Annotated in this window: 50 protein-coding genes (2 of these 50 cut by a window edge); 12 read left to right on the forward strand and 38 right to left on the reverse strand. The window is 34.8% G+C overall.

What is annotated here, in order from left to right:
• Window positions 1–266: the end of a M20/M25/M40 family metallo-hydrolase gene (locus Q0893_RS13860; RefSeq protein WP_298903017.1), read on the forward strand. It extends 1378 nt beyond the left edge of the window; 266 of the gene's 1644 nt are visible here — the last part of the coding sequence; its start codon lies off the left edge, out of view; it ends in the stop codon at window positions 264–266.
• Between the two features lie 28 nt (window positions 267–294).
• Here Q0893_RS13860 and recG read toward each other — a convergent pair whose 3' ends face one another.
• On the reverse strand, window positions 295–2397 hold the full coding sequence (gene recG / locus Q0893_RS13865) for an ATP-dependent DNA helicase RecG (RefSeq protein ID WP_298903016.1): 2103 nt from the start codon (window positions 2395–2397) through the stop codon (window positions 295–297).
• A gap of 99 nt (window positions 2398–2496) precedes the next feature.
• Between recG and Q0893_RS13870 the strand changes: the two genes are divergently transcribed.
• From Q0893_RS13870 to Q0893_RS13880, 3 genes are read left to right on the forward strand one after another with little or no spacing between them, the layout of a single operon-like run.
• Window positions 2497–4197 (forward strand): peptide-N-glycosidase F-related protein, encoded by a 1701-nt coding sequence (locus Q0893_RS13870; RefSeq protein WP_299276674.1) that lies wholly within the window; start codon window positions 2497–2499, stop codon window positions 4195–4197.
• Between the two features lie 29 nt (window positions 4198–4226).
• Window positions 4227–6212, forward strand: a complete 1986-nt coding sequence (locus tag Q0893_RS13875) for a M1 family metallopeptidase (protein WP_299276678.1) — start codon at window positions 4227–4229, stop codon at window positions 6210–6212.
• Window position 6213: 1 nt separating this feature from the next.
• Complete coding sequence (locus tag Q0893_RS13880) at window positions 6214–7107, forward strand: patatin-like phospholipase family protein (protein WP_298903012.1); 894 nt, start codon at window positions 6214–6216, stop codon at window positions 7105–7107.
• Between the two features lie 11 nt (window positions 7108–7118).
• On the opposite strand, the gene Q0893_RS13885 is transcribed toward Q0893_RS13880, so the two are convergent.
• The 4 genes from Q0893_RS13885 to Q0893_RS13900 are packed head-to-tail and all read right to left on the reverse strand — an operon-like array spanning window position 7119 to window position 12070.
• Window positions 7119–7637 carry a hypothetical protein gene (locus Q0893_RS13885; protein ID WP_299276681.1) on the reverse strand — a complete coding sequence of 173 codons (519 nt, stop codon included), beginning with the start codon at window positions 7635–7637 and terminating at the stop codon, window positions 7119–7121.
• A gap of 53 nt (window positions 7638–7690) precedes the next feature.
• Window positions 7691–9244, reverse strand: a complete 1554-nt coding sequence (locus Q0893_RS13890; protein WP_298903010.1) for an FMN-binding glutamate synthase family protein — start codon at window positions 9242–9244, stop codon at window positions 7691–7693.
• Between the two features lie 31 nt (window positions 9245–9275).
• A complete protein-coding gene (locus Q0893_RS13895) occupies window positions 9276–10778 on the reverse strand; it encodes a hypothetical protein (RefSeq protein ID WP_299276685.1) in 1503 nt (500 codons plus the stop codon).
• 20 nt (window positions 10779–10798) lie between these two features.
• Entirely contained in the window at window positions 10799–12070 is a 1272-nt protein-coding gene (locus Q0893_RS13900; protein WP_299276688.1) for an amidohydrolase, read from the reverse strand.
• A gap of 143 nt (window positions 12071–12213) precedes the next feature.
• Here Q0893_RS13900 and Q0893_RS13905 point away from each other — a divergent pair, with 143 nt between their 5' ends.
• Window positions 12214–14529 carry an ATP-dependent helicase gene (locus Q0893_RS13905; RefSeq protein WP_299276691.1) on the forward strand — a complete coding sequence of 772 codons (2316 nt, stop codon included), beginning with the start codon at window positions 12214–12216 and terminating at the stop codon, window positions 14527–14529.
• On the opposite strand, the gene Q0893_RS13910 is transcribed toward Q0893_RS13905, so the two are convergent.
• The 3 genes from Q0893_RS13910 to Q0893_RS13920 are packed head-to-tail and all read right to left on the reverse strand — an operon-like array spanning window position 14530 to window position 17375.
• Window positions 14530–15501 (reverse strand): glycogen-binding domain-containing protein, encoded by a 972-nt coding sequence (locus Q0893_RS13910; protein ID WP_298903005.1) that lies wholly within the window; start codon window positions 15499–15501, stop codon window positions 14530–14532.
• Complete coding sequence (locus Q0893_RS13915; RefSeq protein WP_298903004.1) at window positions 15498–16457, reverse strand: aspartyl protease family protein; 960 nt, start codon at window positions 16455–16457, stop codon at window positions 15498–15500. The genes Q0893_RS13910 and Q0893_RS13915 overlap by 4 nt, the downstream gene beginning before the upstream one ends.
• A 39-nt stretch (window positions 16458–16496) precedes the next feature.
• Window positions 16497–17375: an alpha/beta hydrolase gene (locus Q0893_RS13920; RefSeq protein WP_298903091.1), complete on the reverse strand. Its 879-nt coding sequence runs from the start codon at window positions 17373–17375 to the stop codon at window positions 16497–16499.
• A 32-nt stretch (window positions 17376–17407) separates the two neighbouring features.
• On the opposite strand from Q0893_RS13920, the gene Q0893_RS13925 reads away from it, so the two are divergent.
• On the forward strand, window positions 17408–18028 hold the full coding sequence (locus tag Q0893_RS13925; RefSeq protein ID WP_298903003.1) for an L-threonylcarbamoyladenylate synthase: 621 nt from the start codon (window positions 17408–17410) through the stop codon (window positions 18026–18028).
• A 65-nt stretch (window positions 18029–18093) separates the two neighbouring features.
• On the opposite strand, the gene Q0893_RS13930 is transcribed toward Q0893_RS13925, so the two are convergent.
• The 3 genes from Q0893_RS13930 to Q0893_RS13940 all read right to left on the reverse strand — a co-directional run bounded on the left by Q0893_RS13930 (window position 18094) and on the right by Q0893_RS13940 (window position 20474).
• On the reverse strand, window positions 18094–18951 hold the full coding sequence (locus tag Q0893_RS13930; protein WP_298903002.1) for an OmpA family protein: 858 nt from the start codon (window positions 18949–18951) through the stop codon (window positions 18094–18096).
• A 102-nt stretch (window positions 18952–19053) separates the two neighbouring features.
• Complete coding sequence (locus Q0893_RS13935) at window positions 19054–20034, reverse strand: glycosyltransferase family 2 protein (RefSeq protein WP_299276699.1); 981 nt, start codon at window positions 20032–20034, stop codon at window positions 19054–19056.
• Window positions 20031–20474, reverse strand: a complete 444-nt coding sequence (locus Q0893_RS13940) for a type I restriction enzyme HsdR N-terminal domain-containing protein (RefSeq protein WP_299276704.1) — start codon at window positions 20472–20474, stop codon at window positions 20031–20033. Before Q0893_RS13940 ends, Q0893_RS13935 begins: the two co-directional genes overlap by 4 nt.
• A gap of 105 nt (window positions 20475–20579) precedes the next feature.
• On the opposite strand from Q0893_RS13940, the gene holA reads away from it, so the two are divergent.
• Window positions 20580–21584, forward strand: a complete 1005-nt coding sequence (gene holA / locus Q0893_RS13945; RefSeq protein ID WP_298902999.1) for a DNA polymerase III subunit delta — start codon at window positions 20580–20582, stop codon at window positions 21582–21584.
• On the opposite strand, the gene Q0893_RS13950 is transcribed toward holA, so the two are convergent.
• The 16 genes from Q0893_RS13950 to uvrA form a co-directional block, all read right to left on the reverse strand.
• The gene (locus Q0893_RS13950) at window positions 21577–21819 is read right to left on the reverse strand and encodes a hexameric tyrosine-coordinated heme protein (protein WP_298902998.1); all 243 of its coding nucleotides are present in this window, start codon (window positions 21817–21819) and stop codon (window positions 21577–21579) included. The two genes, holA and Q0893_RS13950, sit on opposite strands and share 8 nt — an antisense overlap.
• A gap of 66 nt (window positions 21820–21885) precedes the next feature.
• A complete protein-coding gene (locus Q0893_RS13955; protein ID WP_298902997.1) occupies window positions 21886–22509 on the reverse strand; it encodes a Crp/Fnr family transcriptional regulator in 624 nt (207 codons plus the stop codon).
• 46 nt (window positions 22510–22555) lie between these two features.
• Window positions 22556–23164 (reverse strand): hypothetical protein, encoded by a 609-nt coding sequence (locus Q0893_RS13960; RefSeq protein ID WP_298902996.1) that lies wholly within the window; start codon window positions 23162–23164, stop codon window positions 22556–22558.
• 88 nt (window positions 23165–23252) lie between these two features.
• Window positions 23253–23714 carry a phage tail protein gene (locus tag Q0893_RS13965; RefSeq protein ID WP_299276716.1) on the reverse strand — a complete coding sequence of 154 codons (462 nt, stop codon included), beginning with the start codon at window positions 23712–23714 and terminating at the stop codon, window positions 23253–23255.
• A gap of 139 nt (window positions 23715–23853) precedes the next feature.
• Window positions 23854–24375, reverse strand: coding sequence for a VOC family protein (locus Q0893_RS13970; RefSeq protein WP_298902994.1), 522 nt, complete (start codon window positions 24373–24375; stop codon window positions 23854–23856).
• A 1-nt stretch (window position 24376) separates the two neighbouring features.
• Window positions 24377–24856, reverse strand: a complete 480-nt coding sequence (locus tag Q0893_RS13975; protein WP_298902993.1) for a hypothetical protein — start codon at window positions 24854–24856, stop codon at window positions 24377–24379.
• A 94-nt stretch (window positions 24857–24950) separates the two neighbouring features.
• Entirely contained in the window at window positions 24951–26384 is a 1434-nt protein-coding gene (locus tag Q0893_RS13980) for a hypothetical protein (protein WP_299276720.1), read from the reverse strand.
• A gap of 113 nt (window positions 26385–26497) precedes the next feature.
• Window positions 26498–26761: a DUF202 domain-containing protein gene (locus tag Q0893_RS13985; protein WP_298902991.1), complete on the reverse strand. Its 264-nt coding sequence runs from the start codon at window positions 26759–26761 to the stop codon at window positions 26498–26500.
• The gene (locus Q0893_RS13990; protein ID WP_298902989.1) at window positions 26761–27138 is read right to left on the reverse strand and encodes a DoxX family protein; all 378 of its coding nucleotides are present in this window, start codon (window positions 27136–27138) and stop codon (window positions 26761–26763) included. The genes Q0893_RS13985 and Q0893_RS13990 overlap by 1 nt, the downstream gene beginning before the upstream one ends.
• A gap of 16 nt (window positions 27139–27154) precedes the next feature.
• Entirely contained in the window at window positions 27155–28759 is a 1605-nt protein-coding gene (locus Q0893_RS13995) for a class I SAM-dependent methyltransferase (protein ID WP_299276725.1), read from the reverse strand.
• 131 nt (window positions 28760–28890) lie between these two features.
• Window positions 28891–30066, reverse strand: coding sequence for a cytochrome c peroxidase (locus Q0893_RS14000; RefSeq protein ID WP_299276728.1), 1176 nt, complete (start codon window positions 30064–30066; stop codon window positions 28891–28893).
• A gap of 70 nt (window positions 30067–30136) precedes the next feature.
• Window positions 30137–32548 (reverse strand): thiamine pyrophosphate-dependent enzyme, encoded by a 2412-nt coding sequence (locus Q0893_RS14005; protein WP_299276731.1) that lies wholly within the window; start codon window positions 32546–32548, stop codon window positions 30137–30139.
• A gap of 184 nt (window positions 32549–32732) precedes the next feature.
• Window positions 32733–35570 (reverse strand): metalloprotease, encoded by a 2838-nt coding sequence (locus tag Q0893_RS14010; RefSeq protein ID WP_299276734.1) that lies wholly within the window; start codon window positions 35568–35570, stop codon window positions 32733–32735.
• Window positions 35567–36835, reverse strand: a complete 1269-nt coding sequence (locus Q0893_RS14015) for a hypothetical protein (protein WP_299276737.1) — start codon at window positions 36833–36835, stop codon at window positions 35567–35569. Before Q0893_RS14015 ends, Q0893_RS14010 begins: the two co-directional genes overlap by 4 nt.
• Before the next feature lie 32 nt (window positions 36836–36867).
• On the reverse strand, window positions 36868–37557 hold the full coding sequence (locus Q0893_RS14020; RefSeq protein WP_298902980.1) for a TIGR00730 family Rossman fold protein: 690 nt from the start codon (window positions 37555–37557) through the stop codon (window positions 36868–36870).
• A gap of 40 nt (window positions 37558–37597) precedes the next feature.
• Window positions 37598–40429: an excinuclease ABC subunit UvrA gene (gene uvrA / locus Q0893_RS14025; protein WP_298902979.1), complete on the reverse strand. Its 2832-nt coding sequence runs from the start codon at window positions 40427–40429 to the stop codon at window positions 37598–37600.
• Between the two features lie 183 nt (window positions 40430–40612).
• On the opposite strand from uvrA, the gene Q0893_RS14030 reads away from it, so the two are divergent.
• Complete coding sequence (locus Q0893_RS14030; protein ID WP_299276742.1) at window positions 40613–41971, forward strand: hypothetical protein; 1359 nt, start codon at window positions 40613–40615, stop codon at window positions 41969–41971.
• A 9-nt stretch (window positions 41972–41980) separates the two neighbouring features.
• Here Q0893_RS14030 and Q0893_RS14035 read toward each other — a convergent pair whose 3' ends face one another.
• On the reverse strand, window positions 41981–43399 hold the full coding sequence (locus Q0893_RS14035; protein ID WP_299276745.1) for an alpha/beta fold hydrolase: 1419 nt from the start codon (window positions 43397–43399) through the stop codon (window positions 41981–41983).
• A 128-nt stretch (window positions 43400–43527) separates the two neighbouring features.
• Between Q0893_RS14035 and Q0893_RS14040 the strand changes: the two genes are divergently transcribed.
• Window positions 43528–44055: a hypothetical protein gene (locus Q0893_RS14040; protein ID WP_298902973.1), complete on the forward strand. Its 528-nt coding sequence runs from the start codon at window positions 43528–43530 to the stop codon at window positions 44053–44055.
• 1 nt (window position 44056) lies between these two features.
• Here Q0893_RS14040 and Q0893_RS14045 read toward each other — a convergent pair whose 3' ends face one another.
• The 10 genes from Q0893_RS14045 to Q0893_RS14090 all read right to left on the reverse strand — a co-directional run bounded on the left by Q0893_RS14045 (window position 44057) and on the right by Q0893_RS14090 (window position 54973).
• Window positions 44057–44434 carry a hypothetical protein gene (locus tag Q0893_RS14045; RefSeq protein ID WP_299276750.1) on the reverse strand — a complete coding sequence of 126 codons (378 nt, stop codon included), beginning with the start codon at window positions 44432–44434 and terminating at the stop codon, window positions 44057–44059.
• A gap of 2 nt (window positions 44435–44436) precedes the next feature.
• Window positions 44437–45729 (reverse strand): hypothetical protein, encoded by a 1293-nt coding sequence (locus Q0893_RS14050; protein WP_299276753.1) that lies wholly within the window; start codon window positions 45727–45729, stop codon window positions 44437–44439.
• A gap of 80 nt (window positions 45730–45809) precedes the next feature.
• Entirely contained in the window at window positions 45810–46712 is a 903-nt protein-coding gene (locus Q0893_RS14055; RefSeq protein ID WP_299276756.1) for a hypothetical protein, read from the reverse strand.
• A 1-nt stretch (window position 46713) separates the two neighbouring features.
• Window positions 46714–49968, reverse strand: a complete 3255-nt coding sequence (locus Q0893_RS14060) for a S41 family peptidase (protein WP_299276759.1) — start codon at window positions 49966–49968, stop codon at window positions 46714–46716.
• 101 nt (window positions 49969–50069) lie between these two features.
• The gene (locus tag Q0893_RS14065) at window positions 50070–50621 is read right to left on the reverse strand and encodes a GNAT family N-acetyltransferase (protein ID WP_299277084.1); all 552 of its coding nucleotides are present in this window, start codon (window positions 50619–50621) and stop codon (window positions 50070–50072) included.
• Between the two features lie 38 nt (window positions 50622–50659).
• Entirely contained in the window at window positions 50660–51070 is a 411-nt protein-coding gene (locus Q0893_RS14070) for a 5-fold beta-flower protein (protein WP_299276762.1), read from the reverse strand.
• Window positions 51071–51136: 66 nt separating this feature from the next.
• The gene (locus Q0893_RS14075; protein ID WP_299276765.1) at window positions 51137–52057 is read right to left on the reverse strand and encodes an alpha/beta fold hydrolase; all 921 of its coding nucleotides are present in this window, start codon (window positions 52055–52057) and stop codon (window positions 51137–51139) included.
• Window positions 52058–52099: 42 nt separating this feature from the next.
• Window positions 52100–52612, reverse strand: coding sequence for a hypothetical protein (locus Q0893_RS14080; protein ID WP_299276768.1), 513 nt, complete (start codon window positions 52610–52612; stop codon window positions 52100–52102).
• A gap of 44 nt (window positions 52613–52656) precedes the next feature.
• Complete coding sequence (gene ggt / locus Q0893_RS14085; RefSeq protein ID WP_298902962.1) at window positions 52657–54375, reverse strand: gamma-glutamyltransferase; 1719 nt, start codon at window positions 54373–54375, stop codon at window positions 52657–52659.
• A complete protein-coding gene (locus tag Q0893_RS14090; RefSeq protein ID WP_298902961.1) occupies window positions 54365–54973 on the reverse strand; it encodes an acyl carrier protein phosphodiesterase in 609 nt (202 codons plus the stop codon). Before Q0893_RS14090 ends, ggt begins: the two co-directional genes overlap by 11 nt.
• Before the next feature lie 40 nt (window positions 54974–55013).
• Between Q0893_RS14090 and Q0893_RS14095 the strand changes: the two genes are divergently transcribed.
• The 3 genes in view from Q0893_RS14095 to Q0893_RS14105 are tightly spaced (at most 24 nt apart) and all read left to right on the forward strand, a layout consistent with a single transcriptional unit that may run on beyond the window.
• Entirely contained in the window at window positions 55014–56081 is a 1068-nt protein-coding gene (locus tag Q0893_RS14095) for an acyltransferase (protein ID WP_298902960.1), read from the forward strand.
• Window positions 56081–57469: a phosphoglucosamine mutase gene (glmM, locus tag Q0893_RS14100; protein WP_298902959.1), complete on the forward strand. Its 1389-nt coding sequence runs from the start codon at window positions 56081–56083 to the stop codon at window positions 57467–57469. The genes Q0893_RS14095 and glmM overlap by 1 nt, the downstream gene beginning before the upstream one ends.
• Window positions 57470–57493: 24 nt before the next feature.
• Window positions 57494–57671 carry the start of an aminotransferase class V-fold PLP-dependent enzyme gene (locus Q0893_RS14105; RefSeq protein WP_299276774.1) on the forward strand. It continues 1331 nt past the right edge of the window, so only the first 178 of its 1509 coding nucleotides appear in the window; its start codon is at window positions 57494–57496; its stop codon lies off the right edge, out of view.

Below are 57671 nucleotides of genomic sequence, written 5' to 3' on the forward strand. Positions count from 1 at the left end.
GAGTGCCAGCCGTATGGAATGTTGGAAATTTTGACCCATTAAGTGGTGATAAAAAAGAGGAAGAGAAAATAATGACTTTTGTGACAACGCATTATCATAAGGTCACAGATGAATTTTACGACGGATTTAACTGTGCTAATATAACTTTTGACGCTCAGCTTAATTTTTTAACAGGATTAGAATTAGCAAATTCAACTGCTTGGCCTAACTGGAATGAAGGATCAGAATACAAAATCGTTAGGGATAAAAGCATGTCTAACAATTAATAACTTGTTTAGACCTGACAATTACATGTTAAGAAATATAATTCCAAATGTTCTTGTATTTACTGAGTTCGCGATAGGTTTTAAGGATAGTTGTATGCTCTGGCAAGCCTAAAGAAGGGTCTTGGTTAAGGATCTGTTTAGCATAAAAACGAGCGCTTTGTAAAATATCTTTGTCTTTAATGATGTTGGCTATTTTTAAATTTAAAACACCGCTTTGTTGTGTTCCCATAATGTCTCCTGGGCCGCGAAGTTTAAGATCAACCTCTGCGATTTCAAATCCGTCACTAGTGCGCGTCATGGTTTCTAACCGTGTTTTACTGTCCTCACTTAATTTGTGACTTGTCATTAAAATGCAATAGCTCTTTTCTGCACCACGACCAACACGACCTCTTAACTGATGAAGCTGCGCTAAACCAAAACGTTCGGCGCTTTCAATAATCATAACTGAGGCATTAGGAACGTTAACACCAACTTCTATAACTGTAGTTGCGACCATAATTTGGGTTTCTCCCTTAACAAAGCGTTGCATTTCATAATCTTTGTCGACAGGTTTCATTTTTCCGTGAACTATGGATATTTGATAGTTGGGCTGCGGAAACTCTCTAACAATACTTTCATAACCGTCCATTAGATCTTTATAATCTAAAGCAGAGCTTTCTTGGATCAATGGATATACAACATAAATTTGTCGTCCTTTTTCAATTTCATCACGCATAAATCGCATAACTTTAAGGCGATTTTTATCATAGCGATGAACAGTTTTTATGGCTTGTCTTCCAGGCGGTAATTCATCAATAATTGAGATGTCTAAATCGCCATAAACAGACATCGCTAAAGTCCTTGGAATTGGTGTTGCAGTCATTACTAAAATGTGTGGAGGAGAGGTGTTTTTTTTCCATAATTTCGAACGCTGTGCAACTCCAAATCGATGCTGTTCGTCAATAATTGCGAGCCCTAAATTTTTAAATTTTACCTTATCTTCGAGCAATGCGTGCGTGCCAATTAGAATCTGTAAATCGCCATTTTCGAGTGATTCGTGAATTTTCCTCCTGTCTGAAGTATTAGTTGAGCCAGTTAACAGTTTAATGCTGATATTCAATTCTTTAGATAAGTCAAGTAATCCTTGATAGTGTTGGACTGACAAAATTTCAGTCGGAGCCATTAAGCAGGCTTGAAAACCGTTGTCAAGCGCCATTAACATTGACATGAAGGCGACTATCGTTTTTCCAGAACCTACATCTCCTTGCAATAATCTGTTCATTTGTGCATTGCTACCTAAATCATGTCTAATTTCTTTTAAAACACGTTTTTGCGCATTGGTTAAATCGAAGGGTAAATTGTTTTTGTAAAAGCTGTTAAAATAATCTCCAACAGATTTAAATGGAAAGCCTTTTATTTTTGATTTATGAATAAGATTTTTTAAAATTAACTGCAACTGAATATAGAATAGTTCTTCAAATTTTAGCCTGAATTCTGACCGCGATAATAGCTTTTGACTTTTAGGGAAATGTACATTAAAAAGAGCATCACTTTTGGGTAATAATTTAAGCTCAGAAATAAGGTGGTCTGAAAGTGTTTCAGAGAAGCGTCCTTTAGTTTCTAAAAACAAACTTTGCATGATTTTCGTCAGTACACGATTTGTGATTCCTTTGTTCGCTAATTTTTCTGTTGATGGATAAACGGCTTGCATTGAAGAGCGAAGACTTTTTTTGTGATCACTTAGCAATTCTAATTCGGGATGTGGCATGTTATAGACGCCATTGAACCAATTAATCTTTCCGAAGATAACATAGGGCGTATTGAGTTTTATACTGTCTCTAATCCATTTTTGCCCACGAAACCATACAAGATCAATTTTTCCCGTATCATCCTGAAATGTGCCAATCAGGCGTTTTCCTCGCTTTTGCGCAACTTCTTTGAACCCTGTAATTTTTCCAACAATTTGAACATCAGCACTATTGCGCTGTAATTCGCTGATTTTATGATATTTAGTGCGATCTAAATAGCGATTAGGGAAAAGGTTGATTAAATCTTGATACGTATGAATTCCAAGTTCGCTGCGAAGTAAATCAGCACGATTGGGGCCAACACCTTTAAGATAATCTATTGGAGTTTGTAAATTAACGCTCATCTAGTCAAAATTATCACTTTTTTCTAATGTATTATTATCAATTTTGCTTTTTTGGAGTTATTATAATCTATACATTGTAGAAAAAAATATTTTAAAGATATGAAAGCCGTTTATTTAAAAAAGAGCCTTGCCTTATTTGCAGTGCTAATTATTGTTTTATTTGTTGTTAATTGTAGTAGTGAAGACGGTTCTGATGGAGGGACAACATCGTCAAATATTGTGATTACAGGTTCTATTGGGGCTTTTGGAGAAGTGAATGTGTTGGCGCATTCTGCCTCACAGAGCATAGAAGTAAGCGGAGATAATTTAAGTGCTAATGTGGCGATTTCTTCTACGGCTAATTTTGAAATCTCTTTAGATGATTCTAGTTTTTCAAACCAGTTGACCATTAGTAAGGATGTAGCGAATGCAGGAAATCAAACACTTTTTGTGCGATTTTCGCCTTCTGCTAGTGCATTGGGCCCTGTTTCGGGAGAGTTGTCTTTGCAGAGTAATTCGGCGACAACAAGAACAATAAGTCTCACAGGTGTTGGTTTGAGTACTGCTCCAATAATTAATATTAATGTTTCTAGTTTCAATTTTCAGGACACACCTATAGCTCAGCAATCTGCCGCTTCAGCTCTTTTTGTTGATGGCAATAATCTTAGTGCTGCAATTAATTTGAGTGTTTCTGAAGGCTTTGAGATATCGCTTGATGGTACGAGTTTTTCCGATGTTCAGCAAATAGCATCAGGAACTGTAAATAACCAAACGACGGTGTTTGTGCGTTTTGCACCTACAGAGTTAGGAGACGCTATGGGAGTTTTGAGTTTGGAGAGTGAAGGTGCAGAAACGGCTGAAGTAGCGTTGTCTGGTACAGGGATTCCTATTGTTCATAATTATCTCACATTCGACAAAGAGCGTTTGGCTTTTGGTGGTGGATTTAATCAGTCGGCTACGCAAACCTTTAGTCTTCATGATGATGTGTCCAATATTGAGACGATAAAAATGTATGTGAAATTAACATGTCCAACTGGAGGTTGCGACGAATGGGACGTGTATGCTAATGTTAAAATAAAGGATGATGCATCTGGCGAGTTGTATGAATTGGGACGTTACATCACGCCTTATTGGAATGATAATAGTCAGTTAGATAGAGGGTTTGAGTTTGATGTCACCGATTTTAAATCGCTGTTGTCTGGATCAGCAGAATTAAGAATTAGAACAGAGTGCTGGAACGCTAGAGGTTATGAGGTAACTGTCGATTTTGATTTCATCGAAGGGACGCCAGATTATCCATATTATGCGATTTCTAGAGTTATTGCTTATGATGATTGGTCTAGCTCTGGTGTGCCTTATGGCACTGCACATAGTATGGATTTGGATAAAACGATATCGATACCAGCAAATGCTGAAAGTACCCACTTAAGAACTGTTATTTCTGGTTGGGGGCAAGCGTCTCCGGCAATTGGAGGAAGAACTTGTGCCGAATGGTGTTTTAGAACTCATGATGTTAGGATTAATGGCGTGAATACGTTTCAGCATGATATGGGGCCTTTAGATTGCGCATCTAACCCTGTTAATAATCAAGAGCCAGGAAATTGGCAGCCAGATCGTGCTGGTTGGTGTCCAGGTATGGTGGTGCCTTATAGAATTGACGATTTTGCAACTAATATGGCTGGAAATACTTTTGGCTTTGAGTATGCTTATGAAGGCGGTTGGACGAATGATGGTCAAAACGGAAACGCTTTTTATGCAACCTCTACTTTTGTTGTTGTTAAAAGTAATACGCCAATTACTAAACCTGTAGTGACCGATTAAACTGGTCTCGTTTTTGCTATATAATACGCATGAGAAAAATAATTCAATGTTTGTTTTTGGTTGCCTTCGGAAATATGTTTGCCCAGCAAACTGAGTATGTGGATTTTAAAACTGTCAAGGTTAATTTGTATAGTGTCAATCATGATTTAGATGAGTTTGGCGGTGAGGCAAATTATAGGTTCGAGATACTTAAGGATGTAGATTCAATTTATCTTGATGCTAGGAATTTTCAACAGCATGCCGTTGCATTGGATGGTAAAACGCGACTACATGAATATGACGGAGAACATATAATTGTCAAAAATAAATTTAAAGCCAATACGGTCTATGAGTTGCAAATTAATTGGGTTGCTCATAAACCTAAAAAAGCGATATATGCCTTGGGTGACCAAATTTGGACTCAAGGTCAAGGAAAATATACAAGTAATTGGTTGCCTAGTATTGATGATGTTAACGATAAAGTTGAATTTGATATCACAATAACATTTGAGAATGATTATGAAGTTTTGGCTAATGGAATGTTAGTAAAAAAAGAGGTTGGAGATGTTTCAACCAAATGGCAATACGATATGAAAAACCCAATGTCAAGTTATCTCGTGGCTTTGGTGATTGGTAAATATGATAAAAAAACAGAGACTTCAAAAAGTGGTATACCTCTAGAATACTATTATTATCCTGAAGATTCGCTTAAAGTTGAACCTACTTATCGCTATACGAAGCAAATGTTCGATTTTTTAGAGGAAGAAATAGGTGTAGCTTATCCTTGGCAAAATTACAAACAAGTTCCTGTAAAGGATTTCTTGTATTCTGGTATGGAAAACACAGGGCTTACTATTTTTTCAGATAGTTTTGTAGTAGATTCTACAGCGTTTAATGATAAAAATTACATTACTGTTAATGCACATGAATTAGCGCATCAATGGTTTGGTGATTATGTTACAGCAAAATCTGGAGAGCATCATTGGTTGCAGGAAGGATTTGCAACATACTATGCTTTGTTGGCAGAACGAGATGTTTTTGGGGACAAGCATTATTATTGGCAGTTATTTGAAAATGCTCAAGAGTTAATTGCACAAGAAACAGCAGGACAAAGTACATCACTGTTAGATCCGAAATCTAGCAGTACAACGTTTTATAAGAAAGGAGCTTGGGCTTTGCATGTGTTGCGAGAGCAAGTTGGTGATGAGGTCTTTAGGGTTGCTGTAAAAGCCTATTTGGAAAAGCATCAATTTGCTAATGTTGAGACTTCAGATTTTATTTCTGAAATAGAAAAAGCTAGTGGTTTAGATCTGTCAGAATTTGTTAAAGTATGGCTTGAAGATAAGACGCTTCCAGAAGATGCTATGGTTAAAAGCCTAAATCAGTCTCCATTTATGCAAGAATATTTTATGGTTGACTGTGAGGCTTATACATCAAAATGCAAAGCATATCTAACATCTTATATTTCGGATAAAGCGAAAGTAAAAGTGATTAGTCAAATTCCAGATAAAATAGAACTTAGTGCTTTTCAAAATGATTTAGAAGTGCGTCAGGCCATTGCTAGGCACGTCGATAAGATTCCTCTAGATTTTAAAGAAGCCTACGAATCACTTTTGGATGATAAGTCTTATATTACTGTTGAAAATGCAATGTATCATTTATGGGCTAATTTTCCTGAGGATCGTGTAAAATACTTACAGAAAACCAAAGAGATTAAGGGGTTTAATGATCTTAATGTAAGATTGCTTTGGTTGGCGTTGCATTTAAATACGCTTGAGTACCAACCCGAAAACAAACAAGAGGTCTTAAATGAACTGATATCATATAGTTTACCTGGACAACATTTTGAGTTGCGTTTAAACGCCTTTAATTATTTAAAACTACTTGGAGGTTTTGAAAGAAAATCTATAGAAAGTCTTTTAGAGGCTAGTAAACATCATAATTGGAGATTTTCAAAATATGCTAAAAACATGATTGCGGAGCTTGAGGCAAGTGAGCGTTATAAATCGTTAATTAATACAATAAAAACAAACTAATTTGAGAGCATTGGTTATATCTGGAGGAGGAAGCAAAGGAGCGTTTGCTGGAGGAGTTGCTCAATATCTAATGGAAGGCGAGGGTAGAGATTATGATATGTTTTTGGGAACATCTACAGGAAGTTTATTGGTGCCACATTTAGCGGTGAATGACATTGGGAAGTTGTATGATATTTTTACTAACGTTCAGCAGCATGATATTTTTAGTATTAGTCCGTTTGTCCAAAGGAAAAAAGGAGATCGAGAATTTGTTTCGATAGACTTTATAAACTCGCTATGGCAGTTTATACGAATGAAACGTACGTTTGGAGAGAGTAAAGCCTTAAAGCGAAATATAAAGCAAAACTTTACAAGGGCAGAGTTTGATAAAATTATAAGCACCAAGGAGGATGTCGTGGTTACGGTTTCTAATTTATCAATGAATAGAGTGGAGTATAAATCTATAAAGGAGTATACTTATGAAGAGTTTTGTAATTGGATTTGGATTTCCTGTAACTACATACCGTTTATGTCATTGGCTAAAGTTAATGGTTATGAGTATGCAGATGGTGGCTTGGGCTGTGTAGTTCCTATAAGGGAGGCTATTTTACGAGGGGCAACAGAGGTTGATGCTATTGTTTTAGAATCTGAAACTATGGAGCGAACGAAAGTGTTAGGGAAAAATCCATTTTCCTTAATGCTTAATTTATTTGGACATCTTTTGGATCAGGTTGAAAAAAATGATGTTGTTATAGGGAAGCTTGCTGCAAAAAATAAAAATGTAAAGCTCAATCTATATTATACGCCGACGAGTTTAACTGAAAACTCTTTAATTTTTAGTAAACGTCTCATGGTGAAATGGTGGGCTCAAGGCTATGACTATGCTAAAGAAAAGCATAGTCAAGATAAGTCTTAAGGATTTGATCTTTACCAGAGATTAGATACTTCTTCTTTGATAAAAGATAAGGCAGCGTCGCTAGGAGCTCTTTTGTCAATCATATCAGTTAATAGCACTTCACGCAACTTATCTGCCGAATTTACTTTGTCTGACAAGGCCACTTTTCTTATCATTTGAATTGTTGCGTTTTTGGCAGTGGAAGTAATGCTCCAACACTGATCAGTGACATAGACTTGTTGTGCTAAATTATGATCAAATTCCTGTTCAATATTTGCTATAAGTAAAGATTCATAATCTTCTTTTGATGAGGATGTTGGGTTGACTCTAACAAGAAGTTTTGCAGGTTTGATCCTCTCTAAGAACAATGACAGACGTTCGTAGGCTTGAAGACGCATAGGTAATGCATCTTTTTGTAAATCTTTTTGAATTAAATAGTCTCGTCGTCTACTTTCATTTTCCACATGTTCTCTAAAAAATAAATAGGCAACTGCTCCTGTGATTAAAGACGGGATAATGAACATTAATAGATTGACTAGTTGTTGTTCCATAATTGATTTAATTTCGTTTTAATTGTAAACTTAATTGTTTTTAAATTATTGTTTTAACATTTTCCGCCTAAATACATACAATCTTTCAAATCTTGCATGGATGTATAAGGTACTTTAGTTTTATTATACATGTATGTACTGGACAATTCTTTTGATAAGTTATGATCATCTACATTGACTTCAACATCGTCCATTGTAAATTCGCAAGGATGTTCATATCCAGCGGCATGAGTAATCTCTATAAGCTCTTTTCTGAATGTCTTAAAATATTGGGCTAACCGCACCGATTTCAATGTAGGGTCGATTCCATTTTGTAACCATTTGCTTTGTGTCGCTATACCACTTGGACATTTATTTGTATGACAAATTTGCGCCTGAATACAACCAATGCTCATCATAGCTTCACGTGCAACGTTTATGCAATCGGCTCCCATAGCAAATGCCATAGCGGCCTTTGCAGGAAAACCTAACTTACCACTTCCAATAAACACAATACGTTCTGAAAGTCCTTTTCTTTGAAATAATTTATATAAATCTCCAAACCCATAGACCCAAGGTAGTGAAACGTGATCGGCGAAACTTGGAGGGGCCGCACCTGTGCCTCCTTCGCCACCATCAACTGTTATAAAATCAGGTCCTTTGCCCGTTTTTAGCATAATATCTGCTAGTTCTTTCCATTGGTCTAATTTCCCTATAGCTGCTTTTATTCCAACTGGTAAACCTGTTTCTTCGGCAATAGCTTCAATAAAATCAACCAATTCGGGAACTGTAGAAAATGCTTTGTGATTTGGTGGAGATAATACTGTTTTACCTTCCTCAACGCCTCTAATTTCGGCTATCTCTCTTGTGATTTTAGATCCTGGTAATACACCTCCTTTGCCTGGTTTAGCGCCTTGTGATAATTTTACCTCTATGGCGCGTACGAAAGGATTGTCCTCAACCAGTTTTTTCATTTTTTCCATTGAGAATCCTCCATCATCTGCACGAACACCAAAATAACCTGTTCCAAAATGAAATACGACATCGCCACCATTACTATGGTAAGGGGATAATCCACCTTCGCCTGTATTGTGATAGGCATGAGCTATTTTCACTCCTTTGTTCAAAGACTCCACAGCCTTAGCAGATAGTGAACCAAAACTCATGGCAGAAACATTAATCACAGATGCAGGTCGATAGGGTCGTTTACGCTTGTTGAATGCTCCCATAACTTTTGCACACGGCAAAAACGATTTATCGATGGTGTTTGGATGCTCTGCTCCAATTTTAAAAGGAAACATGGCATTATTTACGAAAATATGTTGATGTGCATAGATATCTCTATCGGTTCCAAAACCTTCATAATTATTTTCATTCTTAGAAGATGCATAAACCCAGCCACGTTCTATACGATTAAAAGGTAATTCTTCTCTATTATTAGCCACAAAGTATTGGCGAATTTCTGGACCAATACTTTCAAACCAGTATCGGATGTGTCCAATAACAGGAAAGTTATGTTGTATTGTATGCTTTTTTTGGAATACATCACGAATGGCTATGAATATAATTATAATTAGAATCCACATCCACCACGATATATTTGAAATAAAATTTAGAAAGGTATCCATTGTATTTAATTAAAGGGTAAAGATATTTATTTTAGTCTAAATAGGTGTCTAAAATATTGATGTCGATTATATTTTTACCAACATAACTTGTTGTATGTTCTGTGGTCTTTATATCCTGAAATATGAGTTTACCAAAATCCTTCATTTGTATAAGAGCATGGTCACTTTCATGCTGTGAATCCACAACATATATGTTGAAAAATCGCAAGCGATCTGCTTTACTAGAGTGTTTGTAAATTCCGTTAAAGGCTGAGAGCCCGCCATAATCGCTTACATTTAGAAATTTTCCTCTGTAAAAAATAAGAGAATCTCTAGGTGCAACGAATGTTGTTATTTTACTTCGAGGCCTCAAAAGTGTGCAGTGATTATAATTGTTTTTTCTAAACACAATTAATGATTTGTCTCTATCTAAGTTTTCTATAGTGAGTTTGTGTTGGGACGGAGAGTTCACTTCAGGAAATGGTTTATAAAAAGGGAAAAATATAGAATGCGTAAGTTCACTATTGATGTCATATGGATATTTGTAGGCTTTCAATATGAGTTGACCCTCAATATTTTTTAATACGCCGTTAGCGTCTCTTGTAATATGCGGCCCATATAGCGTATTAAACGAAGTATAAAAATTATTAACATCTTTTAGAGAGTATGGCTCAACGCGTTCTTTTTCATTAAAATGATTAAAGACCGTTGCACCAATTACAGCTACCAATAAAACGGCAATAGTTAGCAATACCTGTGTGCCCCATTCATTTGGCGTTTTTTTGTCAAGAATAACACGGGAAATATGATTATTTATGTGGGATTCTACAAAGTGATTAATGGCCTCATTATCAAGTTTAGCATTATGAATAGCAACCAAACTCTTGTGGTAATGACTTGCTATTTTAGTTCTTGAATGCACGTGCTTTAATTGCTTAACCAGAACTTCAAGGTATTCCTTTGTAATATCGAGCCCATTATTAGAGACGCTATATGCAATTAAAGCACCAAATCCGCTGGATTGAGTATACTTTATGGGTTTTACGTGTTGCTTTGTTTTTAAGAGATGAATTGTTGTTGCTATCTTATGTCGGAGTATATTTTGACATTGAAATTTAATACCTTCTGAAAAGAGCCAATCATTTTTAATTTTATCTAAAACATAAAAAAATTGGTTAGTGTTAATGGCATTTTTTAGTTTCGGAATTAAAATTGCATTGAGATAAGGATTTATAAATGTTCTAAAAGCGGTATTATCTATATTTACCGACGCTACAATATCTTGGTCTATTGTTAGTGTTTGAGACTCTAAAAGTTTGCCATTTGATAAAAACGACTTCAGCCTTGGGTGTTTCTCAATGATATAAATAAACTTTCGCTTTTCCGAATCTCTGAGTGTCGCAATAATACTGTGGTTTTCGTCAGTTTTAAAATGCGCATCATCGAGCATCGTTTGGGACTTAACAATTTTTTCAAACTTGATAATTTTGGCTTCATCGATGTCCAGCAAATCTTCAGCTGAAATTTTCAGCTTGTCTACAATAGATTGGTACATAAATTAAAGAGATATTGCCTTTATTGGTTTAAATAGTCTATGGCTAAATTAGTCATGGTTTTTACACCTAATAAAAGGCCTTTGTCATCTATTTTAAAATCTGGTGTATGGTGAGGAAATGCTTCTGTATTTCCAGGAGTCATGCCGCCTAAGAAGAAATAAAAACCAGGGATGATTTCTTGAAAATAGGAGAAATCTTCACCTCCAGTTGTCGCTTTTCTTAATACAACATTTTCGGTACCTGCAACATTTTGAAGTGTAGGTAACATTTGGTCTACAAGTTTAGGATCATTAAAAGTGATTGACGTATTATTTTGGAATGTGATTGTGGCTTCTCCGCCATAGGCCTTCGCTATAGTTTCTACCATTTCTTTCATTCGTCTTTCAATATGAGCTCTCATTTTCGGGTCTAATGTTCTAACTGTACCAATCATTTCGGCACTTTCTGGAATAATGTTAAAGCGAGTACCTGCCGTAATTTTTCCAACAGTTATAACGGCTGCTTCATTGGTAAGTTTAGATTCTCTACTAATGATTGTTTGCAGACCGTCAATAATTTTTGCAGATATAAGAATGGGGTCAACGCCAGACCAAGGTTGAGAACCATGGGTTTGTTTCCCTTTTACGGTAATAACAAAACGTTCAACTGATGCCATGATACCGCCAGCCTTATATTTTATAGTGCCTACTGGTGTTTCAGAATTAATGTGCAATCCAAAAATAGCGTCCACCTTTGGGTTGTCTAAAACGCCCTCTTTAATCATTAATTTTGCGCCACCTTCTTCACCAGGAGGAGGACCTTCTTCGGCTGGTTGAAATATAAACTTAACAGTTCCTTTAATTTTGTCTTTATGTTTTGATAAAATTTCAGCCACACCCATGAGTATCGAAATATGAGTATCATGACCACAAGCATGCATGACGCCGGTTTTTGTTCCTAAGAATTCGGTTTGTACTTCGCTTTTATAAGGCAAATCATTGCGTTCTGTTACTGGTAGGGCATCGATATCTGCTCTTAAAGCGACTACTTTTCCTGGCTGGTCTCCTTTCAGGATACCAACTACACCTGTCTTTGCAACACCTGTTTGAACTTCAATTCCCAAGGATGTAAGATGTGCTGCAATTTTTTCTGCCGTTTTAAATTCTCTATTTGATAATTCTGGATTTTGATGAAAATGATGACGCCATTCAATGACCTTAGATTCGATATCTATAAAATCTTTTTCTAATTGATCTTGAGAAAAAGCCACTAAGTTTCCGAAGAAAATACATAAAACAAATAAGGAACGCATATTGAAAAGGTTAAAGATTATGCTTAAAGATATTCAAAAAATAGTTAAGTAAATTTTTGATTCAAATTGTTTATAATTATTTACAAAAACGTTTACTAAAAACATACAGTTTGGTTAATTTCACGACTTAAAAGTTTTTAGAATTGGAGAAGTATTTAAGTCAGTTAAACGATGCACAATTAGCGCCTACTTTGCAAAAAGATGGACCAATGATTGTTATTGCTGGAGCAGGTTCTGGTAAAACTCGTGTGCTGACATATCGCATTGTGTATTTAATGCATCAAGGTGTAGATCCTTTTAATATTTTGTCATTAACATTTACCAATAAAGCGGCTCGTGAGATGAAAGGGAGAATTGCTGATATCGTTGGTGCAAGTGAAGCTAAAAACTTATGGATGGGTACGTTTCACTCTGTCTTTGCGAAAATATTGAGGTTCGAAGCGGATCGCTTGGGATTCCCAAGCAATTTTACCATCTATGACACACAAGATTCTGACCGACTTATATCTTCAATAATTAAAGAAATGGGGTTAGACAAAGATGTCTATAAATACAAGCAAGTTAGATCCCGAATTTCGTCTTATAAAAACAGTTTAATTACGGTTAAAGCATATTTTCAAAACCCAGAACTTATTGAAGCCGATACAGCAGCCAGACGACCACGATTAGGTGATATTTATAAGAATTATGTTGACCGATGTTTTAAGGCAGGCGCCATGGATTTTGATGATTTGTTGCTTAAAACCAATGAGTTACTAACGCGTTTTCCAGATGTGTTAGCTAAATATCAAGATCGATTTAGATATATTTTGGTAGATGAGTATCAGGATACCAATCATTCGCAATATTTAATTGTGAGAGCTTTGTCTGACCGTTTTCAGAATATATGTGTTGTAGGTGATGATGCACAAAGTATTTATGCGTTTCGAGGAGCTAATATCAATAACATATTGAATTTTCAACGCGATTATGACGATGTAAAAGTATTTAGGTTAGAACAAAATTATCGTTCGACCAAGAATATTGTTAATGCCGCCAATTCGATTATAGATAAAAATAAAACCAAATTAGATAAAATTGTTTGGACGGCTAATGAAGAAGGGGCTAAAATAAAGGTTAATCGCTTAATGACTGATGGAGATGAAGGTCGTTTTGTAGCCAGTTCTATTTTTGAAAATAAAATGCAAAATCAGCTTAAGGATAGTGATTTTGCTGTATTGTATAGAACAAATGCACAGTCGCGTTCTATTGAAGACGCTTTAAGGAAACGTGATATTCCTTATCGAATTTATGGAGGGCTATCATTCTATCAGAGAAAAGAAATTAAGGATGTTCTATCATATTTGAGGTTAGTTATTAATCCGGCAGATGAAGAGGCTTTAAAGCGTGTTATTAATTTTCCTAAGCGAAGTATAGGGCAAACTACAATAGATAAGCTGGTGGTTGCGGCGAATGGTTACAATCGTTCTATATTCGAGGTAATGAAACACATTGATAAAACTGAAGTCAATGTCAATGCTGGAACAAGAACGAAACTTAAAGATTTCGTGACCATGATAGAGAGTTTTCAGGTGATGAATCAAACGGCAAATGCTTTTGAATTAGCAGAACATATTACTAAAACGACTGGTATTATAAAAGCATTTAATAAAGAAGGTACGCCTGAAGATATTGCTAGACTCGAAAATATTGAAGAACTATTAAATGGTATTAAAGATTTTGTTGAAGGACAGGTTGAGATAGCAGATGCTACAGGAAATATTGCAGAGTTTTTGGAAGATGTCGCATTGGCAACCGATTTAGATAATGATAAAGGTGATGACGATCGTGTGGCTTTAATGACAATACATTTAGCCAAAGGTCTTGAATTTCCATATGTGTATATCGTAGGAATGGAGGAAGATTTATTTCCAAGTGCTATGAGTATGAACACGAGAAGTGAACTAGAGGAGGAGCGGCGTTTATTTTACGTGGCTTTAACTAGAGCCGAAAAACAAGCCTATTTAACCTATACGCTGTCACGTTATCGTTGGGGAAAATTGATTGATGCAGAACCTAGTCGTTTTATTGAAGAGATTGACGACCAATATTTAGATATTATAACGCCAGTTCATGAGCCAAGACAAAACCCGATGTTAAGTGCTGATATTTTTGGAGATGTTGAGCCTAATCGTATTCGGTTTAAAAAACCTATAAAACGCAAATCTGACGCAAAACCTGCAAAGTTTGTTGCACCTAAAAACCTAAAGCGCGTCTCTAAAAGTTCGCCATCAGATAATACCAATCTCTTTGATGGTAAACTTACCGTTGGAAATATTGTAGAGCATGCGCGTTTTGGGAAAGGTAAAGTGCTTAAGATAGAAGGCAAAGGTGCAGATGTCAAAGCAGAAATCAACTTCGAAGTAGGAGGTATTAAAAAACTACTACTACGGTTTGCAAAGTTAGACGTATTAGGATAATTACTTGACCATAAAAACAGAATTGATGTTTCCTTTGCCATCATATTCTTTTACTGGATTTTCGGGATCTAGAATCCATTTTCCATCAATAATAAATTTATAGTAATGCTTACCAGCTGGTAAAGGTAGACGATATCTCCAATAGCCATTTTCGGTATGCTCCATTCTAACAGCACTTTCGTTCCAGTCATTAAACGATCCTGATAGAATAACACGTTCTGCATTAGGATGTCCTTTAAGTAGAAAGGTTACATATTTTCCAACGTTAATGAGAGAATTAAATTGACCAAACTCGTTCAATGCTTTTGAGGGATTTGAAGGGTCTTCCATCCAGTTGCCATCAACAATAAATTTATATTCATATTCGCCTGGTTTAATCTCCAACTTAAGCTCCCAACCGTCTTTAGTTTTATACATTTTAAATTCATGCTCATCCCATCTATTAAATGATCCAGCAACTATAACTTTACGGGCATCTTCATAACCTCGAAGTCTAAATCTAACATTCCCCTTTTCATCGGGAATTGCGGCTTTGGTAGACATTCTTAGATTATATACATTAAGGTGAGTTCCTTTTTTCTTTGCGAGCTCAACGTTAGCATCAAACTCAGAAGGTTCTGCCCAATATTTATTATTGACAACAAATTTAAATTCCCAAGTAAATTCATCTCTAAAATTATTGATATGCTTTCTCAATTCATAGGTTGTGTTATTAACCTTCTCCATTTTCCAACCATATTTCGACCAATTATTAAACTCTCCAGCAACAACAACATTATCTATTGTTAAATCTTCAAATTTAATCTTGATATCAGAATCATCTTCGGAAAATTTCTCATAATCAAATTTGTTGAATGTAAACACCACATAATTCCCGTCAAAGCGATAACCTTTATCTTCACCTTGAGCAAAAGACAGTGTTGATGCCATTGCAAGAAGGAATATAATGATATGTTGTTTTAGGGTTTTCATTGCTTATTTATAGGGAATTTTATAAAGTAAAGTTTCTCTTTTTTATAGTTTATAATTGTACGCTGTTGTCTAAAAAACTCATAGCCGAGAACACCATCTAAGGAGGTGCCGAAAGCCTCATTCATTTGATTGAGATTGGTTAACATGGTTTCCATTGGAGCAAAGAATATGTTATCAGACAGTTTTACACGATACAACTTTCCTGCCAGAACTTCAATTTTTCGTCCACTCGCTCCAACCAACATTAATCGTTTTGAAGGATAGAAATATTTTAAGACCTTTTTGCTCGTTCTTTTATTAAGCTGATTGTACTCTGCACCTGTGTCTAAACCAAATTTTAATTTTTGATCATTTACATAGGCCTCTATGACAATAGTATGCTTTTTTAGTTTGAAATCAATGGTATCAACAATTTTTTCTAGATACGCTCTTTGATCTAGCTTTTGTCCTTTAGAATCTACTCGAGAAAGGGTAATTTGATTAAGATACATATCAACAAAAACTTCATAGTCTTTTAAAATATCAAAACCTATAATACCTAAAAGATGAATTTTTTTGCTGCGTTCAATATGCGATAAATCTATAACATCCGAGTTCGTATCCTCAACAATTAAATCTTTAATGATAAATTCTCTTAAGCGTTTTTCTAATGGGTTGTCTATAACATCAATAACGCCAGATGTTTCTTTCTTTTTATTGTAAAATGGCTGTCTTGTTTTAAAGTGAACTTTATTAAGAATTAATGTTTCAGATCCAGTATCTATTATGAAATTCCCTTTACGATCTAAAAGCTCGGCTTCAATTACTATGAGATTATCTATAAGTTTAAACGGTATCCTAGTTGTATGCTCGCTTAAAATTTCGGCCCTAGGAAATGTAATTACCCGAGGTTTATCCTCTGCAAATAACCGAAAAGAGGTAGTTAATATTACTATGAGAATTAGACCGTTTCGCATATCATATAGACGCTTATTTTTTCTTATTGTTACAGCTCATTATTCTAAATGAGTTTGAGTAAACGCTTTAAGTTTGGTCCATGTGTCCAATAGCTCTAAGCCAATCCAGCCATGACCAGCATTAGGATATAGAGTAAACTGATGGGTAACACCTAAACTGGCTAGTTTGGCTTCCATGTCTACACCTTGACTTGTAGGAATAAGAGGGTCTTGACCACCATAAAACAAAATGGTTGGAGGTGCGTCTGCAGTAACTTGATGATACGGACTTACCTCTTCAAGAAATGTGTTGGTGGTATCAATACCAAATGTATCAATTAACTCCTGCAATACCGGATTTTGATTGTTGAGATAAGCTGGATCTGTGAAATTTGTTGGCCCAACAATGCTCGCTACCATTTTGACATCACTATTAGTATCAAAGGCATAACTCCAAAGCATCGATAAATGTGCACCTGCACTTGTGCCTAAGAAACCAATATCATCTGAAATAACGTAATCATTTTGATTGGTTTTTAGCATATTCACTATGGTTGTAATATCCTCAATTTGCATTGGATATGGTGCATTGTTTTCATCTGCCAATCGATAATTAATGTTCACAATAGCAATGTTTGGTAAATCTTGAAGCATTAAATCCTTTAGCGGATTCATATCTTCTTTATCGCCAGAGGTCCACCCACCGCCATGAACTAATATCATCACCTTAGTGTTTAAGGTTCTATTTGCAGGTAAATATAAATCAAAAACTTGATCGCTATCGCTTCCGTAAGAAACATTTAATTCTTGACGGAAAGTTAATGGCGTTTCATCTGCTGGACTCTCAGAATTGCTGTCATCTGAGCATGAGATGAGACTAATGGATACAAAAATGAGTAGTAAAGCGTATTTAATAGTCTTCATAATGAAATATTTAATTACTTTGTAAACGCATTTGTAAGATACATATTATGGCTGAATTACTAAGAATTTATGAGGATAATCCCAACCCTAAGGAGGTTATGAAGGTTATTGATGTTCTTAAACGTGGCGGATTAATTATTTACCCAACCGATACGGTTTATGGTCTAGGTTGCGATATTACAAATATAAAGGCTTTAGAAAAAATAGCTCGAATTAAAGGAGTTAAACTTGAAAAATCTAATTTTTCTTTTATTTGTGAGGATTTGAGTAACCTCAGTGATTATGTTAAACAAATAGATACGACCACATTTAAAATTTTAAAGCGAGCTCTTCCTGGTCCTTATACATTTATTCTGCCTGGATCTAAGAGTTTACCAAACCCTTTTAAGAAGAGGAAAACTGTTGGTATTCGTGTGCCAGACAATGCTATCGCGTTGGAAATTGTAAAACAACTAGGTAATCCAATTGTATCTACTTCTATTAGAGATGAGGATTATGTGATTGAGTATACAACAGATCCTGAATTAATTCTTGAGAAGTGGGATAATCTTGTTGATATCGTTATTGATGGAGGTTATGGTGGTAATGAAGCATCTACAGTAATCGACTTGTCTGAAGACCAACCAGTAGTACTAAGAGAAGGGAAAGGGGATTTAGAAATCTTTTAGACGTATGACAATAAAAAAGCCCAATCATTAAAGATTGAGCTTTTTTAAAAATATGTTTTACTTGACTACTCTTCAGCAGATAAGTTTTTCATTTCTTCTTCAATCATTTCATAAAACTGATCGATTTTCGGCAATACAACAACACGTGTACGTCTGTTTTTTGCTCTGTTTTCAGAAGTGTCATTGTCTGCTAAAGGCACATAACTACTACGTCCAGCGGCAATTAACTGACTAGGATTAACGCCTAATTCTTGTAATACACGAATAATAGATGTAGAACGTTTAACACTTAAATCCCAGTTGTCTACAAGAACACCTTTACTATAAGTACGGCTATCTGTGTGACCTTCAATCATGGCTTCAAAATCAGGTTTACTTTGAATTACTTTAGCTACTTTGGCCAGTACATCTTTTGCTTTACTCGTTACATTGTAACTTCCACTTTTGAATAATAGTTTATCAGCAATAGAAATAAATACAACACCTTTTTCAACGTTAACTTCAATATCTGGATCGTTAATACCAACAGCTTTTTTCAAACTAGTAACGATAGCTAATGTTACACTATCTTTTTTAGTTAATGCATCTTGTAAACGTGATATTTTTAAATCCTTTTCTTTTAGACTTTCTAACGACTTTTCTAAGTTTTCCGCACCTTTCTGAGTTAATGTCGTCAAGTTTCCTTTAGTATCAATTAAATCTTGATTAGCCTTTCTTAAATCGGCTAATTGCTCTTTCATCGCTTCAACACGTGCCATAGAAGCTGCCTTGTCTGACAAACAACTATTTAATTTAACAGTAGCCGTGTTTAATAAATCTTGGGTCTCTTTTTGTTTTGCCTCGAGCGCCATAAATTCTTTCTTGGACACACACGACGTTAAAATTAACATCCCAGCAACACTTAATAGCATTATTTTTTTCATAATAAAGTTTAATAATTAGTTGTTATTCAACGTACCAAAATTATAGAAAAGAATACACGCATTGACAGTATTTAACTATATTTTTAACAGTTTTATGAACAATTAGTAACGATAACGTTGTCGTGCAAAGTATGACCACACGATAGAGGTCGTTTCATAATACTTTTTTTTCTTTGGAAGTTGTTTGCGCTCTTTTAAAAGCCTAGGTAAATGCTTGTAAAAACTAAAATGTGCTTTTATTATAGCTAAGGTATGACTCAATTTGAATTGAAATATAAATTTTAAACCAGCAATACCATCTAGAGTTAGTCTACTAAGTAGTATTCCAGGAAGAAATCCTTGTGCATTTTTTGTTAGTGTAAATAGACTATTTCTAAAATTGAGATAGGTTTTTCTTGGATTTGCTGCATTTAAGGTAGCGCCTCCAACATGAAAAACTGTCGAATCGCCAACATATATGGTTTGATATCCAGCATTAAAGGCTCTCCAACATAAGTCAATTTCTTCAAAATGGGCAAAGTAGCTTTCGTCAAATCCGTGGAGCGTTTCAAAGGTTGATTTTCTTATAAATAAGCATGCTCCAGATGCCCAAAAAATAGGTGTTCTATCATTATATTGACCTTGATCCTCTTCAATGCTATCAAAAATACGTCCTCTACAATAAGCGTAACCATACTTATCAATAAAACCTCCAGCTGCGCCTGCGTATTCAAAATATGTTTTCCTTTTGAAGTCTAAAATTTTAGGTTGAATAATGGCAGTTTCTGGGTTACTTTCAAATTCAGAAATAATTGGAGCGAGCCAATTAGCCGTAACTTCAATGTCACTGTTAAGCAAACAAAATAGTGATTCGTTCACATGTTGTAAAGCGTCGTTATAGCCCTTAGCGTAACCCCCATTTGTTGCATTTTTGATAAGTTTTACCTGTTTAAAATGTTGGGACACGTAGGCAATAGAATTATCTGTAGATGCATTGTCTGCTACGTATATCACGGCGTTTTCAGAATACTTAATCACTGAAGGCAAAAACTGCTCGAGCAGTTGCTTTCCGTTCCAATTTAGTATGACAACAGCTATTTTCATTTGTATTCAGGGATATCTTTCAAGAAATCATAACGTTCACCCTCAATATCCATCACACAATAATAATGATTAATTCCATTAGTAACCATCAAATAACTTGCATTTAAAACTAAATTATAACGGGCTATTTGGTCAAAGGTGGTTTGGTCGATCTTAATTTTATGTGATTTACATTCTACAATGAGGTGAATGCGGCCATCTGGATTAAAAATAACGATATCGTAGCGTTTTGTTAATCCGTTAACTTTGAGCTCTTTTTCAACATTGATAAGGGATTTTGGGTATTTTTTATACTGAATTAAGTACTGAACGCAGTGTTGACGCACCCATTCTTCGGGTTGTAAAATGATAAATTTTTTACGAATCTCATCGAAAATAGAAACTTTATTTTCGTTATTTTTGAAACGGAATGAAAACTTCGGAAAATTGAGTTCTTGCATCAAGACGTAAAGAGATTTTTCTCAAAGTTACTCTACTAAAATTGAAAACCAAAGCCCAATTAGTTTTTTTGGAATTTGTAATTAAAATTTGAAATTTTTCAAGATTTGGATGACGTAAAGCAAATAGTTGCTGATATTAAAAACGGAAACATTAAGCCCATTTATTTTTTAATGGGAGAGGAACCTTATTACATTGATGCTATTTCAGATTTTATTGAAAAAAATGTACTTGCCGAAGAAGAGAAAGGTTTTAACCAAATGGTATTGTATGGTCGTGATGTTTCTGTAGATGATATCATTAGTAATGCGAAACGCTATCCAATGATGGCAGAACGTCAAGTGGTTATTGTTAAAGAAGCTCAAGATTTATCAAGAACTATAGAAAAACTGTCCAATTATGCTGAAAATCCACAACCTTCGACGGTTTTGGTGATGAATTACAAGTATAAAAAGATAGATAAACGTAAGGCTTTATATAAAACCATTAAAAAATCGGGTGTTGTTTTTGAAAGCAAAAAACTCTATGAAAATCAGGTAGCAGATTGGATTCGTCGTGTGTTGTCTGGACAAAAATATACTATTTCTCCTAAGGCATCTCAAATGCTTGTTGAGTTTTTAGGCACTGATCTCAGTAAAATTAACAACGAGTTAGAAAAGCTAAAGATTGTACTACCAGAAGGCACTCAAATTTCTGCCGAACATATTGAGGAGAACATTGGTATAAGTAAGGATTATAATAATTTCGAATTACGCAAAGCTATAGGCGAACGTGATAGTGTAAAAGCCTTTAAGATTATCAATTATTTTGCTGATAACCCGAAGGATAACCCAATGGTAGTTACAGTGTCCTTGTTGTTTAATTTCTTTTCTCAACTTTTACATTTTCATGGGTTACATGATAAGAACCCAAGAAATGTAGCTTCAGCCTTAAAAATCAATCCTTATTTTGTAAATGAATACGTCTCTGCGGCGCGCCATTACCCAATGCGAAAAGTAAGTAAAGTAGTGTCTACCTTAAGAGAGTTCGACGTTAGAGGAAAAGGTGTAAATTCTAATGCTGTACCTCAAGGGGATCTACTTAAAGAACTGTTGGTTAGAATATTTAATTAGCCCAATAATTATTTGCTTTAGCTATAGTAGCAAATTCCATAGCCACTGTTTGTCCAATGGCAATTAGCATAGCTGCATCGTTAGCGTATACAGGACGTAACTGTTCTCTTATTTTGGCATCTGGTTGTGTAATTTTAATACTAAGTCTAGCCATCTTTATGGCCAACGCTCTACCTTCTTCAGGCGTATTGGTGATGAGCGAATTTCCAGGTATTAATTGTGTTTGATTTGACATAATGTTCTTTTATTTAGGTTCCAAAATTAACGAGTTGCCTAATTAAAAACTGTAACATTAGTCACTTTACAGGACTTTTATTTTTCTACCTATTTGAACAACACTATTAGCTGTTCTTAGTTTTTTTAATACTCTAGAAATAACTTCTCTCGAGGTCCCTAAGTCGTTGGCTATGGTTTTATGTGAGATACTTAAAATATTCGATTTTTCCATTTTACACTTTTGTCTGAGGTAATCTAACAAACGTTGGTCTAAATTATAACAAGTAATCTGTTTTGTAGTTTGTAGCAAGTCGTTATAATGTCTTTGATAATCAGATAGTATTAAATTTCCAAAAGATGGATAGGTGTTTAGCCACTGTTTTACCTTAGCTATCGGCAACATTAGTAACTCACTATTGGTTTCGGCTATCGCCGAAAATTCGGCAGGCTGATTATTAAATGTGTGAGCAAAACTATAGATGCACGATTCGCCAGATGAGATATAATATAGTAAAAACTCAAATGCATCTTCATGGCTATATACTTTCACATTTCCTTTAAGTACTATAGGCAAAAATTTAATGTATTTGCCTTGCTCCACAATATGTTCGTTAACATCGAAATATGCTACAGTTGAGTGTTTTTCAATATCTTCGAGTAGCTCTTTTTCAAGAACGGGAAAGCACTCGGCTAAAAAGGAAGTTTTCATAATCTATATAAACACAGTTAAGTTCTAAGTTGAGGCCCATACTTGATTACAATTTAATCTTAACTGTTTTGTCTATTATTTTCATCATTTCTTTAGATTCTGTAGATGCAGTGCCATCGTCATTTTTGGTGTCTTGAAATGATATGAAATGTGTTTTTCCATCATTGGTGTTTAATTCGTAGATGTCATAACTTAGAAGCGTACCAATTAAGCTAATATCTATACGCTTACCTTTAAGCCTAAGTTTGCCCAGCTGCGTATTTTTATCAGATACTTTACAATTATCTTCACCAAAACGCTGTACCATGGCTTCAATAAAAAGATTAAGAGCGATATTTTCTTCATATTCAAAATACATGAATATAAAATCATTACCATCTAATGTCCAGTTTCTATAGCCTAAATCTTTTTCAAATTCATAGGCATAATGTTTTGGGTAATCAAAGGTTAGAGCACCAAAATCAAATGATAGATAGTCCGATGTTTTTGCAGTAATCGTTTTTCCGTCAACCTTGATGGATCCACCATCTTCCACTTGATATTTTTCTCCATTGACTTCAATATCAATTTTGATTGAAGGCGCCTTACTGTCTTGAGCAGTGATACATAGGCTAAAAGCCAATATGCATAAGATGGTAAGTGTGTTTTTGTACATAAGATTTTAAGTTTTAGAGTGTATTATTATGACTTAAGCAATATACTAAATATGCGAGAATTTTGAATGAAGAAAGAAAAGGATTGTACTATGGCTTTTGGTGACACTCATTCACACTCATACCTTTATGTTCAAATATCAATTCTTCAATAGTTATTAAACCGCTATCTTCTTTAAATTTTAAGCCTTTAACTTTTTTAGGAAACGCTTTTGGAATTGTCCATTCTAAGCAAGATTTAAGTTCTGGATCATCAACCTGAATTTTGAGTGTAGCCTTATTTTCCTCTTTTAGGATTTTGTCAATTATCTCCTTTTCAGTTTCAGAAAACGTGTATTTAAAAGTGCCTCCTTTTATGTAAATATAGAGGTAAGGTGTTAAGCCAAGAAGCCTTTTTTTATGAAACTCATTGTCTGCGCCATTTCTATATTCTAAATGACTATCTTCAAATTTTAAGCCTGATACTTCTTCGCCATAAAAATCTAAATCAGAAAAATCAATTCTAATTCTTGGTAAGGTAATAGGACTTCTGGAGGGTTGTGACGGATTCATATGTTCTTTAAAAAAGTTTAACGTCTTATATTATAATTGTTTAGAGTTAGTTTTGCAAGAGAAATAAGTTTTTTAATTATCTCAATGCTAAGTTTGAGAGAAACGTTTGTATTCAAAAGATGACTTAGCAACTCGACATTTATTTTTCAAAAAACTGAATGCGATTTCCGTCTGGGTCTTTAACAATGACCATTCTTTTTCCAGATGTTTTATTGGTTACAACCGTACCATGAAACGCTACTTTTTTTAATTTTAAGTGCTTTATCCAAGCATCGAAATTGTTCATAGAAAAACCAATTTTAAAAAAACCTTCAATACGTGTTTTCGAAGTATAGTTGGGAATAGCATCTTCAACAGCTTGGGCTTTGTCGAGTTCAATGAGTTCAATTAAAATATTTCCGAGCTTTAAGTTGGCTTGTTTAAAACCTGCGTCTGGAGATTCCTGCGTATTTAATATTTCTAGCCCGATAACGTCTGTATACCAAGCTAGTGATACGTCCATGTCATTTACGATTAAGGCAGAAAAGTAGGCTTCAAGAACAGGTGTTTTATCATCTTGAGCAAGACTTAATGCTGGGAGAATACTAATAGCTAAGGTTATAATCAATAGCTTTATAGGTTTGATTCCTAATGCATTTTTGAAGTGTTTTGAATTTATCATTTTATAATGTTTCAATGTCATCAACCATAACGCTATAGTCATACTGAAGGTCTTCATGGAGGTTAAGTATTTTTTTCTTGATCGCAACCATATTGCGTTCATAAATGTTACAAAGCGTTGTGTTTCGTTTTATGGAAGGACGCATCGTTTTTAATTTTTTGCAAACGTAAAGCAGGAGTTCTACTTCGGTTTCTTTATTAAGTGAATATCTAATGTATTTTTTTGTATTTCGTAAAATTTTACGAACACTTTTCTTGATATAAAAGTAGCTGTTGGTGTTTATGAGTTCAAACTGTTCGTCTATTTCAGCTTTAACGGTTTCAATATAACCTTCTTCACTATCAGATTCAAAGAGTAAATAGGTGAGGAGTTCTTTGTTTTCTTTTTTGAAACGTGATAAACGAAGACACAATTCTGCTAATTCCTCGTTGGATTTATATTTAAGTTCTTTTCTTATGGTGACAACGGAAACAGCTTTCATGAATTAATATTTGTCGCATTTGTTTGATAGGTCAAGATACTAAAAAAAGGCTACCATTTTGGTAGCCTTTTTTTAGTTTATCTAATACATACAACTATTTACAAGTTGCATATTCATTAATAATTGTTTTAAGGTTTTCCAGATTACTCAAGTCAAACTCGTTGTTATTTAAATCTTCTGAAAGTGATTTACAATTGGATATAAATTTAGCCAAAGCTGCAGAGATTTTCTCATTTTTACGTTCATCAATCATAAAACCGACCTTTTTGTCGGTAAATTTTAAAACATAAGTATTTGGTTCTCCAGGTTTTGACAGTACCATGTGGCCATTAGAATCGTAGATGATTTCATAGAAATATGAGTTGTCAAAACCTAAACTACCTGCATTAGATAATTTCTTAAGGGCATTTCCTTTGGTTTTCATTCCCATAAAGCACTTCTCTACACCATCATCGCTAGCACAAAATTTAATATTATTTCTGGCAGCAAATTTCTTAGTACGTGGTCTACCTTTATCATTTTTGTATTTAACGCTTACAAATTTTCCAAATTTATCTACGGAATTCATGTCGTATAGGTCACTTTCTTGCTGAGTAGGATCTAGTTGAAGTTTTTCAAAAATCACATAAACCGTTCCAGTATATTTTTTTCCATCATCATCAATTACTGTTCCTGGAACACCATATAGGTTAACGCTATTTTCTTTAGCAACTTTTACTTTTTCTTTATGTAAACGTGCTTTATAGGCTTTAGCCTCACGACCAAGTTTATAGTCTCTTCCCAAGAGTTCCTCAACAAATATTTGTCCGAATGATCTCGAAAAACGTCCAGTCATCATAGTTCTTGAGCCATAATCAAACTCAAACTCTTCATCCGTAAATGTTTTAGCTTTTACGGTTGTACACGTTGAACACCCTTTTGCTGTTCCAACGGTAATGCCATCTAAGTCAATTACGCTGTAAGTATTGTTTCCATAAGACACACGTCCCATGATTTTCGAACCTGTTGAACCTCCAAAAACAATGGTTCCATCGTCTTTTACAAAAGCGTTATATCGTCCAATTTTGGCTTTGCGTTCGGCTTGATCTGCCTTTGCTGAGACCACATTTTTCATGTATTTATCGCTAAGAACTTCACGCTCCTGTGCAAAAAAATCGTCTACTTGTGCCATGTCAATTCCGTTTGAAGTAATCAAGCCGTATTTGGCACTAAGGAGCTTAATAATGAGTTTGGTAGAGCTAAAAGAAGTCATTAAAACCTCATAAGGAATTTCGGTTTTTTGCCCACTGGCAGAAGTTAATTCTAGCCATTGAAATCCTTCTGTATTAGAGGCAGATAATCCTTTAAAAACAACATCAAAGGCCTTCTCTCCAGAAAGTGTTGAAAATAAATAATTGTCGCGTAGTTCTGTATTTACTTTAGCGACTTCTTTGCCATCAAAAGTGACAACCCCTTTTTTGACTTTAATTTTTTGAGCATAAGTTACCATAGGGATGACCATTAAGGCCATTAGGATAATTTTTTTCATAATAGAATTCATTGATTTTAAGTAGTGTCTTCTGAAGTGTTCAGAAGATACAGCAGACGAAAATACAATAATTACGCCACAATGATATAGTAATGAGTTTTTTACAAAATCTATTATAAGTTATAATGCTTTCTAATAGTTCTTCTAACCTTAAATAATCTATAGATTCCTATGAACAATAGAATGGCAGACACAATTATTAATATAACGCCATATGACCTTAAGTCTGAAAAAAACTTAAGTTTTAGAATAGTAACTCCAGTTCCCAAAAAAACGAGGAATGTTCTAAAGTAGGCTAGAAAAGTACGTTCGTTGGCGAGTTTGGTACGTTCTATAGCTAACCAATCGCGCGTGACAAGTGTTTTGTTTTCTTCCATTATTTTCTTAATCCGTCTAAAGCGTGTTTACCAGAACCTGCTAAAAATAAAACCAGAAATGCTACCATGTAAAGTATAGCAAGTTCTTTAGTTGCTAAATCATCTTTACCATGAACGATAAAGGCGGCTATCAGCATGGTTAGCGCAGCTGGTATGGCTGCCAATTTTGTTTTATAACCTACAATAATTAGAATAGGCGCAATAACTTCACCAATAAGACATAAAATTAAGGATATTGTAGATCCCAAATGTAATGGATCTGGAAAACCAGAGGGATCAGAGAGCATTTTCAATTTTGGAATACCATGAGTTAGCATAAATCCACCAAAACCTAGTCTTAACAATAGTAAAGCTAAATCTGTATAATTTTTTTTCATAGTTATAATGGTTTGGTTAATTACCTTTTAATAGATTGACACTTACAGTAGCCAGTTCATTGTTTGGGAATTTTGAAGCATAATTTTCATCAGGATATAAACCAGCCTCTTTAGCAACTCGATTGAATACATCAACTTCAAGAATATATTGGTCGCTATAACCATGCGTTGCATCATATGCTGTTGCTGCAGTTTTTCCAATATGACTTGCTACAAGATCAGGTTTTACTGTATGTAATTCAATCATTAATAAACCGAAACGTTCCACATAAGGTTTCCATTTATTGAGATGCTCTAATAACGAATCTTCAACCAAGTTATTAGGTATTCTTTGGCCTGAAGTAGCATAGGCTCCTGTTGAATTGCTTACACGACTTGTTGTATGTTTTGGTGCTTCCCAAATACGATTATGATCCAAGAATGTCCTAACATTAAGTAAGTCTCTAAGTTCAATGTTATAATCTTCTTTTAAATCTTTAGCTAATATATCAGGTCTTCCAATATCGCCCCAAATTACCTTTGCCCAGATATCGGCTTTTATCAAGTTAGCACGAGTTACTTTTAAAGCGGCCTGATTAAAATCTGCACCAACTAAAAGTAATGGGTGCTCATCCAGCATTTTTCCTCTTAATGTTTGATATTCTATAACATCAAATATATGCTGAATAAATGCTCCATTGCCACAGCCCATATCCAAAATACCCTTCGGTTGTTCATCAATTGGTTTATTAAAAAGTTTAATAATGACGCTATCAATAACTTTAAAATAGGTAGAGTGTGCTCCGCCGCTTCCCCAAACATTCATTTCGCGATGAACGTGTTTTTCGGTATCATCTGGAGATTCGGTTTTCAAGATGTTTGCATTTCCGAAGATAAGATCATCCAAATGGATAAATGTTGGTAAATATGAAACAGTAACACCATAAGCACTAGCTCGTTTTGCAAAGAATAAACCTTCGTCTGTAAATTGGTAGGTGTTCTTTTTTTTATTGAACCATCCTAAGTGCGCAAAAAAATCGAGTATTTTTTTAAAACTTTCGGGGTCTTTATGGTATTCTTCGGCAGTAAATGATGCTTCCATAAAATATTTATGAAATAGTCCATTAACACCTAAGAGTACAATAATTGGACCTACAATGCAGCCTTCAATGTGCTTTAAAATTTGATGTTCTACTGAAGTTTCACTGGGACTATTAATTCCGAATTGACGCTCGAACGACTGAAATACTTTTTCTAAGGCGCTAAAGGCATCTGGTCCTATACGTTCTTCCGGGAATCTAACAGAGTAGTGAAGTAAATTAACGGCCTCTTCATATAATGGAACATATTTAAAAGCCTGTTCACTTAGATCGTTTGTTTCAAAAAAGACTTCATTTTTTTCAATGCTTAAATGTTGTGTTAACCAACCTTGTGAGGCTAAAATCCGTAGAGCCACGTTTAGATATCCTTCGTTCGCATTAAATGCTGATGTGAGCGTGCTAAGTTGCACTTTTTTATGTTGAATGATATAATCTAGAACACCTTTTTTATAGAGTGCAAATGCCGAAGTTGCAGTTGCAATACCATCAAGATGTCTGAAAATTGTACCTCTTAGTTGTTCTTTATTTTGTTTTGAAAGCATAGGTTAGTCTCTTTCGTATAAATATAAAAAATCCATTACGAGTGCAATGAATTTTAAACATGTTTTTCCTAGAGTTTCAAACTGTTTTTAGGACCATAATAGAATTTAAGGACTCAGAGGCTCTATTAGCATCAATCATTAAACGGATTACTCCATTTGTTGTTAGTGTAAATGTCACTACCTGCCAATGTTTGAATGAATGCAATTACGGCATCACGTTCATCTTGAGTTAAGTTCAGTTGTTGGCCTATTCCGTTAGGTCTTAATCTAGGATCTAGGTTGTTATTTCCTGCCAAATTAATGTTATCGTAATGATTAAGAACAGTAACTAGGTTACTACTTACTCCAATATGCATAAATTGTCCGTTTGCTGTGCCGTTAGATTTTACCACATCTCTCAAACTAGGAGAACGTGTTACTAATACATCTGCACTAGAATTATCGGCAGAACCAATTACGCCATTGTTAAGTGAGTTTGGGTCAATGCTAAACTCTGGAGCTTGGTGGCATCCTGCACAACCAATACCGCCATCAATTCTTTGGCTCTGATTATTAAAAACTGGAGCTTGTAGAAACAACTGTTTACCTAAATTTTCTTGTTGCGTGTAATTGGGAAATGGAGTTCCATTATTATTAACCAAAGATCTGCCTTCATCAAACCTGCTATCAAATGATTGAATACTTCGAATGAATTGTGCTAGAGCCAGTTGGATTTTATCTTCTGATATTGTCGTATCACCAAAGGCCAAATTGAATAGGGCAGGGTAGTAATTGGTGTTTTCTAGTCTGCTAATAAGATCACCAAAATTTAAGTCTCCATTTTCACCACTAAAACCCATTTCTACATGATCTTGAATTGGCATTGTTGATTGCACTTCTAAAGTTTCTGCGCGCTCATCCCAAAAGAATCGGGTTTCATCCGAAAATCGGGCATTTACCAAACGCATAGAATGCCTTCCTGTGACCCCATTTACACCATTACTCACTTGTAGATTATCACTAAATGCAAATTCTTGTTTATGGCAACTAGCACAAGAGACTGTATTATTTGAAGATAGTTGTTTATCATAAAATAATACGCGACCTAGAGTTGCAGCTTCATCTGTAATATTAGAACCGAAAGTGGTATTGTCTTTTGTGATATAAGACGGAATAACTTGGTTGCTGTAGTTTGGTAAATTTTCAAAATCTATGGATAAGATATCCGAAAAATTTAAAACGTCGTTTTCTGTAATGGATACCAAATTATCATCATTGCTACATGACAATAGGCATAAGCAAATTATAAGTAGGAGTACTGTTCGCATAAATTAGTTTTTACATTAGACCTTTTTTAGATGAAAAGGTTTAATCAAGACTCTAATTTATGACCCTATATTATCGCAATTCAGGAAAATCAGTTGGATTTACTTCATGCATCACTCCATAAACGGCTTCAAAAATATCTTCTGCTGAAGGTTTTGAGAAATAGTCCCCATCAGTACCATATGCAGGACGATGTGATTGTGCTGCTAATGTTTTTGGTTGACTATCTAAATATTGAAAAGCATTTTGAGTATTTACGATTTCGTTCAAGATATAGGCAGAAGCTCCTCCAGGAACGTCCTCGTCGATGACCATTAAACGATTTGTTTTAGCAACGCTTTTTACAATGTCGTGATTAATATCAAATGGCAACAATGATTGTATATCAATAACTTCGGCGTCTATACCAACTTCCAATAGTTCTTTTGCAGTTTGCTCAACAATTCTTAGGGTAGAACCATACGATACTAATGTAATATCTGTTCCTTCTTTAATCGTTTCTACTACACCAATTGGCGTTTTGAATTCACCTATGTTAGATGGCATTTTTTCTTTTAAACGGTACCCATTCAAACACTCGATGATTAGTGCTGGTTCGTCACATCCTAAAAGCGTGTTATAAAAACCTGCAGCTTTTGTCATGTTTCGTGGTACTAGGACATGAATTCCTCTAACCAGGTTAATAATACCTCCCAATTGAGAACCAGAATGCCAAATTCCTTCTAATCTATGGCCTCGAGTTCTAACAATTAGCGGTGCTTTTTGTTTTCCTTTTGTTCTATATTGTAAAGTTGCTAAGTCATCACTCATAATTTGGAGAGCGTACAGAATATAGTCTAGATATTGAATTTCGGCAATTGGTCTTAATCCTCTCATAGCCATTCCTATACCTTGTCCAAGTATGGTGGCTTCTCTAATTCCAGCATCTGCCACTCGCAATTCGCCATATTTCTCTTGTAAACCTTCAAGACCCTGATTAACATCACCAATATTTCCAGAATCTTCTCCAAAGATTAAGGCTTCAGGATAAGTATTGAAAATGGCATCGAAATTATCTCTCAAGATTAAGCGCGCATCAACTAACTCTGAATCGTCCGAATAGGTTGGTTCGATTTCCGAAGCATTTAAAACAGATTTTTTGGATTCACTATATAAGTGTGAACTATATTTTGGTTGTACAGTTTCGATATAAGCATTGATCCAATTTTGAAGCGCCACTTTTTCAGTAGATGTTTCACCAACAAGATAACGTAATGTTTTTCTAGCTGCAGAAAGAATGTCTTTTCTACCTGGCTCGCTTATGTCCTTTAAATCGTTTATGATTTTTGAAATAAACACTTTGTTAGCACTAGACTCTGCAACAGAAGTAATTAATGTAATCGCTTGTGATTGTTCATCTAAAATTGGTTCGAGATAAGCATTCCAAGCGGCTTTTTTTCCATCTCTAACTTGTTTCTTAATGGTTTTATCTAAGGCGTCTAATTCGTCTTCAGTTGCAATATTGTTGCTTATCATCCACTGGCGCATTTGAACGATACAATCGTATTGCCTTTCCCATTCTAAGCGTTCTTTGCTTTTATAACGTTCGTGAGATCCTGATGTTGAATGGCCTTGAGGTTGAGTGAGTTCTACTACATGAATCATGACTGGTACATGTTCTTCTCGAGCAATTTTCTCGGCTTGTTGGTAGGTGTCGATTAAAGCAGAATAGTCCCAGCCGTTTACTTTGAGAATTTCATAACCTTTATTGTCTTTATCTCTTTGAAGACCTTTTAAGATTTCTGAGATATTTTCTTTAGTTGTTTGATGTTTAGCATGAACAGAAATACCATATTCATCATCCCAAATGCTAATCACCATTGGTACCTGTAAAACGCCGGCTGCATTAATTGTTTCAAAAAACAATCCTTCGCTAGTACTTGCATTACCAATAGTTCCCCATGCTATTTCATTTCCTTCTTTTGAAAATTTTGTAGTGTCAATACCATCTACGTTTCTATAAATTTTTGAAGCTTGTGCTAAACCTAAGAGTCTTGGCATTTGACCAGCAGTTGGAGAGATATCTGCGCTCGAATTTTTTTGCTCAGTTAAATTTTTCCATTCACCATTGTCATCAAGACTATGAGTTCCAAAGTGACCTCCCATTTGTCGTCCCGCACTCATTGGATCGGCTTCAATAGAAGTATGCGCGTATAACCCTGCAAAAAATTGTTGGATATTAAGTTTGTCTATAGCCATCATAAAGGTTTGATCGCGATAGTATCCCGAACGAAAATCCCCATTTTTAAATACTTTGGCCCATGCTAATTGCGGTATTTCTTTACCATCTCCGAAGATTCCAAATTTTGCCTTACCCGTAAGTACTTCACGACGACCTAACAAACTACATTCTCTACTTGTAGTTGCGATTTTATAATCGTTTAAGACTTCATTTTTGAAGTCTTCAAAAGTCATATCGGTAGTAGCTTTCGTTTTTGTAGACATAGTTGTGAATTATTTTTGCGAGATGCGTGTTTTCTTCTGAAGACAGCATTGCAAATTTAGCTATTTTTTGCTTATGTTACAACATTGGATATTGTTATATTATTAAAGATTTGTCAAAAAAATGATGCTTTTTTTATAATATTTTTAAAAAAGCTCAAAAAAAGACATTATAGCTAAGAATATGTTAATACCATTTTCTTCTAAAAAGACCCAATAAAGCTTGAGGGTCTACTGTAAATTTGATTCTAATTTTCTGATCGTAATTAGGTTGTCCAATTTCCCAACCTAAATTAGAATAGATAGGAAAGTATAATTCAAAATAATCGGTAACGAGGTCTAGTTTGATTCCGGAGTCATATACGAAAGCAGGACTAACGCCTTTGTTTTTAACCAAACCAACATCACCATAGGCTTCTATATATTTCCAAATGGTTGTACTTACATTAGCAGTAGTCATCCATTGATTGGCAAAAGGCGTTTCTAATTTAGATTTAAAACCACCTTCTGCAATAATAATTTGCTGACTGAAAATTCCAGAGGCTTCAGACCTACCTAAATAATTATAATCAAAGAGATAATCTGTTGGTCTGTCTAGAGCAAAGCTAAAATAGTCTGAGTTCGTATCGGTTCTGTTGTATAAAAATGTTCCAGCAAATAACCGTACGTTAAATTGCCTATTTGACTCTGATAACTTCCTGTATTCGTAATTTAGAGATACCTTTCCAAATTTCTTTGCAAACTGAACGTCGTAGTACCATTTGTTGAAATTTACCAGTCCTGGATTTGAGCTAATGTATCTTATATTAAATACGCTATAATCAGGTTCTAATAGATCATCAATGATAGCATTCTCACCAACGTCTCGAGAAATGCTGAGGTATCTTAAATTTAAAAATTTTGATTTATCAGACCTAAAATCGTCGTTATCCCTAAAGAATAAGGTTAAACTAGGCGTTAAAATCGTTACAAACGAATCTTCGGCAAAAGAGTTGTATTTGGCAAATATGCCATAAGTAATATTATATAAGTCTGTATCTTCTAAAAAGTGAGTGTAAAAAATATTACTACTACCAGTTATCGATTTTGATTTTGTAGCATAAACAGGAGATAATTTATAATTCAATTTTTTTCTGAGTACCGTTTTGTTGTAAAATTTGGCGCCTAATGTTAGTCCGTCATAAATATTCCTAAACTCTACTTGAGGCATGATAAAGACTTGGTTGTAATTTGGGTCTTCTACGTCTTTGATAAGCCTAAACTGAAAAGGTTTGTTGTTAAAAAAGAAACCTTTTAATGATTTGTAATTATCTCTTAAATTAAACTCGGGAATTGTATTATCATAGTTGAGAACCAACTTGTTAGTGCTATCTCGAGGAATGGTTAAGGTTTTTAGGCCGCCAACATTTTCAATCCAGGATTTAGAAAGGACAGAATCATTATTCAGTGCGAATAAAGATATAGGCATTGTGTTTTTCCTCTTATTTTTAATAGTAAGTGTTATAGAATCTTGGGTCTTTTCGACATCTTTTATTTTAAAATCAATTTTTGTTCTTGAGTCAACATAATCTTTAAAAAACCAATTGATTTCTTTTGGAGTTTTAGATGTGATGAGGTTTTGGAAATACTCTGAATTCGTAATTTTTAACTGATTGGTCTTTAAATATTCTGAAATACTTTGTTCCATGATATCCTCGTTAATGAAATCATCTAAATAGCGTAAACCAATACCCGCTTTATATTTTCCAGCAATGTTGGCGTTAAATTTCAATAAGGAGTCTTTGGATGTCGTAAGTGGTTGGTCACGATTAGTTCTGGCCATTTGCATAAAAAATAGTTTGAACTGGTCGTTATAATCCAAATCTGAGGCATGGAAAGAACGTATGCCCCAAATGTTTGCTAATGTTCCCAACAATTTTGTGTCAGGATAGTACGTTTCGACATATTTCATCAAGAAATAAATTTGAATACCATCACGCAGCCAATAATCCTTTCTTGGGTTTATTAATAAGGTATTCTCTAAATAATTATTTAAAGCAGTTTTTAAAAGTTTTAGTTCATACTGAAAGTTATCTGGAAAAGGTCTGATAAAATCTGGAAGCTGATTTAATCCGTATAATGGATCTTTTTTGTAATCCCCTTTGGTTATTAATAAACGTTCATGCGGATACTTCCCTAAGTGTTCAGTAATAAAGCGTGTAACCTTATCTGTAATCAATGCCTTTTCTTCGGAAGGGACACCTTCATTAGATAAATTAGAGAAAATAGTGAAATCATCAGTTTGTACAAATTTGAAATCTGAAAACTTTGTTAGTATCAACTGGGTATTTACTCTATTTTTTCCGTAGAGATAAAACGTTTGATGATCTTTAGTTTGTTTAATATCAATAGTGTTGAGTTCGGAAATGAGTTGATAGTTCAAAGGGAACTCAATTTGAAACGTTAAATCTGCAGCAGGAATATATAAATCGTCAAGGTTTTTGTTGCTATAGTATTGCCATTGCCCATCGTAAACAGCCGGAGTGATGTACCAATATTTAAGGTTAAAGTCTTTTTCTGGAGTAATACCGTAACCTGTAAAACTATCATCGGGTAAGACAACATTATAACTCAGGGTAATATCATACGATTGATTAGGTAGTATAGGGGTTTTAAGGTTTACCTTTAAAATATCTGGATGTGCTTTAAGTGATGAAAATGTTAAGGTTTGATTGGCGTTATCTTCTAATTTAGTAATTAGTGTAAAGCCACGTTGTTCACTTTTTGCAAAATGAAATTTATCATTAAATTCTTCGGTAAAACGTTTGGCTAAAGGTGTTGTTTTGGTTGAATAAGCATTATTCCAATTGTTTAAATAAATAGATCTTAACGTATCATTGCTTTCATTGTGATATACAATACGCTGATCAATTTTTATGGTTTTAGTGTATACATCTATAGCAGCCTTCAGGTCGATTTTGTTTTGACCAGTAGCAAGCGTACTCCATAAAAGAAGACCAATAAATAAAACCCGATTTAGTTTCAATGCGCGACTATAAATTTTAAAGGTTCAAACTGAAATTTAGAGCTTGTTATATAATATATGCCAGCAGCAAGCTGCGAAGCGTCTATTTGTATTAACGTATTATCAACGTTAATGGTTTTTACGGCCTGTCCTAAGCTATTAAATATCGATAATGATATTTGGTACTGCAAGCTCGCTTTGATTTTAAGTTTTAGAGTTTCATCAACAACGTTTGTGCCAACAATAGAGATGGTATCTTCAACCAAATTATCACTAACACTTAGCGATTGATTGGTTTGGAGTTCTAATGTAACGGGAAGATGATCACTAAAATTGTATAAGGCATCTCTAATGTTAAATGAAAAGTCTGTGCCAGAACAATCAGAAGAGTTAATTTCTTGGTTATAGCATGTTGGATTTTCATTGTTTCCATAAACATCATAAGTCCCATCTACATATGATAATTCTGGGTTGCTGCTCATTATTGAAGAGGTCATTATAAAATCAAATCGATCATCAAAACCACCAGTAGAACCGCCTAAGCCTGTTTGAGTTCTTGTAGACTGTGTCATAACATCAATATAATTAGAGTTATTATGCCAACTCCCAATGCGATTTGCAGGGTCAATAAATTTTATAGTATTATTATTGGCTGTATCAATAATCTCTTGAAATGCAGGCTCTGAACTGGTATATACGTTAAAATCTCCAGCTAACACAACATTACTATTTGCTGGAAATGAATTGAGATAAGTTGTCAAATCATTTACCATTTGCAAACGTAAATTTTGATTATCAACACCTTGAGAGGCCTTCAAGTGGCACACGATAACATCTAATATGACAGGGTTAGAATCTTGATTTATCGAGTTGAGTTTTAGCCTATAATGGTTGAAATCTCTAAAAATAGTAGTAACTGCATTCTGACTTTCCAAAATGAATTTTGAGCTATCGTAATAAAGCAACTGTTGTAAGTCATTTTGATTACTTCCAGTGTCGTCTGAGGTATTAAGTTCAAAAGTTGCACTTTGGTAATCTGAATTTATAAATTGCAATGAACTTAAAATAGTGTTCGCTCCGTTTAAATTATTCAATTCACAAACCATAAATATGTCGGGCCTATAATCGTCGAGTACCAATTCTAGGTATTGTAAACGATTAGGAACTGCATTTCCAAGCGGAAAATTTAATACGTTATAAAACATAAGTTTAAAGTTTTCCTGCGCATTAAGTGATTGAAACATTAAGGCACACGAAAAAACAGTAAGACATAATTTCTTAATCATAGCGGTAATCTTGAAATTTTGTAGTTGTCTATTTAGAAATTAGGACTCAGGCCATACTCTTTATAGAATTTATCGAGTATGCTAATCACTTCATCTCCTGTATCTACAACATGAATTAAATCTAAATCTTTAGCACTAATATTATTATGTGCCTCAAGTAAGGTTTGTTTAACCCAATCCATTAAGCCGTTCCAAAACTCGGTACCGACAAGGATAATTGGGAATTTTTCAATTTTATTTGTTTGAATTAAGGTAATCGCTTCAAAAAGTTCATCAAGTGTTCCAAAGCCTCCTGGCATAACAACAAAGCCTTGTGAGTATTTGACAAACATTACTTTTCTCACAAAGAAATAATCAAAATCTAAACTCTTATCATTATCAATGTATGGATTGTCATGTTGTTCAAAAGGTAATTCTATGTTTAACCCAACCGACGTTCCGCCAGCAATATGAGCCCCTTTGTTACCAGCTTCCATGATACCTGGTCCACCACCAGTAATAACACCATAGCCATGTTCTACTATTTTTGAGGCAACTTCTTCTGCTAATTTATAATACTTATGATCTGGCTTTGTTCTAGCCGAACCAAAAATAGAGACACATGGTCCAATTTTACTAAGTTTTTCGTAACCATTTACGAATTCACCCATGATTTTAAAAATTGCCCAAGAGTCATTTGTTTTAATCTCATTCCAACCTTTGTGATGTTGTTCTTTTCTCATATATATACTTTGTCTTTATTTTTAAACTTAAGTCAACCTGCTAATTTAGTTCTTTTTTAAGAAACTTCGCAGTGTAACTCTTTTTATCTTTTATAATTTCTTCGGGTGTTCCTTTAGCGACTACATTTCCACCGCCTTGACCACCTTCATAACCAATATCAATAATATGATCTGCCATTTTAATGACGTCTAGATTGTGTTCAATAATTAAAATCGTATTGCCCTTATCTACCAATTTATTGAGCACAAGCATTAAAACGCGTATATCTTCAAAATGCAAACCTGTTGTTGGTTCGTCGAGTATGTAAAAGGTATTACCTGTGTCACGTTTGCTTAATTCTGTAGCTAATTTAATACGTTGCGCTTCTCCACCAGAAAGTGTTGTGCTTTGTTGACCAAGTGTAATGTAACCTAATCCGACGTCTTTTATCGTTTTGAGTTTTTTATAAATTTTCGGAATGTGTTCAAAAAAATCTACAGCCTCGGAAATGGTCATATTCAAAACATCACTTATTGATTTTCCCTTATAGCGAATTTCTAAGGTTTCTCTGTTAAAACGTTTTCCTTGACATGTCTCGCATTCAACATAGACATCTGGAAGGAAATTCATTTCGATAACACGTAGTCCACCACCTTGGCAGGTTTCACAACGACCTCCTTTAACATTAAAGCTGAAACGTCCTGGTTTATAACCACGTATCATGGCTTCAGGGATTTTGGCAAATAAACTTCGTATTTCACTAAATGTTCCTGTGTAAGTAGCAGGATTACTGCGAGGTGTACGACCAATAGGAGATTGGTTGATATCTATAACCTTATCACAATGTTCCAATCCTTTAATGCTCTTATAAGGCATAGGTTTTCTAACACCATTAAAATAATAGGCGTTCATAATAGGGTAGAGGGTCTCATTAATAAGTGTTGATTTGCCACTTCCTGAAACTCCAGTAACTCCAATCATTTTTCCTAAAGGAAATTTCACCGAAACGTTTTTAAGATTATTTCCTGTACAACCTTTTAGCTCTATAGTTTTACCATTGCCTTTTCGACGTTTCTTAGGAACAGGAATCTCTTTGGTTCCATTGAGGTAATCTGCTGTTAACGTGTTATGTGTTAATAATTCCTTCGGGCCGCCAATACTTATAATTTCACCGCCATATTTTCCTGCTTTAGGCCCAATATCAATGACATAATCTGCGCGTTCTATCATATCCTTGTCATGTTCAACAACGATGACTGAGTTTCCAATATCTCTAAGTGCTACCAGTGAATTGATGAGTTTTTCATTATCGCGTTGGTGTAATCCAATACTAGGCTCATCCAAAATATAAAGTACGCCCACCAATTGCGACCCAATTTGGGTTGCTAATCTAATACGCTGAGCTTCACCACCAGATAACGATTTTGAACTTCTATTAAGTGATAAATAGTTTAAACCAACGTCTAATAAAAATTGCAATCGCGCTTTAATTTCTTTAATTATTTCTTCTGCAATCTTGAATTGTTTATCCGTTAAATTTTCATGTATGGTATTAAACCAATCTGCTAAATCAACAATATCTTTATGCGCTAATTCGGCAATATTCAAATTGTTAACTTTAAAATATAAGGATTCTTTTCTCAAACGTGACCCCTCGCAAGTTGGACATTTTACTTTGTCCATATAATCTTTTGCCCAACGTTTTAAAGACGTTGTTTCGGCATTTTTATATTGACTTTCGATAAAATTGGCAACACCTTCAAAATCTATTTTGTATTCACGAGTAACGCCCAAGGTTTTACTTTCAACTGAGAATTTATCGTTGCCACCATACAAAATCATTTGTTTGGCTTCTTCAGGAATGTCTTTAAAGGCATCACTTAGATTAAAATTGAAGCGTTGAGCGATGGTTTCGAACTGTTTAAATATCCAGCTGTTTTTTTGTGGTCCATGCGGAGCTAAAGCACCTGCTTTAATAGATATGGCCTCGTCTGGTACAATTTTATTCTCATTAACTTGGTACAAAGTACCTATACCATTACAGGTGGCACATGCGCCCTTTGGAGAGTTAAAAGAGAAATTATTTGGCTCCGGATTCGGGTAGGAAACACCAGAGGACGGACACATTAAATTTCTACTAAAATAGCGCGTTTCATTAGTGTCATGGTCAAGAACCATAAGCACATCATCACCATGATACATGGCTGTGTTTATTGTTTCGGTAAGGCGCTTGTCATTGTCGTCAGTATCATCAATTTTTAGACGATCAATAACAATTTCGATATCGTGTGTTTTGTAACGATCTAGTTTCATTCCTTTAACAAGATCCCGAATTTCGCCATCTGTTCTAACCTTGACAAACCCTTGCTTTGCAATCTGTTCGAAAAGTTCACGATAATGACCTTTACGAGAACGCACAATAGGAGATAATACGTTAATGCGTTTTCCTTTGTAACTATCTTTAATAAGTTCCTTGATTTGTTCGTCACTATAACTCACCATTTTTTCTCCAGTATTGTAGCTATAGGCATCGCTAGCTCTAGCATAGAGCAAACGCAGGAAATCGTAAATTTCGGTGATGGTTCCCACAGTAGAACGTGGAGATTTACTTGTTGTTTTTTGCTCAATGGCAATAACAGGCGAAAGGCCGTCAATCTTATCAACATCTGGACGTTCTAACCCTCCTAAAAACTGACGTGCATAAGCTGAGAAGGTTTCAATATAACGACGTTGACCTTCGGCATAAATAGTATCAAATGCGAGCGATGATTTTCCACTACCAGATAGACCAGTAATCACGACCAATTGCTCACGAGGAATTGTAACATCAATGTTTTTTAGGTTATGTACTCTGGCTCCTTTTACCTCAATAGCGTCGTCAAATTTGGTCATAAATGATATTGAAATTGTTTGTTTAAATAGCAAAGTTGCAAAGGTACTGATTTTAGGCTTAAAAAGTAAGCCTGAGTCATTTAGGGTTTTGTTAAAAGTTTGTTCTAAATTTTAGACACTTTATGGTTAAAAATTTGTGCTTTTTATTACCTTGGTTTCTGTAATTTTCAATAGAAAACTAGTATGGGATTATTCGATTTTTTCAATAAAAAAAACAGCAAAAACACACCAAATAACAAGACAGAACATACTTCTGAAAATGAATTATTTAAACCGTTAGAACCTTATTATGCTTATTTGATGTGTTATACAGGAATGCAACAGCAGGGTAATTATGCTCCAATTTCAGCATATGAAAAGCCTAATGGAGAGCTTGTTGGTTTCTTATATGTTTTTGATGAGAGTGGTGCTTATTCACTTAATTCGGACGTTGTTGTAGAACTCATGAAAGAACGTTTTGAAAAAGAATTAGCGACAGGTCAAATTAAATCGTATGCTATTTTATATCACTCTGAGTTTGATTCAGAAAATAAAAGTCATGATGTGGCACTTCAAGACGACGAATTTAAATCTATTTCAATTGCCTATGGTTTTAATCAGCTTGAAAAGGGGCATATTGCTATGCCTTATACTTTTGATGAAGAAGGCATTAATTACCACGGATTATTTGGATATTCTCACGAAGAAAATAATGCTGTTTTTAAAACACAACTCGAAGAGAAGGATTATTTCCAGGATAGAGCGACTATGGAAATCCCAGCGGTTACTAATGATATCGGACTTACAATAACTAAATCTAACACACATGGTTTAAATAGTACTTGGAGCGGAATTTTTGGTTTTGACAGGTTTAATAATAAAGACGGAAGTCAAATACTAAAAGAGTATTTTGCCTTGGCGATGGCTGGAGTAGGTGATGATGACAATTCTGGGATTGTGACCTCTAATGTGAGTTTTGATGATGTGGATTTTAAAGGCGTATTAAAAGCAGGAGACCCTATAACATTAATGCCTGTGATTAAAACTCAATATGTTGTTGATGTTGAACATCGTGATATTCAAGAATGGGAAAATGTCGACAATTTAGAAGCTATTGTTTCGGGTAAGGCGAGAGATACCTTTGGGATTTGGTATTATGCAACCGATTATGCTGAACATAGAAGTAGGTATCTTAACGAGAAGAACTTAAATATTCATATTAGCGGTATTGCATTCGTATTAGATATTCATACTAATGATAAGTCTGGTGAAGTGTCATATAGCGATGAGTTTACAGGATATTTTCCTAGTAAAGACATGCCAAATTTTGGGTGCTTTGATTTTATAGGAGACGTTGAAGATTTTAGAGAGACCAGTCTATTAGATGATCATAGTTTAAAAGCTTACATCATGACTGTTAGGCTAATCACCAATGACGAGATTAAAGACTTTTTTACTATTGATATGTACGTTACTCCAGAAAACATGAGATTCGAAACCTTAACAAAAGGAATGAAAGTCACAGGAATGTTTCAGATGCAAGGATGTATTTCAGATTCTTAAATAATTTATCTAGTTAAATACAATTGGTTGTGACGATTTTGTACAAGAGTCGTCTACCTTTTGCATAGGATTGTTTAGGAACGTTCGAGCCATTTGAAAGAAGCAACTATTCATAGGACAGTGGCCATCTGATGGGAAAACGACATGGCTAGAGTTTTTTAATGATTTAGCGGCTTTATCGGCGTTTGAAGGCGGTGTTATTGGGTCCCACGCTCCACTTACCAGTAATGTTGGAATATCTGAAACCACAGGAAGCATTTTGGTATTTGAATTTCGTTTTGAAGGCCAAAGCTCTAAAACCTCTGGGTCTGAAGCAAAAAGGCTAATACCATTGGCTAGACTTGGATGTTTCTTTTCGTCTTTAGCAATGAATTTTTGATTTTTAAACGCCCCTTCGTCTTTTACATTTACAGACCAATATGTCGCAACATTGATAACACCTAAACGTGATGCAAAGGCTTGAACTGACCTGATAATTGATGAGGTGTCGTTGGTTTTAAATGCTGTAATAAATGATGGGACTTGCCCAATTGTTTGTCTGTCATACAACAGTTGTTGGGTGAGTAACAAGAAATCTTGTTTATTCAAAATAAGTTCGTCCCCATTAATCATAAACGATTGTCCTTTGTCGTCTAATTGCTTACAAACAGTTTCAAATGTTTCTTTTAAATTTGGGTATTTGCTGGCACAATTACTATCATTTGCACAAGTATCAAAGAGTTTTTGTAGCGACCTATTTAAATTGGTATATATGTACTGGTAGAGTCTTATTTCAGGAGGAAACAGGCCAGACAGAATAGATGATCTAATACTTTTAGGATATAACTCCATGTATTTTAATCCTAACCGCGTTCCGTATGAACCGCCAAATAAATTAACTTGTTTATAGCCTAAATGCTGTCTTAAAGCCTCTAAATCTTTTGCGCTTTGAGTTGTGCCAAACGCCATTTTGAAGTTTGGATCCTTTAGAGATTTCATGCAGTCCGAACTCACGCTTAGCAGAGTTTCATCTTCTTTGTCTAAGCTGATATCAGCAGACATAACTTCTAAAAAGGTCGTACTTAAGTTAGGGCAAATTTCATCTGAAAACCCAATACCACGTTGATCGTACATAATAAAGTCGCGATCAGGATCAAGTGCTAATCCGCTGAAAACGTTTGCATACGGTAAAACACTACCACCTGGACCACCTTGAATAAAAACTAAAGGATCGTCTTTACGGTTTTCAGATGTTGATGCAATAACGATATAAGCTATTTTTGTCGTCCCATCCTTTTTGTTGTCCCAATTATTAGGAACATCAACATAGCCACAGCGATCATGATTTACGTTAATTTGTTGCTCGAAAGAACAGACGTGTTGCTCTTGAGATTGACAGTTAAAAATAATAAGGCCAAATACAGAAAAGAAGAGATGTTTTAATTTCATTTGAGATAGAATTTCAATTAATAAAGGTCATAAGTAGATTTTAGAGACAACCTTATAAAATTAGTAAATCTTATGCTTTATTAGTATCATTGTTATACAAAAATTAACAGGAAAAAATTAGAATACAAATGCAATTATTAGGAATAGGGTCAAGAATCAACCATAATGAGTACGGAAAAGGAGTTGTAACCAATGTGACATCAAAACACTACTGGGTAACCTTTATTGATAACGGATTAGAGACTATTGATATCGACAGTGATTTTGAGGTGATAGAGTTGTGCGAAGATGATGTGGATACGATTAGTTTTGCTGAAGTAGAAAGTAGTCTTGTTCATATATTAAAACGTTGGAGTGATGTTTCTGAGGTGGTACCTATAGCAGATAAATGGAGAGGAGGAAAGCTCGTAATGGAACCAGGAGATACAAGTTTGCAAGGAAAGGAACTGCCTATCAATCAGTTTTTTCATAAGATTACTATGGTTCGTGATCGCTTACGTGTTATGGAACAAAAAATTAACTCTAGTAAAAATCTAGATGAGCAAGAAAAGATTGACTTGCAACAATATATTACTCGTAGTTATGGGAGTTTAACCACATTTAATGTTTTGTTTAAACTGAAATCGCAACAGTTTGTAGGGCAGAAAAGTAAATGATTTAGCTCTCACTTTTTTTAAAATATGCCTTTCTAATCAAAATAATATAAATAATACATGGTATCAGTAAACAGATAATTACTGAGGACGTTATGTAATTACTTCCTATGCCATCAAAACGCCTCAGAAAATTTGCGGAGACTTCGAATAGTGTATTGGAGAATTCTTGAAAATCTTTAGTGAAGATTAGAACAACTGTTGTAATTAAAGCGAAGCCTATTTTAAAATAATGCTTCCCTCTTATTCTATCGATAAGGAATACCCAAGAAAATGGGATAACAATAAACCAAACTATGATGTTAATCTCTTTATAACTAAAGCCTGTTAATCGAGATAGAAACATGAGAAATCTATAGGTAAGATCAAAGATTTCTTTCATTCTTAATTTATTAAATGAATTGGTTCAATATTAGCAGGTGGTGGCGGTGGTGGCGGAAAATCGGTGATGAAATATTTACGAAAATCTATAAACAATGACAACGAATCGTTTTGCTCTTTATTAATTTGATTAAATGTTTTGAGCAGGTCAATAAGTACAGCTTTTGTCTGCGTTATTGGAGTTAAAGAATCTTGGCTAATTTGTACAACTACAACATTCTTACTTGTTGAGAATTTCGGGTCTTTGCCTTTATTGGTGGCTTGAATATGGAGATACTTATATAGGCTATCTAGAGGTTTATCATTAATTGTTGCATGTCTTAAGGTCTCATTTTTAATTTGAAGAATATTTCTGTATTTGTGGCATATAACTACGTTACAGTTATAATTAGCCATTACTTTAAAGTTGTAGGCCTCATTTTTAAAATTAAGTATGGTTTCTTTTTCGTTTTTACAGTTCGCTGAAAGACGGTCAATAAGTCCATTGAAATTGTCTAAAGAATCCAAGCTGACGTCTAATTTTGATGTTTCTTCTTCAATAAAGTTTTTATAAGGATAATAATAAGTTGTTTTGACTTCAGGAGTTGTTTTAATATCATCAATTTCTAGACCTATAACTAATAGTTTATGAAACGTAGGAAGTTGGGCTTCAGTTTGTGTTGTTGTCCAATTAGACCACGACGCTTTGAGTCCGTTAATAGGTAAAATGTCTACCCACATTTGATAACTTTTAGGTTTTCCGTTATCGTCAAAATGCCATAAATAAGAATCTCCTGGTGTAGAACCTCCATTAGTATAAGTCACTAAAAGTGCATCTTTACCGTTATTTGTTTTTACCAATCTACGCTCTACACCTTCGTCAAACACTTTGTAAGGCGCTACCAGCCAGAATGTATCATTATTAAATAAATCTTCGGCTTTGTGAATAAACTCATGTAGATCCTCACCATAATAAGGTTCTTCGGAAACAAAAACTTCAGAATTATCATGATTGGCTAAATCTAGATTCACCTTTATATTTTTCCAATACACTTCGCATCTGTTTTCAGTTTTATACCATTTGAAATGATGACGCTTTTTAAAAGTAAACTCTATATAATCTGTAGCTTGGTAAGCCTCGTAATTAAGTGCGTTAAGCATTCTAACGGCAAGTTGATCTGCAGCTTTTCCTTGCGCGCCTGTTGGCAAATCTTCATCATATTTCAGATACATAAAAGCAAAGAATAGGAGTGTAGGTAATGTAAAGAAAATGATAACACCTCCAATAATTTTAAAGATTTTTTTAGGTTTAGGCACTTTGAAATTGTTTTTACAAATGTATTGAATAATGAATCTTAATTCTAATTAGGTTTTGAATACAAATTCAGGTTAACACCTCAATCTAATTTTTCTTTAATCCCTTTGGCCAACATCATAGCTGATGGTTTATGGCGTCTAAACCACAGTTCGGGTTCTATAAGTTCTAACTCTGAAAGCGCAATACGTCCTTGATTATCCTCAAAGATATCAACACGAGCATAAATAGGTTGTTCTAAACACGCTCTCACACAAGCCTCTGCAAAGGCAATTTCTTCTGAAGAAGCGGTATAATCTTCAATACTGCCACCAAAATCGTCTTGTACTCTAAAGTCTCCATCTTTTGCTTTTTTCAAGATGGCATGTGTAAATGTGCCATTAAAAACCATCATCGAGACTTCTCCTTTAGATACAATGTTGTATTGAAAAGGTTGTAACATCATAGCCTCGTTTTTAATGAGTTCTTGAAAGAGGCTTTCATGCTCGGCTAAGTTAGCCCGATTTAACTTGTAAGTATGTCTAGCTGCACCAGAAACACAAGGCTTTAGAACAGTTTCTTTCCAGTTAAAAATATCGTGAAGTTGGGTCAAGGAGACTTGAGCACCTTGCTCTATAAAATGACTTTCGGCAATATGGATACCGTTATTTTGTAGATCGAGCAAGTAATGTTTATCAATGTTCCAACGGATAATCGCTTCCGAATTTAAAAGTGTTGTTTGTTTTGTAACCTTTTCTAGCCATACTGAAAACTCATCAAAACGGTCAAAATAATCCCAAGTTGTACGAAATAGGACTGCCTTAGTTGTAGACCAGTCAAAAAACATATCATCCCAAGCAAGACGTAAGGTTTTTAAGCCAAGTTGCTCTAGGGCATGATACACCAAACGGTCTTCATAGTAGACATTATGTTTGTAAGTATCGGTTTTAGAATCGTTAAGGTAGCGATTATCTGTTAGGATAACCACATCATATAATGTATTCAAATTAGTTATCGTTTTTATATCCTTTAGGACGTTTAGACCTTATAGGAGCCTTAGGTTCTGGCATTAATTCAAATTCGTTGTTTTTTAGTAATCTCATGGCCTCCTGAACGGCACGTTCTAATTGTGGGTCTTTGCCTTGAAGAACTAATTTAGGGTCTTGAATAACTTCAATATCAGGAGCAATTCCTTCACCTTCAACAGCCCAGTTTCCATTGATATCATAAAAGCCACCACGAGGAGCAACCATACGACCTCCATCAATAAAACGTGGTGTGTCCCAAGTTCCTACGAGACCACCCCAAGTTCGAGTACCAACCAGCGGACCAATATTTGCCATTTTGAACATATAAGGTAAGAGGTCACCACCAGACCCTGCACGTTCATTAATAATCATCACTTTTGGACCCCAAATTCCTGCCATTGGAGTTGTCCATGGTCTATTACTTTCGGTTTTACTATTGAAATATCCAAAAAGTTGACGATTCATAATATCTATCATATAATCTGCTGCCGATCCACCACCATTATTACGCTCATCAATTATGGCTCCTTTTTTATCTTGCTGTGAGAAGTAATAACGGTTAAACGATGTAAAACCTCCACCGCCAGTATTAGGCACATAGACATATGCCAATTTTCCGTTTGAAAGCTCATCTACTTTACGACGGTTGTTTTCAACCCAATCTACATATCTTAAATTTCGTTCGCTTCTAACAGGTTTAATAAGATAAGTTTGAGCGCCATCCATAGAAGGTTTGCTGTTAATAGTGATATTAATTTCGCGACCAGCCGTTTGTTCTAATAGCTGATACGGATTTACAGTTGCAGATGTTTTAACTCCGTTAATTTCGAGAATATAATCTCCTTCATTAATATTTATACCAGGTTGAGCTAAAGGACCTTGAGTTCCAGGGTTCCAACGTTCGCCAGAATAGATTTTTGTAATTTGATAGTTGTCATTTACAGCCTTAATATCTGCACCTAATAAGCCAACAGGAACTACAGCTACATTTGGCAAATCTCCACCAGAGACATAAGAATGCCCAACGGCCACCTCACCACTCATAATATCTACAACGTAATTTAAATCAGTTCTATGTCTAACGTGTTCTATCCATGGCGCATACCATTTATAGACATCATCCCATGGTGCGCCATGGACATTATCTACATAAAGAAAATCTCGCATAAAGCGCCATCCCTCTTTAAATATTTGCTTGTATTCATCTTTTGGATTGACCTTTATTTTTAGGTTTGTATCTATTTTGTCTTTTGAAAAATTAGGTTTGCCTTTAGTACCAGAAATGGCCCATTGTCCAGCTTTATTAAGTAGTATTGAATTTCGATCTTCGGAAACAACCAATTGTTGGATGCCATCGGCAAAATCATCGGCTTTATCTTTTTCAGTATCAAAACTGTGAATTTTGACACCATTGCCACCATCTATGGCTTCGGCAACAAAAACAAATCCTTTAGGTGCTTTTGCTAAAGCTACATAGTTTCCGTTAGGAAGGTTAAGGGCTACTGCTCGATCAAACAGGCTGTTGGTGTCTATAGTAACTGAAATTCCTGAGTTAGCACTGTCTTTTTTATTCTCATTAGATTCATCATCTGTATTATCGTTCTTTTTAGTAACAGTTTCTTCGTCTGTTTTAATATGGTTTGGCGCTTTATCTGAAGCACTTAAAACAACAGCATATAAACTACGTGTGGTTTCTGGATCGTAAGAACTCATATCTAACCATCCGGTTGCTAATCCATAATTTGTACTTGCGAGAGTATATAGGTACTTTCCAGAAGCATCCCAAACAGGGCTGATAGCATCTGCAATTGGATCGGTAATTGGAATGACTTTTTTAGTGTCTATGTTGTAGGCGTAAATAGATTTGAAATTACTTTCATTTTGTTTCGCATAGGCAATCCATTTACTATCAGGTGACCAAACGGGGTTCATAGATCGGTTAGGATGCGCATAACCTTCAGTATCTGCTTTTACAACTTTTTTTGATTCTAAGTTGATCACCCAGATGTTGAAATCGGTGTCAGTGTAAGCAATATACTTACCATCTGGAGACCAGTCTGGTTGGAAATAAAATGTGCTATTTGGGAGTTTTATAACGGATTGGTTTTGACCATCTTGATCTGCAATTGTCATTTGGTATTCTCCAGTTTTATCTGAGAACCATACAATTTTATCACCTTTTGGCGACCAAATAGGAGCGCGATCTGCTACTCCAGACGAATTGGTTAAGTTGCGCCATGTTCCATTTTCTTTAGGGATTGTAAAAATATCACCTCTATGTTCAAAAACTGCCCGTTTCCCATTAGGGGAGATATTAGGGTTAGACAATTGTCTGCCAGTTACATTTTCCCATCTTGGACGAGAGAAATTTAAATCGGCTTTTACATCGATGTTAAGGGTTTTGGTATTTCCTGATACAGGGTCTAGTAAGTGTAATCTACCACCTTGCTCATAAACAATTTTATCTGCACTTGCATCGAGGCTCTTAACATCAAACTTTTTATGAAACGTTAATTGTTTTTCAGTTTTAGTTGCAGGATCAAAAGACCATATATTGCTAGTATAATCACGCTCAGATAAATAATACACCATATTGTTTATCCAAACAGGGTATAAGTGACGTTCTTTATCTAATTGAGGCGTTGTAGTAAGTTCTTTTGTTTTTAGGTTAACAATCCAAATGGGCATGGCTTGACCACCACGATAGTTCCGCCATTCCGGATCCCATGATGTTATTGGCGTATAAGCAATGTGTTTACCATCTGGAGCTATTTCTCCAAAAGCTGCTCTAGGAATATCGACTGCTTTTGGAAGTCCGCCTTTAGTAGAAACAGTAAAAAACTTATTAGTTTGAGTAGGACGGCCTTCACGACTAGATCGAAATAGAACCTCTCCATCTGGTGTCCAACCTTCAACAAAATCGCCAGCAGAATGATAGGTAAGACGTTTAGGTTCCCCGCCTTCGCTTGGGATTATAAATACATCAAAATTCCCATCATATTGAGCAGAAAAAGCAACCCACTTTCCATCATTTGAAAAATGCGGGCTCAATTCATAGCCATCATCACTAGTGAGTCTAATGGCTGTGCCACCATTTACAGATGCTTTCCAAAGATCGTTGGCATAAATGAAGACAACGTCGTCATTGTGTAAGGTTGGTTGACGTAATAACTTGGTTTGGGCAGATGCAGTAATAGTGCATACACCTAAAAAGGTGAGTAGTAATCGTTTCATGTTGTGGTTGATTTTAAGATGTTAACTTAAGCACCTAAAGATACGAAAATGAGAAGAGGGTTAGGGAGTGGAAGTGTTAAAAAAGACGAGTGTATTATGTATTATAGATGTATCTCATTTTTTAATGCAAGTCTAAATCCGAAAACAGCCAAATCGGCCTGCATAAAATCCAAATCATGAGCTCTTTTAAAGCCTAAGTTTTCGTACATTTTCCAAGCTAATTTCATGGCGTTTGTTGTATGAATTATCATGGTTTGGCTATTGCTACGTTTTGCTTTGTCAATGCAGTAGAGGGTTAGTGCTTTTCCTAATCCTAAGCCTCTAGATTTTGGGTCTACACCTAACAATCGGAATCCACAGGCATTTTTTTCTTGTGTAGCCGTGCCTCCAGAGCCATAATCTTTCATATCATGATAATAAACTACTGCACCTCCAATGTCATGCTGCTTAGACACAGCAACTAATAATTCTATATTAGGGTTTTTAGTTAATTCTCCAACCTTTCTAAGCATATCGTAATAATGAGGCTGTTCCTTAATTTTTGGAAAGCCATTTAGTTGAGAATATACCGCGACCAGAAGTTTTCCAACTCTCGCAAATTCTTCTTTTTTTGCATTTCTAATTTTATAATTGAAATTATATTCAGGAACCATGTTTTCCAAGAATTAACGCTTTAGTTCATTATTATACTCTAATCGAAACTGAAAAAGAAAAAGAGTACTGCCGCCCATTCTTTTTTTACACCTTTTGCATATCCAATAGTAGAATAACTGCTATTTTGAACAGTCCCGTCGTCTTTGATGTAGCCAATTGTAGAATAACTGTTGTTCTGAACTGTCCCATCCTTTTTTACATAGCCTACTATAGAATAACTATTGTTTTGAATGGTTCCATTACTTTTAATGTAGCCAATGGTAGCATAACTACTATTTTGGATTGTCCCATTTTTTTTAATGTAGCCTATGGTTGAATAACTACTATTTTGGATTGTGCCATCACTTTTTATATACCCAGTTGTGCCGTAACTACTGTTTTGAATTGTTTGAGCCTCAAGTGTGCTACATGTAAATATTAAAAAAGATAAAATAAATATGGTTTTCATTGTTTTAAAAGATCGTGTTATGTATGTCTATGTGATTTAGAACCAAGTTAATAAAAAAGGAAAGATTTAAGGGCTTTTGCTAGACTTTTGTAATTGTTTTGAATTCATGACTAGGAAATTTTTAATAGCTTGCTTATAAGAATTTCCTCCTTTTTGACTCAAATCAAAATGACCACCATTTTTTACGGCAATAAACTTTTTGTTGGTCGATTTTAAATTTTCAAATAATAATTTTCCATATTCAAATTTTATGTTTTCATCATGGTCTCCATGTGCAATTAACATGGGCTGTTCAATATGTTTGACCGATGATATTGGCGACACCTGATCTGGCTTAAACTGTCCGAGTTCACCTGCTTCATTTAAGGCAATGTTGCATAAAAAACTTAAACCAATACCATATGTCTTTGCTTTTTGATAATCATAAACAATATCATTAAGAGTTGTGAATGTACTTTCTACGATTCCAAATTCAATACGAGAATCATGTTCAAGAGCTTGAATGGCAATGGCGCCACCCATTGAATTTCCCCATATACCAATTGGAATTGAGTCATTTTTGTTTTTTATGTAGCTAACAATACTTGAAATATCTTCTTTTTCCTTATACCCATAAGTACAAAATTGACCTTCGCTTTTTCCATGAGCTCTGCTATCCATTATTATGGATTCTATACCCATTTCAGTGAGGTTTTTTGATAGATCTAAAAAGTGCTCTTTACAACCTCCAATGCCATGTACGAAAATCACTATTGATTTTGGTGATATAGAGTCTGTTTTTATCCAATACCCTTTTAGTTTGATCGAATCCTTTGTTAATATATCCAATTCTGAATAATTTAATTTTAAATCAGAAGGAGTGATGTCTAAAGAGATTTTAGGTGGTTGAATAATGGCATATGGTAAAACATACTTTGAAATTAAGACACTCCCTATTCCAAGAATGATAAGTACAATTAATAATGTATATATGATTTTTTTCTTCATTTTTATGAATAAATTACAACGAAATGCGGCTTATAATGTTTCTTAAATGAAGAAATCTATAAATTGCTTTTGAAGCTGAATTATTGGTTTAATAGATTTGGTCCAGTCAGAAAACTGTAAGGAATATTTTGTTGTTACATTAAATATGTCCTCATTATTAGCGCCTATAATCGATGGTTCGAACACTGTGCTTTCTGAAATTTGACTCAAGGTTTTAAAGGCACTACTTTGTTTAAAAAAAGAACTTACAAGAGCACTTTTAGTGTCTAGTTTTATCCTGTCAATTTTAGTTGTAAAAAGACTTATGAAGTGACTTCTAACGGAGATTTCAAATTCTAAGTTTTCCATTTTCTTAGGGAAATTGGACACGACGATACCATAAAATTCGGTTCCCGTTTTATTTACAAAATGTATGGTGCAACCTTTATAAGGGATATACATTTTATAAATTAAATGCGGACTCCTAGAGCCATCAGAATAGGAAACAACGTCTTCAATTATCTCGAGATCTGCGTTTTCTTCTTGTGCTATGTTCTTAAAAATTGTATTCAACATATAAATACTCTGGAGGTTTCATATTGATTAATATCGTTATAACATTAAAATCCTATAGCTGTATCATCCCCGCGACTATCCGCACCTCCTTCTAAGGTTCCGTTATCTAAAACAAGAATAGCGTCTACCTTCCCAATTACGGGAGTGCGCTCTTCGTTTATTGTATAGCCTTTTGCTTTGAGTTGTTCTAGAAGTTTAGGATCAAAACGGTTAGGTTCCATTCTAATTTCTTCGGGTAACCACTGGTGATGAAAACGCGGAGCATTAACAGCATCGTGCATTGTCATTCCAAATTCATGAACGTTTAGTATAGTTTGAAATACAGACGTAATTATAGTAGATCCTCCAGGCGTTCCAACAACCATATATAGTTCACCATCTTTTTCTACAATAGTTGGTGTCATAGCACTGAGCATACGTTTTTGAGGCGCAATGGCATTGGCCTTTCCGCCAAGAAGTCCATAAACATTAGGTACACCTGGTTTACTGCTAAAATCATCCATTTCATTATTTAGAAAAAAACCTAAGTTATCGATATAGAGCTTTGAGCCATACGCACCATTAAGTGTTGTTGTTACTGCAATGGCATTTCCAAATTGATCAACAATAGAGTAATGTGTAGTTTCTTCATGTTCCTGATATGGTATGGTTTCTCTAATTTCCATTGTATAATTTGGTAACGTGCCATAAGTAATACTATTTGAAGGTGTGCTTTTTTCAAAAGAGAAATTAGTCATACGGTTTTTTAGATAGTTATCTTCCAAAAGTTGGTCTATAGGAATGTTGACAAAGTCTGGATCACCTAAATAATAGCTACGATCTGCATACGCCTGCTTTTCGGCTTCAACCATTACTTGAATTGCCTCTAAGCTGTTTTGATCATACTGACTCACATCATAAGGTTCGGCCATTTTCATAATTTGCGCGAGGCAAAGTCCGCCACTTGAAGGAGGAGACATGGAAATGATATTTAAATTATCATACGTAAATTGAATAGGATCGCGCCATTGTGCTTCATAAAGCGCTAAATCTTCAGCTGTGATAATTCCTCCTTTTTGATTAAGAAACCGAACGATTTGGTCAGCAGTTTCTCCTTTGTAAAACTCATCTCTGCCATTTTTTGAGATACGTCTCAGGGTTTCAGCTAATGCAACATTTTTGAAGATAGTATGTGCCGAAACGTTTTTATTAATTGGTGTTTGTTTGCCATTAACAGCCGTAATTATACTGTCATATTTGATAAAGCGTTTATGCTGTTTTTGGGTAACTGTAAATCCATTTTCGGCCAATGCAATTACTGGCTTTAGAAGTGTTTCTATAGGTAGGCTTCCAAATTTTTCATGTGCTGCAAAAATACCAGCTATGGTTCCTGGAACGCCAACAGCATAGGCACCAACAGTACTTTTATCGGGAATGACATTTCCGAGAGAATCCAAATACATATCCCTACTTGCTGCCAATGGTGCTTTTTCGCGATAGTCGAGGGCGCCTATCTCACCATTGTTAAGTCGATATATCATAAAACCGCCTCCGCCAAGATTTCCAGCGTAAGGGTAAGTTACTGCTAAAGCCATTTCGGTCGCAAACATAGCGTCAAAAGCATTACCACCTTGTTCTAGAATATCACTTCCAATTTTAGAGGCTTCGGCTCTGGCCGATACAACCATAGCTTTTTGGGTTATTAATCCTTGTGTTGGTGTAACATCTTGATTGCAGGATAAAACAATGATAGATGCAATTACGATAACTAGTTTAATTCTCATGTGATAACTGTTTTTCAATATCCTCTAATGTGTTTTTAGCAAATAGACGTAGCTCTTCAAAAAAGGAAGTGAACTCACGTTCAAATTCGCTATAAAAAGCCTTTAGCTCTTCGGTGGCTGTATTCATGCCCGATTTGTTTTGTGTTCTTCGGTTCATACCATCCAATACTTTTTGGATACCATCAATTGTAGCATAACTTAATAACCAATTGCCAGCAATCATATGCGGCATCATTTTTTGAATACGAGCTGGTAGTATTTCGAAATGAGTTCCCATGAGATCATAGAAGTTTTCGACATAATTGTCTAAGGGAATGTTAGAATATGTGCTCCAATTTTTGGCTAAAAAATGATCATATAGAATATCTACAATCACGCCACTGTAATGTCCGTAATTTTTATGAAGACGCTTAGTACTTTGTCTTACTGTTGGATGCGCATCTGTAAAGGTGTCAATTTGCCGGTGTAATAGAATTCCTTTTTGAATTTCGATTGGAAATTTTTTATAACGTTTTCCACGAATACCATCTGCAATAAAGTTACCAATGGTGATTAAATCATCGTTGTTAGATAGATAAATATGGGCTAGAAAATTCATTCAATAAATATATGTATTTTTGAGTTCTAAATGTTTATTCTTGGACAGATTACCTAATTTAGATCCCTTACGTTTTATCTTGGCGTCGTTGGTGATGATTTTTCACATTCCGCATCTGAGTAGAAATCAAGGACTCCCATATTTTTCTGAAGCAGCCATATTTAATCGTGGTACTGAGGCCGTTTATATGTTTTTCGTTTTGAGTGGTTTTTTGATTATTAGATTGATTTATCGATATAAACAGCGTGATGCATTTTCGATTAAGAAATTTTACATAAGACGGATGCTAAGGATATTTCCTTTGTATTATCTCATTGTTATTTTTGGGTTTCTGTTTTACTGGATGATTTTACCTGCTTTGAATATTCCTTTTGAGAATAACTACAACCTGAAAGATGGCGTGTTGTTAACCACTTTTTTCTTACCAAATGTCTTTGGAAAATTGTATGAACCAGGTGGGATTTTAGAAGTACTTTGGTCTATTGGAATTGAGGAGCAGTTTTATTTAATGATTGCTCCATTACTGTTCTTTTTAAGAAAAACACGACTATTGATTGCTCTGGTAATACTAACGATTGGTTATTTCGTTATATTTCATTTAGATATTTTTTACGTATTAGTTAAATTCAAGTTTGTTTACTTTTTTCTGTTCTCTGGTGGTGTCGTAGCTATTTTGGAAGAAAAGAATAGGTTAGAATTTTTAAAGCGCTTTATGGTTATTCCAATGCTAGTAATTGGCTCAACAATACTCTATTTTACAACCAATATATTTCAGTTTGACGAACGTTGGGTCACAAATTTAGTGACCATGGTCTTATTCTGTTTATTCGTGCATACTTTAGCACATAATAACCTTGGAGTTATTATTAAAAGTAAATTCTTAAACCATTTAGGGCATATATCATATGGGATATATATGTTTCATGTGATAGCAATGAATTTTGTGGTGTTTTTTATATTGAAAGTTGAAGAGCACAAAATTTTTAATGATACAATAACAATAGTTTTAATTAATATATTGACTTTTGCATTAACGATACTTTTTGCGCATTTGTCCTACAAGTATTTTGAAACCTATTTTTTAAAACTGAAAACAAAATTTAGATAATGACACTTATAAAATCAATCTCTGGAATACGTGGTACTATTGGCGGAAATGTTGGTGATAACCTGACGCCAATTGATGCTGTGAAATTTGCTTCTGCATATGGCACATGGATTAAACAACAAAGGAATAAAGAAAATTATCGTGTTGTAGTTGGTAGAGATGCTCGCATTTCTGGAGAGATGATTCAAAACTTAGTAATGAATACTTTGGTAGGACTTGGTATACACGTGATTGATCTAGGTTTATCTACAACACCAACAGTTGAGGTTGCCGTACCTATGGAGCATGCCGATGGTGGTATAATTTTAACGGCCAGTCATAACCCGAAGCAATGGAACGCTCTTAAACTTTTAGATGCTAAAGGAGAGTTTTTAAATGGAGTAGAAGGTGCTAAAATTTTAGAATTAGCTGAACATAACGATATGTCTTTTGCTGATGTTGATAATTTGGGTAAAATAACTACTAATGATGCTTACATTGATATGCACATCGACGAAGTGTTAGCTATGGATTTAGTGAATAAAGAAGCCATTGAAAAATCTAACTTTAAAGTGGTTGTAGATGGAGTAAATTCAACTGGAGGTATTGCTATTCCTTTGCTATTAGAGCGCTTAGGGGTACACCCAATAAAATTGTATTGTGAGCCTAATGGCCATTTTCCTCATAATCCAGAGCCTTTAAAAGAACACTTAACAGACTTATCTGAAGCCGTTGTAAAAGAAAATGCTGACTTCGGGATTGTGGTAGATCCAGATGTTGATCGCTTGGCATTTATGGATGAGAAAGGGGACATGTTTGGTGAAGAATATACCTTAGTGGCTTGTGCAGATTATGTACTAAGTAAGACACCTGGAAATACTGTGAGTAATATGAGCTCAACTAGGGCACTTCGTGATATTACAGAAAAACATGGCGGATCTTATGAAGCTAGTGCTGTTGGCGAAGTAAATGTTGTAAGTCTAATGAAGAAAAATAATGCAATTATTGGTGGAGAAGGAAATGGAGGTATTATTTATCCTGAATTACATTATGGTAGAGATGCACTTGTTGGAGTTGCTCTATTTTTGAGTTTATTAGCTGAAGGAAACATGACTGTTAGTGAACTAAGGGCGTCATACCCAAATTACTTTATGAGTAAGAAAAAAATTCAATTAACTCCAGAATTAGACGTTGATGGTTTGCTAAACGCTATGGAAAGTAAATACCGTCATGAAAATTTGACAACCATTGACGGCGTGAAAATTGACTTCAGTGATTCTTGGGTACATTTAAGAAAAAGTAATACAGAGCCGATTATTAGAATATATACGGAAGCGCCTAGTCAGCAAGATGCTGATGATTTAGCTGATCGTATTATAAATGAAATTAAGGCAATAGCAAATATTTAGTATCTTTAACCAAAGTTTTTTAATATGATTTCTACGGAAGTTACACAGGAGAAACCTTCAAGATTGGAGCAGTATTTTAATCAATTCAGACAGCATATTATAGGTGTAGATCAAGAATTTGAATCGCCTTTTGGAATGCAGAAGATTATTTACACAGATTGGACGGCTTCAGGACGTCTATATCGACCAATAGAGGAAAAAC

Origin of the sequence: uncultured Psychroserpens sp. (assembly GCF_947494225.1) — a bacterium.
Lineage (GTDB): Bacteria > Bacteroidota > Bacteroidia > Flavobacteriales > Flavobacteriaceae > Psychroserpens.

Bases quoted from the DNA above. Each gene is read 5' to 3' on its own strand.
- recG (WP_298903016.1), bottom strand. From the start codon at position 2,397: ATGAGCGTTAATTTACAAACTCCAATAGATTATCTTAAAGGTGTTGGC.
- Q0893_RS13870 (WP_299276674.1), top strand. From the start codon at position 2,497: ATGAAAGCCGTTTATTTAAAAAAGAGCCTTGCCTTATTTGCAGTGCTA.
- Q0893_RS13875 (WP_299276678.1), top strand. From the start codon at position 4,227: ATGAGAAAAATAATTCAATGTTTGTTTTTGGTTGCCTTCGGAAATATG.
- Q0893_RS13885 (WP_299276681.1), bottom strand. From the start codon at position 7,637: ATGGAACAACAACTAGTCAATCTATTAATGTTCATTATCCCGTCTTTA.
- Q0893_RS13890 (WP_298903010.1), bottom strand. From the start codon at position 9,244: ATGGATACCTTTCTAAATTTTATTTCAAATATATCGTGGTGGATGTGG.
- Q0893_RS13895 (WP_299276685.1), bottom strand. From the start codon at position 10,778: ATGTACCAATCTATTGTAGACAAGCTGAAAATTTCAGCTGAAGATTTG.
- Q0893_RS13900 (WP_299276688.1), bottom strand. From the start codon at position 12,070: ATGCGTTCCTTATTTGTTTTATGTATTTTCTTCGGAAACTTAGTGGCT.
- Q0893_RS13910 (WP_298903005.1), bottom strand. From the start codon at position 15,501: ATGAAAACCCTAAAACAACATATCATTATATTCCTTCTTGCAATGGCA.
- Q0893_RS13915 (WP_298903004.1), bottom strand. From the start codon at position 16,457: ATGCGAAACGGTCTAATTCTCATAGTAATATTAACTACCTCTTTTCGG.
- Q0893_RS13925 (WP_298903003.1), top strand. From the start codon at position 17,408: ATGGCTGAATTACTAAGAATTTATGAGGATAATCCCAACCCTAAGGAG.
- Q0893_RS13930 (WP_298903002.1), bottom strand. From the start codon at position 18,951: ATGAAAAAAATAATGCTATTAAGTGTTGCTGGGATGTTAATTTTAACG.
- Q0893_RS13935 (WP_299276699.1), bottom strand. From the start codon at position 20,034: ATGAAAATAGCTGTTGTCATACTAAATTGGAACGGAAAGCAACTGCTC.
- Q0893_RS13940 (WP_299276704.1), bottom strand. From the start codon at position 20,474: ATGCAAGAACTCAATTTTCCGAAGTTTTCATTCCGTTTCAAAAATAAC.
- Q0893_RS13950 (WP_298902998.1), bottom strand. From the start codon at position 21,819: ATGTCAAATCAAACACAATTAATACCTGGAAATTCGCTCATCACCAAT.
- Q0893_RS13955 (WP_298902997.1), bottom strand. From the start codon at position 22,509: ATGAAAACTTCCTTTTTAGCCGAGTGCTTTCCCGTTCTTGAAAAAGAG.
- Q0893_RS13960 (WP_298902996.1), bottom strand. From the start codon at position 23,164: ATGTACAAAAACACACTTACCATCTTATGCATATTGGCTTTTAGCCTA.
- Q0893_RS13965 (WP_299276716.1), bottom strand. From the start codon at position 23,714: ATGAATCCGTCACAACCCTCCAGAAGTCCTATTACCTTACCAAGAATT.
- Q0893_RS13970 (WP_298902994.1), bottom strand. From the start codon at position 24,375: ATGATAAATTCAAAACACTTCAAAAATGCATTAGGAATCAAACCTATA.
- Q0893_RS13975 (WP_298902993.1), bottom strand. From the start codon at position 24,856: ATGAAAGCTGTTTCCGTTGTCACCATAAGAAAAGAACTTAAATATAAA.
- Q0893_RS13980 (WP_299276720.1), bottom strand. From the start codon at position 26,384: ATGAAAAAAATTATCCTAATGGCCTTAATGGTCATCCCTATGGTAACT.
- Q0893_RS13985 (WP_298902991.1), bottom strand. From the start codon at position 26,761: ATGGAAGAAAACAAAACACTTGTCACGCGCGATTGGTTAGCTATAGAA.
- Q0893_RS13990 (WP_298902989.1), bottom strand. From the start codon at position 27,138: ATGAAAAAAAATTATACAGATTTAGCTTTACTATTGTTAAGACTAGGT.
- Q0893_RS13995 (WP_299276725.1), bottom strand. From the start codon at position 28,759: ATGCTTTCAAAACAAAATAAAGAACAACTAAGAGGTACAATTTTCAGA.
- Q0893_RS14000 (WP_299276728.1), bottom strand. From the start codon at position 30,066: ATGCGAACAGTACTCCTACTTATAATTTGCTTATGCCTATTGTCATGT.
- Q0893_RS14005 (WP_299276731.1), bottom strand. From the start codon at position 32,548: ATGTCTACAAAAACGAAAGCTACTACCGATATGACTTTTGAAGACTTC.
- Q0893_RS14015 (WP_299276737.1), bottom strand. From the start codon at position 36,835: ATGATTAAGAAATTATGTCTTACTGTTTTTTCGTGTGCCTTAATGTTT.
- Q0893_RS14020 (WP_298902980.1), bottom strand. From the start codon at position 37,557: ATGAGAAAAGAACAACATCACAAAGGTTGGAATGAGATTAAAACAAAT.
- uvrA (WP_298902979.1), bottom strand. From the start codon at position 40,429: ATGACCAAATTTGACGACGCTATTGAGGTAAAAGGAGCCAGAGTACAT.
- Q0893_RS14030 (WP_299276742.1), top strand. From the start codon at position 40,613: ATGGGATTATTCGATTTTTTCAATAAAAAAAACAGCAAAAACACACCA.
- Q0893_RS14035 (WP_299276745.1), bottom strand. From the start codon at position 43,399: ATGAAATTAAAACATCTCTTCTTTTCTGTATTTGGCCTTATTATTTTT.
- Q0893_RS14040 (WP_298902973.1), top strand. From the start codon at position 43,528: ATGCAATTATTAGGAATAGGGTCAAGAATCAACCATAATGAGTACGGA.
- Q0893_RS14045 (WP_299276750.1), bottom strand. From the start codon at position 44,434: ATGAAAGAAATCTTTGATCTTACCTATAGATTTCTCATGTTTCTATCT.
- Q0893_RS14060 (WP_299276759.1), bottom strand. From the start codon at position 49,968: ATGAAACGATTACTACTCACCTTTTTAGGTGTATGCACTATTACTGCA.
- Q0893_RS14065 (WP_299277084.1), bottom strand. From the start codon at position 50,621: ATGGTTCCTGAATATAATTTCAATTATAAAATTAGAAATGCAAAAAAA.
- Q0893_RS14070 (WP_299276762.1), bottom strand. From the start codon at position 51,070: ATGAAAACCATATTTATTTTATCTTTTTTAATATTTACATGTAGCACA.
- Q0893_RS14075 (WP_299276765.1), bottom strand. From the start codon at position 52,057: ATGAAGAAAAAAATCATATATACATTATTAATTGTACTTATCATTCTT.
- Q0893_RS14080 (WP_299276768.1), bottom strand. From the start codon at position 52,612: ATGTTGAATACAATTTTTAAGAACATAGCACAAGAAGAAAACGCAGAT.
- ggt (WP_298902962.1), bottom strand. From the start codon at position 54,375: ATGAGAATTAAACTAGTTATCGTAATTGCATCTATCATTGTTTTATCC.
- Q0893_RS14090 (WP_298902961.1), bottom strand. From the start codon at position 54,973: ATGAATTTTCTAGCCCATATTTATCTATCTAACAACGATGATTTAATC.
- glmM (WP_298902959.1), top strand. From the start codon at position 56,081: ATGACACTTATAAAATCAATCTCTGGAATACGTGGTACTATTGGCGGA.